The organism is Trichocoleus sp. AS-A1 (assembly GCF_039962015.1).
GTDB lineage: Bacteria > Cyanobacteriota > Cyanobacteriia > Cyanobacteriales > FACHB-T130 > FACHB-T130.
The window spans coordinates 115,344-173,014 of sequence record NZ_JAMPKG010000005.1 but is presented as its reverse complement, the minus strand read 5'-3'; the positions used below and the strand labels follow the sequence as shown (position 1 = coordinate 173,014).

General features: G+C 46.9%; 51 protein-coding genes (1 of these 51 only partly in view). 18 read left to right on the top strand and 33 right to left on the bottom strand.

Annotated elements, in window-relative coordinates:
• Nucleotides 1-148: 148 nt before the first annotated feature.
• The 3 genes from NC994_RS06050 (at nucleotide 149) to NC994_RS06040 (ending at nucleotide 2,311) form a co-directional block, all read left to right on the top strand.
• Nucleotides 149-808: an ATP-dependent Clp protease proteolytic subunit gene (locus tag NC994_RS06050; RefSeq protein ID WP_190413108.1), complete on the top strand. Its 660-nt coding sequence runs from the start codon at nucleotides 149-151 to the stop codon at nucleotides 806-808.
• Nucleotides 809-922: 114 nt separating this feature from the next.
• Complete coding sequence (locus tag NC994_RS06045) at nucleotides 923-1,519, top strand: ATP-dependent Clp protease proteolytic subunit (protein WP_190413106.1); 597 nt, start codon at nucleotides 923-925, stop codon at nucleotides 1,517-1,519.
• A gap of 174 nt (nucleotides 1,520-1,693) precedes the next feature.
• Nucleotides 1,694-2,311 carry a J domain-containing protein gene (locus NC994_RS06040; RefSeq protein ID WP_190413729.1) on the top strand — a complete coding sequence of 206 codons (618 nt, stop codon included), beginning with the start codon at nucleotides 1,694-1,696 and terminating at the stop codon, nucleotides 2,309-2,311.
• 26 nt (nucleotides 2,312-2,337) lie between these two features.
• On the opposite strand, the gene NC994_RS06035 is transcribed toward NC994_RS06040, so the two are convergent.
• Nucleotides 2,338-2,475 carry a hypothetical protein gene (locus NC994_RS06035; protein ID WP_190413104.1) on the bottom strand — a complete coding sequence of 46 codons (138 nt, stop codon included), beginning with the start codon at nucleotides 2,473-2,475 and terminating at the stop codon, nucleotides 2,338-2,340.
• Nucleotides 2,476-3,149: 674 nt separating this feature from the next.
• Here NC994_RS06035 and NC994_RS06030 point away from each other — a divergent pair.
• On the top strand, nucleotides 3,150-3,356 hold the full coding sequence (locus NC994_RS06030) for a hypothetical protein (protein WP_190413102.1): 207 nt from the start codon (nucleotides 3,150-3,152) through the stop codon (nucleotides 3,354-3,356).
• Nucleotides 3,357-3,687: 331 nt separating this feature from the next.
• On the opposite strand, the gene NC994_RS06025 is transcribed toward NC994_RS06030, so the two are convergent.
• The gene (locus NC994_RS06025) at nucleotides 3,688-4,116 is read right to left on the bottom strand and encodes a hypothetical protein (RefSeq protein ID WP_190413100.1); all 429 of its coding nucleotides are present in this window, start codon (nucleotides 4,114-4,116) and stop codon (nucleotides 3,688-3,690) included.
• A gap of 1,477 nt (nucleotides 4,117-5,593) precedes the next feature.
• Here NC994_RS06025 and NC994_RS06020 point away from each other — a divergent pair.
• The 3 genes from NC994_RS06020 (at nucleotide 5,594) to NC994_RS06010 (ending at nucleotide 10,665) form a co-directional block, all read left to right on the top strand.
• Nucleotides 5,594-7,369: a S8 family peptidase gene (locus NC994_RS06020; RefSeq protein WP_190438738.1), complete on the top strand. Its 1,776-nt coding sequence runs from the start codon at nucleotides 5,594-5,596 to the stop codon at nucleotides 7,367-7,369.
• Nucleotides 7,366-7,596, top strand: coding sequence for a hypothetical protein (locus NC994_RS06015; RefSeq protein WP_190413096.1), 231 nt, complete (start codon nucleotides 7,366-7,368; stop codon nucleotides 7,594-7,596). The genes NC994_RS06020 and NC994_RS06015 overlap by 4 nt, the downstream gene beginning before the upstream one ends.
• Nucleotides 7,597-8,115: 519 nt before the next feature.
• Nucleotides 8,116-10,665 carry a CHAT domain-containing protein gene (locus NC994_RS06010; protein WP_190438659.1) on the top strand — a complete coding sequence of 850 codons (2,550 nt, stop codon included), beginning with the start codon at nucleotides 8,116-8,118 and terminating at the stop codon, nucleotides 10,663-10,665.
• A 109-nt stretch (nucleotides 10,666-10,774) separates the two neighbouring features.
• On the opposite strand, the gene NC994_RS06005 is transcribed toward NC994_RS06010, so the two are convergent.
• On the bottom strand, nucleotides 10,775-11,464 hold the full coding sequence (locus tag NC994_RS06005) for a hypothetical protein (protein ID WP_190413092.1): 690 nt from the start codon (nucleotides 11,462-11,464) through the stop codon (nucleotides 10,775-10,777).
• Between the two features lie 372 nt (nucleotides 11,465-11,836).
• Between NC994_RS06005 and speA the strand changes: the two genes are divergently transcribed.
• Nucleotides 11,837-13,894, top strand: a complete 2,058-nt coding sequence (speA, locus tag NC994_RS06000; RefSeq protein WP_339380229.1) for a biosynthetic arginine decarboxylase — start codon at nucleotides 11,837-11,839, stop codon at nucleotides 13,892-13,894.
• Nucleotides 13,895-13,967: 73 nt separating this feature from the next.
• Here the strand turns inward: speA and NC994_RS05995 are convergent, their stop codons facing one another.
• From NC994_RS05995 to NC994_RS05985, 3 genes are all read right to left on the bottom strand, one after another.
• Nucleotides 13,968-15,137, bottom strand: coding sequence for an NDP-sugar synthase (locus NC994_RS05995; RefSeq protein ID WP_190413091.1), 1,170 nt, complete (start codon nucleotides 15,135-15,137; stop codon nucleotides 13,968-13,970).
• 199 nt (nucleotides 15,138-15,336) lie between these two features.
• A complete protein-coding gene (locus NC994_RS05990) occupies nucleotides 15,337-16,149 on the bottom strand; it encodes a ScpA family protein (RefSeq protein WP_190438656.1) in 813 nt (270 codons plus the stop codon).
• 35 nt (nucleotides 16,150-16,184) lie between these two features.
• Nucleotides 16,185-16,595 (bottom strand): LapA family protein, encoded by a 411-nt coding sequence (locus tag NC994_RS05985; RefSeq protein ID WP_190413090.1) that lies wholly within the window; start codon nucleotides 16,593-16,595, stop codon nucleotides 16,185-16,187.
• A 54-nt stretch (nucleotides 16,596-16,649) separates the two neighbouring features.
• Between NC994_RS05985 and NC994_RS05980 the strand changes: the two genes are divergently transcribed.
• Nucleotides 16,650-16,781 (top strand): hypothetical protein, encoded by a 132-nt coding sequence (locus NC994_RS05980; RefSeq protein ID WP_277878341.1) that lies wholly within the window; start codon nucleotides 16,650-16,652, stop codon nucleotides 16,779-16,781.
• Nucleotides 16,782-16,978: 197 nt separating this feature from the next.
• On the opposite strand, the gene NC994_RS05975 is transcribed toward NC994_RS05980, so the two are convergent.
• Nucleotides 16,979-18,064: an AI-2E family transporter gene (locus tag NC994_RS05975; protein WP_190438655.1), complete on the bottom strand. Its 1,086-nt coding sequence runs from the start codon at nucleotides 18,062-18,064 to the stop codon at nucleotides 16,979-16,981.
• 199 nt (nucleotides 18,065-18,263) lie between these two features.
• Between NC994_RS05975 and pdxH the strand changes: the two genes are divergently transcribed.
• The 3 genes from pdxH to NC994_RS05960 all read left to right on the top strand — a co-directional run bounded on the left by pdxH (nucleotide 18,264) and on the right by NC994_RS05960 (nucleotide 20,408).
• Nucleotides 18,264-18,908, top strand: a complete 645-nt coding sequence (gene pdxH, locus NC994_RS05970) for a pyridoxamine 5'-phosphate oxidase (RefSeq protein ID WP_190438653.1) — start codon at nucleotides 18,264-18,266, stop codon at nucleotides 18,906-18,908.
• 391 nt (nucleotides 18,909-19,299) lie between these two features.
• Nucleotides 19,300-19,806, top strand: coding sequence for a hypothetical protein (locus NC994_RS05965; RefSeq protein ID WP_190438650.1), 507 nt, complete (start codon nucleotides 19,300-19,302; stop codon nucleotides 19,804-19,806).
• 137 nt (nucleotides 19,807-19,943) lie between these two features.
• The gene (locus NC994_RS05960) at nucleotides 19,944-20,408 is read left to right on the top strand and encodes a translation initiation factor (protein ID WP_190438645.1); all 465 of its coding nucleotides are present in this window, start codon (nucleotides 19,944-19,946) and stop codon (nucleotides 20,406-20,408) included.
• A gap of 126 nt (nucleotides 20,409-20,534) precedes the next feature.
• On the opposite strand, the gene NC994_RS05955 is transcribed toward NC994_RS05960, so the two are convergent.
• Together NC994_RS05955 and NC994_RS05950 are read right to left on the bottom strand one after the other, a co-directional pair.
• Complete coding sequence (locus NC994_RS05955; RefSeq protein WP_190438643.1) at nucleotides 20,535-21,194, bottom strand: HAD family hydrolase; 660 nt, start codon at nucleotides 21,192-21,194, stop codon at nucleotides 20,535-20,537.
• Nucleotides 21,195-21,316: 122 nt separating this feature from the next.
• Nucleotides 21,317-23,335, bottom strand: coding sequence for a hypothetical protein (locus NC994_RS05950; protein WP_190438729.1), 2,019 nt, complete (start codon nucleotides 23,333-23,335; stop codon nucleotides 21,317-21,319).
• Nucleotides 23,336-23,823: 488 nt separating this feature from the next.
• Here NC994_RS05950 and NC994_RS05945 point away from each other — a divergent pair, with 488 nt between their 5' ends.
• A complete protein-coding gene (locus tag NC994_RS05945; protein ID WP_190438640.1) occupies nucleotides 23,824-24,567 on the top strand; it encodes a DUF2993 domain-containing protein in 744 nt (247 codons plus the stop codon).
• 579 nt (nucleotides 24,568-25,146) lie between these two features.
• On the top strand, nucleotides 25,147-26,448 hold the full coding sequence (locus tag NC994_RS05940) for a glycosyltransferase (protein ID WP_190438637.1): 1,302 nt from the start codon (nucleotides 25,147-25,149) through the stop codon (nucleotides 26,446-26,448).
• A gap of 173 nt (nucleotides 26,449-26,621) precedes the next feature.
• Here the strand turns inward: NC994_RS05940 and NC994_RS05935 are convergent, their stop codons facing one another.
• Nucleotides 26,622-26,816, bottom strand: a complete 195-nt coding sequence (locus NC994_RS05935) for a hypothetical protein (protein ID WP_190438634.1) — start codon at nucleotides 26,814-26,816, stop codon at nucleotides 26,622-26,624.
• Nucleotides 26,817-27,380: 564 nt separating this feature from the next.
• Between NC994_RS05935 and NC994_RS05930 the strand changes: the two genes are divergently transcribed.
• A complete protein-coding gene (locus NC994_RS05930; RefSeq protein WP_190438630.1) occupies nucleotides 27,381-27,725 on the top strand; it encodes a helix-turn-helix transcriptional regulator in 345 nt (114 codons plus the stop codon).
• Between the two features lie 505 nt (nucleotides 27,726-28,230).
• Here NC994_RS05930 and NC994_RS05925 read toward each other — a convergent pair.
• The 4 genes from NC994_RS05925 to NC994_RS05910 all read right to left on the bottom strand — a co-directional run bounded on the left by NC994_RS05925 (nucleotide 28,231) and on the right by NC994_RS05910 (nucleotide 31,834).
• Nucleotides 28,231-28,497 carry a hypothetical protein gene (locus tag NC994_RS05925; RefSeq protein ID WP_190438627.1) on the bottom strand — a complete coding sequence of 89 codons (267 nt, stop codon included), beginning with the start codon at nucleotides 28,495-28,497 and terminating at the stop codon, nucleotides 28,231-28,233.
• Nucleotides 28,498-28,889: 392 nt separating this feature from the next.
• Nucleotides 28,890-29,294: an endonuclease domain-containing protein gene (locus NC994_RS05920; RefSeq protein ID WP_190438624.1), complete on the bottom strand. Its 405-nt coding sequence runs from the start codon at nucleotides 29,292-29,294 to the stop codon at nucleotides 28,890-28,892.
• A gap of 297 nt (nucleotides 29,295-29,591) precedes the next feature.
• The gene (locus NC994_RS05915; protein WP_190413078.1) at nucleotides 29,592-29,798 is read right to left on the bottom strand and encodes a hypothetical protein; all 207 of its coding nucleotides are present in this window, start codon (nucleotides 29,796-29,798) and stop codon (nucleotides 29,592-29,594) included.
• Between the two features lie 224 nt (nucleotides 29,799-30,022).
• Nucleotides 30,023-31,834 (bottom strand): ATP-binding protein, encoded by a 1,812-nt coding sequence (locus NC994_RS05910; RefSeq protein ID WP_347276602.1) that lies wholly within the window; start codon nucleotides 31,832-31,834, stop codon nucleotides 30,023-30,025.
• 767 nt (nucleotides 31,835-32,601) lie between these two features.
• Between NC994_RS05910 and NC994_RS05905 the strand changes: the two genes are divergently transcribed.
• Nucleotides 32,602-33,603, top strand: a complete 1,002-nt coding sequence (locus NC994_RS05905; protein ID WP_190438621.1) for a hypothetical protein — start codon at nucleotides 32,602-32,604, stop codon at nucleotides 33,601-33,603.
• Here NC994_RS05905 and NC994_RS05900 read toward each other — a convergent pair.
• The 14 genes from NC994_RS05900 to NC994_RS05835 all read right to left on the bottom strand — a co-directional run bounded on the left by NC994_RS05900 (nucleotide 33,600) and on the right by NC994_RS05835 (nucleotide 44,548).
• Nucleotides 33,600-33,743 carry a hypothetical protein gene (locus NC994_RS05900; protein ID WP_190438618.1) on the bottom strand — a complete coding sequence of 48 codons (144 nt, stop codon included), beginning with the start codon at nucleotides 33,741-33,743 and terminating at the stop codon, nucleotides 33,600-33,602. The two genes, NC994_RS05905 and NC994_RS05900, sit on opposite strands and share 4 nt — an antisense overlap.
• Nucleotides 33,744-33,805: 62 nt before the next feature.
• Nucleotides 33,806-34,681, bottom strand: coding sequence for a manganese catalase family protein (locus tag NC994_RS05895; RefSeq protein WP_190413075.1), 876 nt, complete (start codon nucleotides 34,679-34,681; stop codon nucleotides 33,806-33,808).
• A gap of 342 nt (nucleotides 34,682-35,023) precedes the next feature.
• A complete protein-coding gene (locus NC994_RS05890; RefSeq protein WP_190413074.1) occupies nucleotides 35,024-35,365 on the bottom strand; it encodes a cupin domain-containing protein in 342 nt (113 codons plus the stop codon).
• A gap of 40 nt (nucleotides 35,366-35,405) precedes the next feature.
• Complete coding sequence (locus NC994_RS05885) at nucleotides 35,406-36,563, bottom strand: L-dopachrome tautomerase-related protein (RefSeq protein WP_347276603.1); 1,158 nt, start codon at nucleotides 36,561-36,563, stop codon at nucleotides 35,406-35,408.
• 239 nt (nucleotides 36,564-36,802) lie between these two features.
• Nucleotides 36,803-36,985: a hypothetical protein gene (locus NC994_RS05880; RefSeq protein ID WP_190413073.1), complete on the bottom strand. Its 183-nt coding sequence runs from the start codon at nucleotides 36,983-36,985 to the stop codon at nucleotides 36,803-36,805.
• 9 nt (nucleotides 36,986-36,994) lie between these two features.
• Nucleotides 36,995-38,164, bottom strand: a complete 1,170-nt coding sequence (locus tag NC994_RS05875) for a zinc-dependent alcohol dehydrogenase (protein WP_190413072.1) — start codon at nucleotides 38,162-38,164, stop codon at nucleotides 36,995-36,997.
• A gap of 247 nt (nucleotides 38,165-38,411) precedes the next feature.
• A complete protein-coding gene (locus NC994_RS05870; protein WP_190413071.1) occupies nucleotides 38,412-38,852 on the bottom strand; it encodes a hypothetical protein in 441 nt (146 codons plus the stop codon).
• Between the two features lie 65 nt (nucleotides 38,853-38,917).
• The gene (locus tag NC994_RS05865) at nucleotides 38,918-40,087 is read right to left on the bottom strand and encodes a zinc-dependent alcohol dehydrogenase (protein ID WP_190438615.1); all 1,170 of its coding nucleotides are present in this window, start codon (nucleotides 40,085-40,087) and stop codon (nucleotides 38,918-38,920) included.
• Nucleotides 40,088-40,216: 129 nt separating this feature from the next.
• Nucleotides 40,217-40,621, bottom strand: a complete 405-nt coding sequence (locus tag NC994_RS05860) for a hypothetical protein (RefSeq protein ID WP_190438613.1) — start codon at nucleotides 40,619-40,621, stop codon at nucleotides 40,217-40,219.
• A gap of 89 nt (nucleotides 40,622-40,710) precedes the next feature.
• Nucleotides 40,711-41,415: an SRPBCC family protein gene (locus tag NC994_RS05855; RefSeq protein ID WP_190438610.1), complete on the bottom strand. Its 705-nt coding sequence runs from the start codon at nucleotides 41,413-41,415 to the stop codon at nucleotides 40,711-40,713.
• Between the two features lie 60 nt (nucleotides 41,416-41,475).
• Nucleotides 41,476-42,351, bottom strand: coding sequence for an SDR family oxidoreductase (locus NC994_RS05850; RefSeq protein WP_190438608.1), 876 nt, complete (start codon nucleotides 42,349-42,351; stop codon nucleotides 41,476-41,478).
• 97 nt (nucleotides 42,352-42,448) lie between these two features.
• Nucleotides 42,449-43,549: a DJ-1/PfpI/YhbO family deglycase/protease gene (locus tag NC994_RS05845; protein ID WP_190413066.1), complete on the bottom strand. Its 1,101-nt coding sequence runs from the start codon at nucleotides 43,547-43,549 to the stop codon at nucleotides 42,449-42,451.
• A gap of 95 nt (nucleotides 43,550-43,644) precedes the next feature.
• The gene (locus NC994_RS05840; RefSeq protein ID WP_190413065.1) at nucleotides 43,645-44,052 is read right to left on the bottom strand and encodes a DUF2267 domain-containing protein; all 408 of its coding nucleotides are present in this window, start codon (nucleotides 44,050-44,052) and stop codon (nucleotides 43,645-43,647) included.
• A 238-nt stretch (nucleotides 44,053-44,290) separates the two neighbouring features.
• Nucleotides 44,291-44,548: a hypothetical protein gene (locus NC994_RS05835; RefSeq protein ID WP_190438605.1), complete on the bottom strand. Its 258-nt coding sequence runs from the start codon at nucleotides 44,546-44,548 to the stop codon at nucleotides 44,291-44,293.
• Between the two features lie 917 nt (nucleotides 44,549-45,465).
• On the opposite strand from NC994_RS05835, the gene NC994_RS05830 reads away from it, so the two are divergent.
• Together NC994_RS05830 and NC994_RS05825 are read left to right on the top strand one after the other, a co-directional pair.
• Nucleotides 45,466-47,979, top strand: coding sequence for a PAS domain S-box protein (locus NC994_RS05830; RefSeq protein ID WP_190438602.1), 2,514 nt, complete (start codon nucleotides 45,466-45,468; stop codon nucleotides 47,977-47,979).
• Between the two features lie 148 nt (nucleotides 47,980-48,127).
• Nucleotides 48,128-50,269, top strand: coding sequence for an EAL domain-containing protein (locus NC994_RS05825; RefSeq protein WP_190438600.1), 2,142 nt, complete (start codon nucleotides 48,128-48,130; stop codon nucleotides 50,267-50,269).
• 68 nt (nucleotides 50,270-50,337) lie between these two features.
• On the opposite strand, the gene NC994_RS05820 is transcribed toward NC994_RS05825, so the two are convergent.
• The 5 genes from NC994_RS05820 to NC994_RS05800 all read right to left on the bottom strand — a co-directional run.
• A complete protein-coding gene (locus tag NC994_RS05820; RefSeq protein ID WP_190438598.1) occupies nucleotides 50,338-53,916 on the bottom strand; it encodes an AAA-like domain-containing protein in 3,579 nt (1,192 codons plus the stop codon).
• Entirely contained in the window at nucleotides 53,913-55,343 is a 1,431-nt protein-coding gene (locus NC994_RS05815) for an AAA-like domain-containing protein (RefSeq protein WP_190438596.1), read from the bottom strand. The genes NC994_RS05820 and NC994_RS05815 overlap by 4 nt, the downstream gene beginning before the upstream one ends.
• A 361-nt stretch (nucleotides 55,344-55,704) precedes the next feature.
• Complete coding sequence (locus NC994_RS05810) at nucleotides 55,705-56,277, bottom strand: HD domain-containing protein (RefSeq protein WP_190438723.1); 573 nt, start codon at nucleotides 56,275-56,277, stop codon at nucleotides 55,705-55,707.
• A gap of 109 nt (nucleotides 56,278-56,386) precedes the next feature.
• The gene (locus tag NC994_RS05805; protein ID WP_242032572.1) at nucleotides 56,387-57,043 is read right to left on the bottom strand and encodes a hypothetical protein; all 657 of its coding nucleotides are present in this window, start codon (nucleotides 57,041-57,043) and stop codon (nucleotides 56,387-56,389) included.
• 307 nt (nucleotides 57,044-57,350) lie between these two features.
• Nucleotides 57,351-57,671 carry the 3' end of a serine/threonine-protein kinase gene (locus tag NC994_RS05800; RefSeq protein ID WP_190438594.1) on the bottom strand. The gene runs 702 nt beyond the window's last position, so only the last 321 of its 1,023 coding nucleotides appear in the window; its start codon lies off the right edge, out of view; the stop codon is at nucleotides 57,351-57,353.

The window sequence follows — 57,671 nt, the reverse complement described above, 5'->3', positions numbered from 1 at the left end:
CAGGCGCTAAAGCGACATCAAGCCACCCTCAACCTGACTAAAAGCGGTAAGGGGAGTAAAACTGCTAGAATCCAGTCAGTACGGTGGGGCACACCGGAATTAATGTCAAATTAAAGATAGCACCACTATTGCAGCTTTCCGATACGCCATGAACTCACCCATCCAGGCTGTTCAAGCTCCCTACGGCGGCGATAGCTTCTACCGAACACCGCCACCAGACTTACCGTCCCTGATCTTAAAGGAGCGGATTGTCTATCTGGGAACGCCCTTGGTGCCAGAGGTAACGAAACTAATCATCGCCCAACTGCTGTTTTTGCAGTACGAAGATCCAGAAAAACCGATCAAAATCTACATCAATTCCACCGGCACCTCGCGTTACGACGGCGAACCTGTTGGCTTTGAAACCGAAGCCTTCGCCATCTGCGACACGATGAACTACATCAAGCCGCCCATTCATACCATCTGTATCGGTTCGGCAATGGGAATGGCGGCAATGCTACTCTCTGCTGGGACTAAAGGCTATCGTGCTAGTCTGCGCCATGCCACGATTATCTTGAACCAGACTAAGAGCTATGCTCGCGGTCAGGCGACGGATATCCAAATCCGAGCTAAAGAAGTGCTGGCTAATAAGACAACGATGCTGGATATCCTATCGCGCAATACAGGTCAGACCCCTGAAAAAATTGCCAAGGATATGGATCGACTCTTCTATATGACACCGGAGCAAGCTGTGGAATATGGCTTGATCGATCGGGTTCTAGAGTCCAAATCAGATTTACCAACACCACTTCCCGCTGGTGTCATCTGAAGAATTAAAAATTAAAAATTAAAAATGAAGACTATTCAAATTTTTAATTTTTAATTTTGCATTTTTAATTCTTTGGATACGAATTTTCACTTTTTACGAACGGAGTTCTACATTATGCCTATTGGCTACCCTAGAGTTCCCTACCGGATGCCAGGGGGACAATATACCGAGTGGATTAACATCTACGATCGCCTTTACCGGGAACGGATTATTTTCATGGGCGAAGATGTTGATGATGAAATGGCTAACCAGATAATTGCCGTGATGCTTTATCTGGATTCGGAAGATCCGGGCAAGGACATCTATCTCTATATCAACTCTCCGGGTGGCGTAGTCACTTCTGGCATGGCGATTTATGACACCATGCAGCACATCAAATCAGATGTGGTGACAATTTGTGTAGGCTTAGCGGCATCAATGGGTTCGTTCCTGCTGACCGCTGGGACAAAAGGTAAGCGTCTCGCTTTGCCTCACTCGCGGATTATGATTCACCAACCTTCTGGTGGTACGCGGGGACAAGCCACAGACATTGAGATTGAAGCGAGAGAGATTCTACGGATTCGTCGCCAGCTGAATGAGATTTATTCTCACCGGACGGGTCAGCCTATTGAGAAAATTGAGAAGGACATGGATCGTGACTTTTTCATGTCTGCTCAAGAAGCGAAGGAATACGGTCTAATTGACCGCGTTATCGAAGAACGTCCGAAGTAATGAGTGATTAGCTGTTAGCTGTTAGCTGCTTGACGGGTGGGTAGTCGCAATTGTAAACTTGGGCTTCCAACAAGATTCTCAGAAGCTAATAGCTAACCGCTAAAAGCGAAGGGCTAGAAATAAACTCCCGACTATCAACAAAGATTAAAGCCTAATCGATAGATGATTCCTCTGATGAACCTCGCAGATTGTTACCGGGTGTTGGGGTTAAGATCAGGGGCATCTTTTGCAGAAATTAAAGCGTCTTACCGACGTTTGGCACGGCAGTATCATCCCGACGCAAATCCTGGCGATCGCCAAACGCAAGATAAATTTATAGAGTTGACGGAGGCTTACAAGTTCCTCCTCAGTGTAGTAGATAAGTCTGAGACGGTTGAGAAAGTATCCAATCCAGAACAGACTGCTGCACCGCCTCCTCAACCTTCCGTCACGAAGGTGACTCGCAAAGAGACGCCCAAAGAAACGCCCGTTCAAAAACTCCCAGACTTGTCGATAACTGAGCAACAGCTGAAGTGGAGTTCTTATCAGCAGTTGCAGCAGTTGCTGAAAAATCGCCGATTTCCCCGCGCGATCGCCCTCATCGAAGGACTCGCCCAACGTCTGCCAGAAGATCCAGAAGTGCGTCAGTGGCAAGCGATCGCTTATCAACGTTGGGGGCGTCAGCTGATCGCTGAAAAGCAACTCGAAAAGGCAAGAATTTATCTAAAAAAAGCCCTGAAAACCGACCCCCACAATCGCTCTCTCTGGGCAGAAGTGGAACGAGATTTTCGCCGTTTAGAGCAGATTTTTTAGCTTTACTTCGCTGCAACCAAATATCTTCAATTGGGTTCTGCTTGGGATTCTTTGGGAGCAAAGCGAATGCAAGTGATTTTCCAGTTGGACTCCTCGAAGCCTTGATTAACCGACTCTAAGGACTCTCTCACCGCTTGTGAGCCATGATAGATAGGTGGCTCCATCTCAAATCAGGGCAATGGGACTGTTGGGACATTTGTCTAGGAGATACTTGAGAAAAGCAATCATGCCCTCAGAATTGCCTGCCTCAGCTGCTTGAATCAGTTACAAGGATATTGCACGCGAGAGTAAGCACCGCTATATAAAGCGACTCCTATAGCAGTCGTATTTGAGTTGTGATGATGCTAACGGTTCAGATCGCCGACTTCTTAGCGGGGATCTCGCCTTTAGGAACAATTTAGGATTGCTATAACAGATAATTTATTAAATAAATATTAATTGTGAAAATCGTTACTCTAGACGCATTTTCGCCCTAGCCTCTCTTAAAAACGGAACCTGAAATCTGGCCGTCTCTACCAAAAATGTAGGTTAACGAGATTCAGATTTTCTTTATAAATGTCCTCTCACCCATCAATAACCGTTTGTTTGGGAAGGGAAGGATTTTATCCAGTGCCTATAACGCTTGACAGCAGATTGTTTTGAGCAATGTTGCAATTGCTTAATCTATGGATAGTTGACGCTCGTATTTATGTTAAGCAGCTTCATAACTTTTTATGATGAAATGCAATGTTTTAAGTGGATATCGTACAAGTTATAGCTCATTGTAAAAATCAGATCGCATACTTTATAAAGACAGAGAAATTTTGCTTTTGAAATGGTTCCTCAAAGGAAATACTTTATGCAACCCTTAAATTCACCAGTTTCAGCCTGTCGCTATTGTCAATTTTATAATCCGATGGGACGACGTGGCGGCTGTTGTCAAACTCTTGGCGTAACCGTTCAAAGTGGATGGCAAGGTTGTCAACTGGGAATTCCTCGGTTTAAAATTCCCTACGAATGTTCCCAAGAAGATTCGCAGAAACGAGTTGAAGCAATTGTAATTTAAAATACAACAGAAAAGAGGAATCTGAAACAGTCTGAAAGTTAGAAAGCCAATTTTTTTTATTTCTCCTTTAATAGCACGCTTCTGTTTGACGGGTTGCCGGAAACTGAAAAAGCAATTTTCTCAATAAGAATCTATGCATTGCAACCCGTCTATAATAGCAAGCCCATGAAAGGAGTTCTTCAATCGTTTAGTTTTTCCCTTTTAAATAGTGCGATCGCTGATTAACCCGTTAATACGGGTTTTTTTGGGTATTATTCCATACGTCGGATAAATGAGCGATCGCTTTCCGATACAAGTCCAAAACCCGCCTGGCCTCTTTGTCTGAAAATCGTTACACTTTCCCCTCTGCCAAGTTTTGTAATTCCTGCTGTAGAAAATTTCCCCATTCCGCTGCAAGGGGAATTTCAGTAAAGGGGATTTTCACTGAAGCGGCTGGTGCAAAGACAAATTCCAGCGAAGCGACACGACCTTTACTGGGCAGTGCTTCTAAATCAACGGGCTTGTCATCTACTAGCAGCCGAATCGCTTTAACATCCTTTAAGGAAAACGTTTGCACCTCCACTGGACCTTTTCGCGTCGGTTTTCCCCAGGTTAAAGTGCTGTCATTTTGAGCCAACACTGCATAGATATCGTACTTAGATCGCTCAAACTGCTGTGCCCAGACGCGATAAGCTTCAACTTTTTGATACTCATTCCAGCCTTGCCAAGCCAGCCAGATAAACGCTGCCAGTAGGGGCAGCCACAACAGACCTCTTTCCATTGTCGGATTTTCGCTCTTTAACTATTCTGATATCTTGCAGCCTAACAGACGATTGCATCTATCCTTGGTTAGCTCCCCTTCGGCTATCTGCTAAGTATAAATACTGGCTCTAGATTTGCCTAAAACCGTCGAAAGGTTTCTCCAGAAGCTTCCCGATGAGAGTAAATTGCCCAAAGGCTTGAATAAGGCTTTACCAATACTTACCAATACCAACAAAGTCCGCCCAGCTCTTTGAGAGGCGCTTCGCGCTTCGGAAACTCAATTTAGCCTGCCTCACTGGCTTTGTTTCGATAAAAGCTCTCACAACTTCCGCCCCTTTGTCCTGAACGAGGCATTACGCATAAGTCCCAGCTTGTTGTCTTCCTGATGCTTCTCCCGTACAGATGCGCCCTTGGGTTCTCAGTTTGAGGGTGAAGTATTCGTGCCTTGTACAAGTCACTTCAACCCAAATCTTTCTGCGCCAATGCTTTACCCCTACATGATTTCAACAGAGGCGGGTAATGCATCGTTCTTCTGAAGAGGGGTAAAAGGGTTGGTGTAGCCGAAACTACCAGTATCGGTAGGTATTTTGGCGCTCATTACGCTGCACCCAGTTTCTAGCTGCGATCGAGATCACAAAGCTGGAAACAGCCAGTCACATTTTGTGAGCCAATCCCATCACTCAAACTTGGGGATTTCAAGCAAATATTTGCAGCAATAATGTCACATTTCACTATAGGTTTTTATCACTAGAGAATCTTAATAAAACCTTCATAATTAAAAACATCGAATTCAACAAACTAAGATGCAATCTCACATTTATCTACCTCAAGTCATTATCGAACAAGTGATTTATCAAATATTTACTATTAGTCGAATTTTTCGTATGGCTCAACCAAAGTTGATGTTAACGTTATCCTCTAAGTATTTAATTAATATAAGATTTTAATTGAAAATTATTTGATGTTATTCAGTTTACAGCACTGAATAATAGATCTGATTTAAAAAAAATAATTTCATCATAAGTATTTCAAAACGATAAAAATTTTATGAGTCATCTACTACTAAAATGTACAGGAATATTCATCTTTATATTTGGGTTACAATTGCTCAATATTCAATTGAACTTTAGCATCAGAACTCCCAATAATACTACACAAAATCAAACCTACGAACCCCCAAATCTAGGATTCTCGGACGATAATAGTCAAGGCGCAGGAACCCGCTAACGACAAGAGAATGCCTCCCTCACCTCAAACTGAGTATTAAATAGACGCTCATCGGCTGAAAACCCACAAGTCCTTCAGTAAGAGTAAAAATAGGGTTCTTTCGCTTCAAGAGAACTTTTGCCACAAGCAGCCTGATTCGTATCGCTTATTACTGCAAACGAGCGGTATTACTCCAACAAACAAAAATTAATAACTAAAAACTAAATACACCACGGGGCAGATGCATGAGTTATCGTGGGGAGAAACTGGCGCTCACAAGACGGGTGAATATGAGAAAGCTTTTGATAGCGTGCTTGTTTTTATTGGGGGTAGGTTTTGCCCTGTTTAACTTCAAAGGACTGGCAGCACAAGGTGAGTTTGACTCGATTGTGCTGGATTTCCGCGAAGACGTACCAGCAGAAGTGGTGCAAGAACAGGTGCGATCGCTTGGCGCTCAGTATAACAGCGAATTTTCCGAGTCAGATCAGTTGTATATCATTAAAGGCGATCGCAACCTGCTGAAAACTCTAAAAAAATCGCCTTTAGCCAAAAAAACTGAATATATTGAACCGAATTATGTCTACAAAGCTCTGGAAGTCCCCAACGACCCAGAGTACAGCAAACAGTGGAACCTACGGAGTATCAACGTAGAATCTGCTTGGGACGAAACCAAAGGCGCAGGGATGACAGTTGCCGTCATTGACACCGGCATCAGTCGCGTTCCGGACCTGAAAGATACCAAGTTTGTCCAAGGCTACGACTTTGTTAACAACCGAGACCAAGCAGACGACGACAACGGGCACGGCACCCACGTTGGCGGTACTGTTGCCCAAGCCACCAATAATGGCTATGGCGTCGCGGGTATTGCTTACGAAGCCAGCCTTATGCCTTTGAAAGTGTTGAGTGCAGAAGGCGGTGGCACCGTTGCCGATATTGCTGAAGCCATCAAATTTGCTGCCGATAACGGTGCTGATGTCATTAACATGAGCTTGGGCGGTGGTGGCGAAAGTCAGGTAATGCAAGAAGCGATTGATTATGCCTACAACAAAGGCGTCGTCATCGTAGCCGCAGCAGGAAACTCTAATGAGAATTCTGCCTCCTACCCAGCTCGATATCCCCACGTTATCGGTGTTTCAGCAATTGATTCTGCCGGTGAAAAAGCCTTTTACTCCAGCTATGGTGCTGGTGTGGATATCTCAGCCCCTGGTGGTGCAATCACCGAAGAAAATCCATCGGGTGGGATTCTGCAAGAGACCATTAGTTATGACGAAAACGGGAAGCTCATCCCCACTTTTGCTGCCTTCCAAGGCACCAGTATGGCGTCTCCCCACGTTGCCGGTGTCGCCGCTTTAGTGAAAGCCTCTGGCGTAACCGAACCGGAGGAAGTATTGGGTGTCCTCAAAAAGTCGGCACGGGTAATTTCAGATGACGCTCTCAACTACTTTGGGGCTGGTCATCTCGATGCTTCTGCGGCTGTAAAACTGGCGGTACGCGGGCAAATTACCTTCCGCGACTTCTTCCGCTGGTTGCGCGATAATGGCTATCTCAATCCTCGCTTCTGGATTGATGGCGGTGCGGTGGCACTGTTACCTAAGATTGCGATGGTATTAGGTTCTTATGTCCTTGCCTGGTTCTTGCGGAATTATTTCCCCTTTGGCTGGAGTTGGTCGCTAACCAGCGGTTTAGTTGCCGGGAGTTCTGGATTATTCTTCCTGCGCGGCTTCTATATTTTCGATCTTCCTCAGTGGCCTTTCCGGATGATGGGCAGTTCGATTCCCGAACTGGGCAATACGATTCAAGGCAGTGGTTTATTGAATCCCATCTTCGCCAGCGTGTTGATTCCTTTTGCATTAATCGCCTTGCTACTGGGACACCGCAGTTGGAAGTGGTTTGCGATCGGCTCGACCTTGGGCGTGGCATCCTGTTTATTAGTGAGTGCCGTAGCAGATCCGGCAATGTTGTGGTTAGGTCATGGCGCGATCGCTAAGATATTCCTAATTACTAATGCCCTCCTGTGTATCGGACTCGCCTATTTATCCAGCAAAGGAGAAGGGCAAACAGCATGAGCATCAGCGTAGAAGGCACTATCGAACGCAAGGGACTTGGTCCAGGCACCTGGGCGCTAGTCACACAAGAGGGTGAAACCTACGAACTCCACAAAGCTCCAGAAGATTTACGCAAATCGGGACTCAAAGTGAAAGTCAAAGGTGAGGTGCGAAAGGACGTGATGACCTTCGCGATGATTGGCCCGGTTCTAGAAGTTAAATCTTTTGAGGAAGTCAGTTCGGATTAGCCATGAGCGATTAGCGGTTGGTCATTCGCTGTTAACGAATGACCAACCGCTAATCTGCCTTCTGCTTCTCGTTATTTCTAGCACAGTGGCTCTCCCATCGCGGGGTTGAGGGATGGAAATGCCAAGCAACTTGTGTCAGTTCCCCCCTAACCCGCCTTTGAAGCCGGGAGAAATCCAGAAAGTCTTACACCGCCTAACGAACCGAAAAAAAAATCCCCGGCTCAAACCGGTGAGCCAGGGGATGTCAATCAGGGTGCATCTACCAATCTACTCTTCTAAAGGATTCCTCAACTATCCGGATTAAGTTGGGGTAAATTTAACGATTAAATTAGAATAAATAGAAATTTTCTCTCCCTTTCCCGGAATCCATCAACGGCATCAGCGTTCAAGAAAACGAAACTGCCCTTCATGGAAACTTTAAGTAACTTGAATCTATCTAGGAAGAAAGGGAAACAGTTCCTCCTCCAGGTAAGAAAAGCAGCTAGAAGGTTCTAACTGAAGCAGGAGTGCATAGTAGCAGTGGCTCAGGAATTTCATATCTCTGTAAATCCCTTAGGGGAAAGTAAATATTGGGTGCGGACAGAATGGGTTGCCGCACCGGGTGCCGTCCCATTTGCCGAAGAGCAGGTAACGTGGCAAGTGGAGGATTGGTTAGCTCAGGCGAAGCACCTGATGAATGACCCTTTGCTGATGGCTTTGTCTCCTAGCGATATTTCTCGATCGGGTTCCCCGACCCGAGAAGCCACCCAATCTTCTCTGAACTTGGTGGCGCTGGGGCAGCAGATGTACGATGCTTTATTCCAAGGGACGCTGCGAGATAGTTGGATGATCGCGCAAGCGATCGCTCAAGATCGGCAAGAAGTATTGCGGCTGCGCTTGGGATTAAAAGATAGTCGCTTACTGAGCTTACCTTGGGAAGTATTGCACGATGGCGATCGCCCGTTGGCAACTGGAACCGATGTTGCCTTCTCCCGCTACCAGATGAGTACAAGGTTGAGAAGTCCCACCGTTTCGTTAGGTTCTGGGTCAAATCAACCGGCGGTGCGAATCTTGATGGCGATCGCTGCCCCCAACGACCAGGAAAGTTTGGCGCTCAAACAAGAAGTCAGCCACCTGCAAGCAGAACTGAGTCACCGTTCCCGGAATGGCTTACCCGAAATTCAACTCACTGTTCTGGAGCAACCCGGTACGGAGCAGCTGACCCACGAGCTGGAACAAGGTCAATATCAAGTTTTCCATTATGCAGGTCATAGCGACCAAGGAGCCTACGGCGGCAATCTCTACCTCGTGAGCCGCCAAACCGGGCTGACGGAGATGTTAAGCGGAGATGACTTAGCGGGGTTGCTCGTCAATAACGGCATCCAGCTCGCAGTGTTTAACTCCTGTCGGGGCGCTCATACCGCCGCTTCAGCTCCCAGCGACGGTGCCGCAGAGGGAAATTTGGCAGAAGCGCTGGTCAAACGCGGTATCAAGAGCGTGCTGGCGATGGCAGAACGCATTCCGGATCAAGTCGCTTTGACCTTGGCACGGCGGTTTTACGGCAATCTGAATCAAGGTTATCCGATTGACCTCAGCCTGAGTCGAGCGCGGCAAAGTTTAATTTCTACTTACGGTTCTCGCCAGCTTTACTGGGCTTTACCGATCCTCTATCTTCACCCGGAATTTGACGGTTACTTGACACCAGGTCATCATGCCATCAATGCCAAAGCAGAGCGACTTCAGTTGCCTGACGCTTCTGGGGCAGACATTGCTTGGGGAGGAATGCTGAATCCTCTCTCTAGGGAGGAAGAAGCGGTATTCACGGCACCGCCGACTGGATCTCGATCCGGTTTCTTAACCACCGACGAGGCTTTAGACTCCTTAGAGGATGACTTCTACGGGGATGACGATCCCGACTGGACCGATCCGGTTGATGATTTGGAGTATGACGATATTGGCTACGAAGACGACTCGGCTTTGGTTGCGGATCTGTTTCGCCAGCTAAAGCCTGAAGTAGCAGCAGAGACACAGAGGGAAACAGAGGTAGACCAGACAAGGGACAGACATGTAGAAAGAGAAAATCAGACAACGATCGCCGCTCACCCGCTCAGCGAGTCGAAAATACCCCCCCAACCTGTCGCCGCAGCGATCGCTGCTGAGTCAGCACCGAAAAACGCGGGATCGGGAGAATCGCTACTGGGATATGCCGCCGGGAACCCCCGGCTGCGATTTTGGCAGCGTGATGAAGGGAAGAAGGGACAGCGACGAGTCAAGCGTGCCCCACTGATTTTGCTGGCGTTAGGCTCGACGATGGCGATCGCGCTTTTGGGTTTCTGGTTCTTGCAACGTCGTCCGCAACCTTCAGACTTGTTGTTCTCTCAGGAGAATACCTCAACCTCACTTCCGGCGCTCCCTAGCCCCAATCTCAAAAATGTCAATCTCCAGAAAGCCAATACCCCGACTGTCACGGCGATCGCCATTGAACAATTCAGTCAAAATAACTTATCCGCCGCCGGGGTGGCTGTAGAAGAATTGCTGAACCGAGGAGCGTTACAGCAAGCCCAAGGAGCGCTTGACAACGTTAACAAACAGAAAATCGATGACCCAGCCATCAGCTTCCTGAGAGGGCGTCTGGCGTGGCAGTCTGTTCAAACTGGCAGCAAGGATTACAGTTTGGATGATGCCCGTCGATTTTGGGAGCAAGCGGTCAAAAAGCAACCTAAGTCTGCTAAATATTTGAATGCCTTAGGGTTTGCCTATTACTTAGAAGGGAATCTCGATCGTGCTAATCAAATTTGGTTTGATGCTTTTTACTTGATAGAAGAAAAGCAGGCTACTGTTGCTGGCTCGGTTGCCCAACAAGAAGCTTTGACAACTTATGCCGGATTAGCAATTGGGCTGACCAAATTAGCTGCATCTCAACCTGCTGATAAGCAAGCAAAACTTTTGGATGAAGCCCGGAAGCTCCGACAAAAGGCGATCTCAGAAGACCCGGTTAACTTCCAACCGGAAGCCCTGAGTAAAAACTGGCTCTGGACAGAAAAAGCAATTAAAGATTGGCGATCGCTACTTTCGACAAGTCAAAAGTAATTCCCGAAAAAACATTTACTTGCACGTTGAATTTTAGTAATTAGTAAAAAAAATTGAGTTTTGAATTAAGGATTTTTTTCTAACTCAAAACTCAAAACTTTTATACTAATTACTTTTTGAGCAACGCAGAGAGAGACTGTCGCTTTCGCAGATCCATAATTTCTGCCAGACTATCCTCGCCCCAATCCAGAGGATGATTTTCTTCTGGAGGTACCACTGTTACCTCAGTCATCCCATAATTTGTCATCATTAGGGGCACTTCTTGAGGTTTAGAGAAGCCTTCTGCCGGTTGTGGCGGCATGGGACGACGCTTTTGCTTTTGAGTCGGGCGGCGTTGTTTTTTGCGGACGCTTGCAGTCGGCTTTGATCGTTTGAGAGATTTACGCTGCGGTGAACGACTCAGGTTTAGCGCTATCAAAAGCGTTCCAGTGACAAAGCCCAAGGCGATCGCACCATACAACCACCGTGGCACTTCCTGTTGCTTTCGAGCTTCCGGAACTTCCGGAACCGCTGTAAAACCTGGCAATGGGGTTCCAGATGGCTGACTGGTTGTGAAGCTTGGCAGTAGTGATGTTTCTGGTTCTGGAACCGTCGTTTCGGCAGGCATCGGTTCAACAGATTTAGATTCCTCCTGCTCGATGGGGCCTGTACTAAATAGACCTAGCGCTGCTACTGCTGCGATGGTAATCATGGACGCCCACAAACCGCCCCAAAAGGCGAGTGGGTACTTCTGAACCATCTGGTACAGGAAAACAAGGCTAAAGCGCTGTATAGGAGGCTTATCGGGCTGATTGAGCATTGAACGCCCTCAACTAGCACGGCTGATTGATATTGGGTAATTTATATCAAAGTTTTATCAAATTTTGAAAAACTCGGTATAACTCACTAGAGGCAGATTTTAGCAAAAATTGCCTGCGATCTTCCAAAAAAGAAAATATAGTAACCCGGACAAAGAGATGATTGTGGCAGCCAAGAACCAGAGATTTTGGAGATTTCAGAGTTCTCAAAGCAGAGAATTACTTATCCCCAATCCCCAAATACAAATTTTGGTAACAATGGGATTAAGCAGACATCCAACCGCAGGTACTGATTCAAGACAAGACACCTGCCTATGATAAATGAATGCGATAGACTAGCTACTCGACAGGGCACAGGGAGGATAGATAAAAAAATGGGCGAGCAGTTTACGCCTGCAATTGAAGAAGAGCCATCAGAAGAAGAAATTGTGGCACAAAGTTCATCGAATCGCCGTGGCACCTCCGGTGCCCTTGCCCGGAGAAATGCAGGACGGGAAAAACATGATATGGCTTTAACTCGGCTAAGCCGTGAAAGCTTGCCCCAATCCTGGTCAATAGAAAACAGTGAGAACCTGTATCGGATTGAAGGTTGGGGTCAACCGTACTTTTCGATTAATGCAGCCGGTCACGTTACAGTTTCTCCCAAGGGAGAGCGCGGTGGGTCTCTAGATTTATTTGAACTGGTCAACGCCCTGAAGCAGCGCAATCTGGGGCTACCACTGCTGATTCGCTTTTCAGATATTTTAGAAGACCGGATTGAGCGATTAAATGCTTGTTTTGCGAAAGCGATCGCGCGTTACAACTATTCCGGTACTTACAAAGGCGTCTTTCCGGTCAAGTGCAACCAGCAGCGGCACTTGGTTGAGGATTTGGTGCGGTTTGGTAAACCCCATCAGTTTGGCTTGGAAGCTGGCTCGAAGCCAGAGATGATGATTGCTTTGGCAATGTTGGATACGCCTGGGGCATTACTCATCTGCAATGGCTATAAAGACCGAGAATACATCGAAACGGCGATGTTAGCGTCTCGACTGGGGCAAACGCCGCTGATCGTTTTAGAGCAGGTTGAAGAAGTACAGCTGTGTATTGAAGCCAGCCGTCAGTTGGGCATTAAGCCAATTTTGGGCATCCGGGCAAAGCTGAGTACCCAAGGCGTGGGACGCTGGGGAGGATCTACGGGCGATCGCGCTAAATTTGGTTTGACCATTCCCGAAATCATTCACGCGGTCAACGAATTACGAGACGCTGACTTGCTGGATTCGCTGCAATTGTTGCACTTCCACATTGGCTCTCAGATTTCTGCGATCAACGTCATCAAAGATGCCATCCAAGAAGCTAGCCGGATTTACGTCGAGTTAGCCAAGCTGGGGGCTGACATGAAATATCTCGATGTCGGCGGCGGTTTGGGCGTGGATTACGACGGCTCTCAAACCAATTTCTATGCTTCCAAAAATTACAATATGCAGAACTATGCCAACGATATCGTGGCAGAGTTGAAGGAAGCTTGTGCCGAACACCAGTTACCCGTTCCCACACTGATTAGCGAGAGTGGGAGAGCGATCGCTTCCCATCAGTCGGTGCTGATTTTTGATGTTCTCGGCACCAGCGATGTCCCATCTGGGGCACCCGAACCCCCAAAAGAGGGTGAATCTCCGATTATTAATTACCTCTGGGAAACCTACCAATCTATAAACGAAGAGAATTTCCAAGAGCTATACCACGACGCCGCTCAATTCAAAGAAGAAGCCATCAGCCGATTTAATTTGGGGATTTTGCGCCTCACCGAACGAGCCAGAGCCGAGCGTCTTTACTGGGCTTGTTGTGAAAAAATTCTAGCGATTACCAGGAAGCAGGAATACGTTCCCGACGAACTGGAAGACCTAGAAAAAATTATGGCTTCCATCTACTATATCAACCTGTCTGTCTTCCAATCAGCGCCGGATTGTTGGGCAATTGACCAGCTGTTTCCCATCATGCCGATTCATCGGCTGGATGAGGAACCAACACGGCGGGGAATTTTGGCAGACCTCACCTGCGACAGCGATGGCAAAATCGATCGGTTTATCGACCTCAGAGATGTCAAGTCGGTTTTAGAACTGCATACGCTGAAGCCTGACGAACCCTACTACCTGGGGATGTTCTTGAATGGAGCTTACCAGGAAATTATGGGCAATCTGCACAACTTGTTTGGCGATACCAACACGATTCACATTCATTTGACGCCCAAGGCTTACAGGATTGAACATGTCGTCAAAGGTGACACCATGAAGGAAGTCTTGGGTTACGTACAGTACGATTCTGAGGATCTGATTGAGCAGATTCGTCGGCTATGCGAACAAGCGCTTATGGATAAGCGCATTACCATTCAGGAATCCCAGCGATTGCTGCAAAACTACGAGCAGAGTCTCAGTCGGTACACTTATCTGTCGTCCTGATGGGTAATGAGAAATGGGTAGAGAATCCACTTGTGACCCACTACCCATTTCCCAATGACCGCTGACCGATGATTTAAATCGCTTCCATCCCTAGCAGATCGGCGATCGCTTGCCGTTCTGCTGGCGGATTAGAGGGCAGAACTTGACGAGCATCGTTAATCAGCCAATCGAGGGCGGCGGCTTGGACATCAATCGTGGCACCTGTCTTATCCACGCAGTAACGTCCGAACACCAGCTTATCGACTAAGCGCACTCCTGGGCCTAGGCGGGAGTATTCAAAAATCACGCTATTTTCCACCTTGGCACCGCTGCACACCCAGCAATTGGGTCCGATGTAGGTGGGACCGACAATCTTGGCTCCATCTTCAATGCGTGTCATGGCACCAATGTAGACTGGGCCTGTGATGTCAACCTTGTCCCAGTTCACCGCTACATTTAATCCGGTATAAATACCGGGAGCCACTTTCTGTCCGGGAATTGCCACATTTTTGACTTCTCCCAGTAACACGCTGCGAATTGCCTGCCAGTAGTCTGGCACTTTGCCAATATCCACCCACTGGAAGTCCATCGGGATTCCGTAGAAAGGCGCACCCATTTCTACCAGTTTGGGGAATAACTGACCCCCGATATCGTACTCCTCGCCAGAAGGGATGTAATTTAAGATTTCTGGCTCGAAAATATAAATCCCGGTATTGATATTGGTGCTGAGCGCTTCCTCCACTGATGGTTTTTCTTGGAAGGCTTTGATTCGTCCCTCTTCATCGGTGACGACGACTCCATAACTGGAAACCTCATTCTGTGGCACTGATTTCATCACAATCGTCGCGATCGAGCCTTTTTCTTTGTGCCACTTCACCGCTGCGGTCAGATCCAAATCGATCAACGCATCTCCGCACAGCACCACAAAGGTGTCATCAAAAAACGGAGAAAAATCTTGGATGCGACGCATCCCGCCAGCAGAACCGACCGCTTCGCCGATCAAGTCGCCATTTTCTTCAATCCGGCCTTCAAAGGAATAGCCAATTTGCACCCCAAAACGCTGACCATCCCGGAAATAGCTTTCAATCTCGTTAGCAAGGTGGCTGACATTGACCATGATCTGGTCAAACCCATGCTGCCTGAGTAGTTCCACCAAGAACTCCATCACTGGTTTTTGCAGAATGGGAATTAAAGGTTTGGGAATGGTGTAGGTAATCGGACGAACGCGGGTACCTTTACCAGCCGCCAGAATCATGGCTTTCATGAATATTTTTTCCTCAACCTAGGCCACTTTGTTTTCGTGCAATTTAGCTGTATCCCATCCCTTCACTGGAGGCAAGGGATGGCTGGTCAAATATTTTAGTCGATTGACCTTGTCGATATTCTAGATGTTTCTCACCCTAGCGTTTAATCAACATACCGGCAGGAACTGAATGCGCCCCTGTTACAGTACAGAATCATCGCTACAGCGTTCGGATTTTTAGGTCTTGGTAGAACTCCTCTTGGGCTAACTCTACCTTAGACTGAGCAGACAGGAGTAACAGCGCCCAAAAAACTCCCACTCGGTCATTGTGTTTCGGCGCAGTCTCCACCTCTTCAGGCAATTGATGCGCGTTTAACGGTGCTGACCGTTGTTTTACCCCTGCCCATAACTCTAACAGCTGGTCTAATTCCAGCCAATCCTGACCGGGGGACATTTGGGACCAATGACTGCTCAAAAACCGATCTAGGTGAGCTGCGGTTTCGGTCAGATTTTCTTGGTGAGCGAGGGCAGCGATCGCGCGGGCGGTTTGGGAACGAGACTGGGAACGGTAACTTGGGTCTTTAATCGCGTTTGGGCCAGCAGGTTTTTCTTCCAGTACCGTGGCTATTTGCTGTAGCTGTTCGATTAATTCGTGTAGGGTTACGCGACGAGTTTGGGGAGGCATTGCTGTCCCTCGGCGTCGCAAATGGCGCTCCAACCGCGTTGGCAATTGTCTGGGATCGGCGGCGGTGTCGTCCAGCTCGTCCTCAGTGGGTTCGAGATTGTCTGGGAGCGATTGCGAAAACAGGGTATCCGCCTTGAGCAATACCAGCATGGACGCATACAGAAACGCCTGCCCGGATTGGGACAGCTCTACTTCAAATGTGCCAGAGAGCTTCTCCCCAGCTTTCTCCAATTCCAATAAACATCGATCGATCGCCTCAATCACTTGGACATCCCAAGGGTCGATTTCTCCCCGCTGAGCCAAATCGATTAAAAGGGCGATCGCTTCCTGGGCTGGGCCAATGGTCATCGGCATAAACTCAAGCTCAAATGAAGCTAAATTGATTAGGCAAGGGATTCCTGTTCTTTTGCTGCCGCGAGACTTGCTAGCTTCCCTCCAACTACCTCTGTGTTTTCAGTCTGGAGGGTCGCGTTTAAGGGCAGACTTTGTCTCTCTTCAATTTCTGCCTTGTAGTGTTCAATATTTTCCTCTAATTCTTGGATGCGCTCGTCTTTGGCACGCATCTGACGCAATTGTTTTCCAGATTCTAGACTTCGCAGCAACCGCGCCCAGATACTAAAAATCCACGCTAAGACAGCTCCAAGACCCATCGCCAGAATCAGTTCAATACACAAGGGCGCTTGTACTTCGACACCTTGAACAATTTGAATGGCGGCAGGTTCGGTATTTTCTAAGCTGAATAAAACTAGCGCTAGTAACACCGCGAAGATCAGCAAAAAATTAATCTGTCGCATCAATGAACTCCTAAACAATGCAGATCCCTTGCCAATTTTACAAGGAAGAACGAGATGAATTCCCTATTTAAGGATGAGAAGGATTTGAGTCTCACCTATCCTACTCTACGTCTACGCCAAGTGCATACACTCGCCAGTTTTGAGAAAATCTTGAACCCAAAAGGGGTACCTGTTAATGTTGTCTGAGTGCAAGAGCGATCGCGCTTATTTCGTATGACAAGTAGAAGCCGATTTCTCCTCATCGAACAACAATAAAAGTTTTGGAATGGCACACACCAACCAATATTGGGGATCGTGCAGAATCTTTTTTGAGTTGCCAAGCGCATCTTTGCTTGGTTTGTAGTGCTGATAGCTTTTAGGGCGGTATTTATTCTGATAATCCTTCAGATGTCATTAGGGTTTCGGGAAACCGTCTCTGTCGTCACAACTGAAGGCTGACGCAAAAGGCGGAGGGTATCGATAGTGTCCTTAATCGTACCCGCGAGGGGCACGGACACGAGAACTCCCAACAGTCCCGCTATCTGACCTCCGATCAATAAAGCGATAAAGATCCAGATTGGATTAAGTCCGGTGAAATCGCCCATTAACTTAGGAGCAAGGACGTTATCTTTGATCTGCTGCATGAAAATCGATGCGATCGCGACCCAAACGGCTAACCAAAAATCTTGCAGCATCACCAAAAGCGTCACCATCCCAATCCCCAAGGTGGCACCGATAAAGGGAATGAGTTCGGCAACCCCAATTAACAAACCAAACAAGAGCGCAAACGGCAGGTTCAGAGTCAAAAAGATTGGCGTCAGCGTTGCCATCATAAACAGTCCTAGGAGGACTTGCGTAATGAAAAAATTCTGAAAGTTTAGCCGCAGGGATTCGCTCAACGGCAGACCGATCTGAGACGGAAGGAGATTAAACAAACCCTTCCACAAGCGATCGCCATACAGCAACATATAAAACGCCAGCACCACCACAAACACGACATCGATTAATCCTGTCAACGTCCCTAGTGCCACGCCAAACGCCTGACTTGCTAGAGCTTGCGCTTGGTTTTCGATCCGAAAACTGACGCGACGGCTAAACCCTTTGAGATCCAAAGGCAAACGACGAGTTTTTGTCCAGGCGTCCAACTGATCTAAATTTTGATTGCTTGCCTCTAACCAATCTGGAATATTTTTGAACAGTTGAGTCGTTTGATCTACCAATATCGGGACAAGAGTCACGCCCAAAATGACAAGCACCGCTAAAGTCACCACCAAAACGATAATTACCGCCTGTGTCCGTTTGAAGCGAATCTGCTCTAACACCCGCACCGGGTAATTGAGTAAAAAAGCCAGAATTGCCGAAATGGTGAGGATGGTAATTAAATGCTCAAAATAGCGAAATATCTGGGACAGAACCCAGATATTTAAAGCCACAATCGGGCCGGTCAAACCGAGAATCAGCAGGCGTTGAAGATTGGCTGAACGGCGCATCGCACTCACAACCTGTAGCAGTGGCTCCCTGGGTACTCGTAGAACGACTGGCTAGACTTTACACTCTAACCCATAGCCAGTCTAAAGTCTAAAGTCTATGAATATAGCCGCAAGCGATAAATTTTTTTGTAGGATGTATGAAAACTGGGGTCAAGCAAGACTTTAAAATACTTAAATTAGGGATTGAAAAAATATAAAGATGGATACAAGCGTAGCCGATCTGCGTAAAAATTACACCCGATTTGGACTGAGCAAAGCGGATAGCGACCCCAATCCCTTTCAACAATTTAAAACCTGGTTTGACCAAGCACGGGCAGCTGAGCTTCTCGAACCCAATGCCATGACTGTTGCGACCGTTGGGGCTGATGGCAAGCCTAGCGCCAGAATGGTGTTGCTCAAGGACTTCGACGAACAAGGCTTTGTGTTCTACACGAACTACGAGAGTCAAAAATCACAACAACTTCTCGTCAATCCGTGGGCGTCCTTAGTCTTCTGGTGGGCGGAACTGGAACGCCAAGTGCGGATTGAGGGGCAAGTGGAGAAGGTTTCAGATGCTGAATCAGAAGCTTATTTTCACAGCCGTCCGCTCTTAAGCCAATTGGGGGCTTGGGCTTCGCAGCAAAGCCAAGTCATTGAAAACCGCGAGATACTTGAGCAACGCTTGCAGGAACTCAAAGAGCAATATGAAAATCGGGAAATTCCTCGACCGCCCCATTGGGGAGGCTTTCGAGTCATTCCTACAACAATTGAGTTTTGGCAGGGGCGTCCGAGTCGGCTGCACGATCGCTTGCACTATCGACGTGGTGACGATGGCAACTGGGTAATTGAGCGATTATCACCTTAAGAAAGAATACTTTCAGAAAGCCCATAAAAAGAGGCAAACCCTATCTTTATAAGCAATGCTTATAAGCAATACGTAGGGCTAATTTTTGTGTATTTCTCCTTTCTTCCGAAGCTGACCGAGTTGGTAAATGGCTGTCGTGTCTATTCCTCTTGGATGAAGCCTTTACTCAAAATTCTATCCAGAGCTGTAGGGAATTATTCTTAACTTGCCTCATGATTGGGTGGAAACAAAAACACTGACTTGTGCTGTTGTCGGTCAGCGGTAAATACTCAATTTCTAAACTTGTTGTTGGAAATTTATTGAAGAAAAAAGTGTTTTTGGAATAGTGCAAGTTTTCCTCATGAGTGCGTCATAACAAGACATCCTGTAACGGAGGGAGAACAGGAAATTGATGAATACAATAGCCCCACAGCGTCAAAGATTTTTACGCCCAATGGCGCTGCTGCTTTCAGCGTTACTAATGGTTCCGTTTTTAAATGCTTGCGGTGAGTCGCAGACTAACACTCCACCGCCACCTGTTGACGATACGCGGGGTGGAACAGTGACAAATCCTCCCCCCACCAACCAACCCCAAGCCAAGAAAGGATTATCAACGGGTCAGAAAGTGGCAATCACTTTGGCGGGAGCGGCGGCACTTTACTATCTTTACAACAAGAATAAGAACAAGCAACAGCAGGGGGCGCAGGGGAAATACTACCTTTCTAAGAACGGTCGTGTCTACTACCGGGATGCCCAAAATCGGCCTCACTGGGTAACGCCGCCACCCGGAGGAATTCAAGTTTCGGAAGAGGAGGCACGGCAGTATCGTGACTTCCAGGGCTATAACAACAGACCCACAGGGCGCGACCTGAGGGGACTGGCTGAAGCTGATGCCCCGGTTCCGGTTCCAGCACAGTAAGCGCTGCTATCTCTGGGTTGCAGATATGCGATCGCCGGACCAGCTATAAAAACGCCAAGATCCACAACGGCAATGAGGAATCAATCTGTACTCTCTACATAGCCGTTTCACACAGTAATTGAAAAAGGAGACAAATCATGGTAGATGGGTTTATCAGAAAGATGCAGGATGCCTTGCTTGGTAACGACCAAGACGCGACCAACTACGACGATCGGGAAGTCCGCCCCGCCAGCGAAGATCCCTTTGGCGATCCGGCAGAATATGGGCAGTATGGCGATGTGCGCCCCGCGAGTGAAGATCCCTTTGGCGATCCTGGCTACCAAGGGCAGTTTGGTGATGTCCGTCCCGCTAGCGAAGATCCCTACGGCGATCCAGGAAATTATGGGCAGTTTGGCGATGTTCGTCCCGCCAGCGAAGATCCCTACGGCGATCCGGCAGACTACCAAGGGCAGTTCGGACAAGGGCAGTTTGGAGATGTCCGTCCTGCAAGCGAAGATCCCTACGGCGATCCAGCAGATTACCAAGGGCAGTTCGGAGATGTTCGTCCCGCAAGCGAAGATCCTTACGGCGATCCGGCAGACCAGGAAAGTAGCGGCTGGTAAGCTAAAGCTCTTAGCAACTAGAAGTTGCACACAATCGTAAAAAAGCAAGTAAAAAGGCAGTAACGGAATTCGTTACTGCCTTTTCACTAAATGTAGGGAGTTGAAAAAAAACAGACCTTACCGTGTTTAGATCAAGGGAGAATTGTCATAATTGGCTAATAGATCGGCGGGGTGATCGTAGATAGCGATCGCACCCTTGAGTTGATTATCGTCAAAGCCACCAGAACGCACCGCAATTACACCCACACCAGCTTTATTTGCAGATTCAATATCGTAGGGAGTATCGGCAATCATCACTACTTGATTGGGTTCCATTTGCATCTTCTTCAATGCTGCTTCCACGATGTCTGGTGCTGGTTTAGAGGCATCGGCATCGCTAGAAGTTGTCGCTTCATCCAGTAGATCGTCAACTTGTGCGGCTTTCAGCAACGGGGAGAGTTCTTGACTTGATGCAGAGGTAGCGATAATCAGCTTTAATCCAGCCTCCTGCATTTTCAAGATCAGGTCTCTTGCGCCGTCTGTAGGAGACAGTGTTGGTGCAAAGCGGTTGACCATTAGTTCTCGACGCTTCTGAGAAACGGCTTTCCCATCTCCGTCTTCGTCATTTAATTCTGGCACCATTGCTGGGATGACGTGATCGCCACCCATTCCAATCAGCGGTCGAACTTTCTCGAAGGGTACGTCATAACCATACGTTGCAAATCCCTCAACCCAAGCTTGAGCATGGGCATCATTGCTCAGAACCAGCGTACCATCGATATCTAAAATTACGCCTTGCACTGTCATGGTTGTATTACCTTTGGATTTTGGTTGTATTTGTCCCCCTTTTTAAAGCGGGATTTTCTCTGCTTTGATTCTCGTTTCGCTCCTTTCAGCCCCTGAATCGGGACGAAGAAAAAACGCGATCGCTAATTTGAGGCTACCGCTGGCAGCACTTCCGGGTCATCATCCAACGAGAGGAGGAATTGAATGATATCGGTCTGATCTTGGGAAGTGAAACCTGCCTCGGTGTCTACCCAATAAGCGTGTCCGCTGCCGTCTACATTCGACTGTTGTAAGTCAGAATTCGCTCGGTTAGCGGCTACCGTTGTTTCGCGCAGGTTGCGATCCAGCAGCACTCGCAAACTTGCGCTGGGATCGGGCTGGATATTGTTAAGCAACGTACCTGCCATGCCTAGTTGATTGGGATCGGCAACCCTAAAGCCGTCTTTATCTCGCTTCAGTGCTTCGGAACTAGCTGCCACACCGCCATCATGGAGATAAGGTGCAGTTACGGCAAGTCCAATTAAGCTAGGTACCTTGTAACCACCGGCTGGGTTGCTGATGGCAAAGGCTAATTCTAGCGATCGCTGTGGCGTAATATCGGTCGGTACTGATAGCACCGGCGGATCGGGCGGCAAGGGCACTGGGACGTTACTGGGATAGGTTTGGGGTGCTATCAAGATGCGGGCAAAGGGTGCCTGCGCCGGACCCCGTGAGGGCTGAGTTCCAATCTCATCGGCTGCGATTACTTCATGGTTGGTGAAGTAGCGTCCGCTATGACACTCAACGCAACCAGCTTTTGAGAAGATTGCTGCACCCCGCTTCAGGGTGTCTGTGCTAGCAGTTTGAACGGGTGGCGGTGCCAAGCTATTCTGAAAAGCTGACATTCCGTTAAGTTGTTCGCCGACCGGGAATCCGGGCGAGTTTGCCATCAACCCATCCAAAATAAAAGGCGAACCTTTCGGGTATCCAGGCATCTTAATTACCTGGTTCATTCCCGGTTCCCCTGGTGTGGGATCGATTTTTTCAAAGAATTCTGATGGTTTTGCACCTTCTGGCAACCGGAAAGCTTGAGTGGCTGAATTTTGAAAAAGAATTCCCAAATAGGTCTCTTTGTCAATATTTAGTAACGCTTGGCTGGAATCAGCCCCGGTTGTGGCGTCGGAATTGGTGCCGTGAACGTTGCTGTTGAGGGTAGTCAGTCCGTGAAACCAGCCAATGGCAGCGTTTCCACTCCAGCCGTAGGGCCAAGCTTTGTGGGTATAGGAGGAAGGATTTTGGGAGGGATTGTTGACCATGTTGCCGGTAGAATCAAAGTTCCCCGGAGGCCAACTGAGCAAATCGGCATCGACGGCATCTTCTACGGCTTTGGCATCTGGGAGACGGGCGATTTCCCCATCAGCGTTGATGTAAGTGCGATCGCCTAAGGGAAGTTTAGTGGGATTCACACCCGTCTGGCGAAACATGGCGGCGGAGTTGGTAGCCATTGCCAAGACTAAGCCGGGATCGACATCGTTGTTCGGCGCACCTTCGATAACGCGCCCACTTCTGCTATCGATTGCTGCATGACACAAGGCGCAGGTGATGCCGACTCGAACCTTACCCTTCTCAATGCTGGTACGCATTCCCAAGGGCAGAATTGAACCAGCAGGCACGTCCATTCCGGTGTTCAGCAAGGTTCCGGCGGTAAAAGTTCTCCTGCCGATGGTGACATCTTTATCGATGGGAATCTGGAGGTTGGTGGTATGTTTTCCTCCTAGTCGCGCGATCGCTTTCGTCATCGTCACCAGGTTGATTGGGCCATTCAGCGCCCCGACAACATCGGTCTGAAACACCTGATCTTTAAAAGTTTCTGAGTAAAAAGCTTTACGTCCCAGCTTAATTAAGTCTTCTGTAACCGCAACTGCCCCATTCTCCGGTGAAAGTTGCTTGCGCCCTTCCTCCGTTTGCAACAGGCTTTCTGCTTCGTCTTTGGCGATCGCGTATCCCAACACATCATAGGAACCGATCTCCTGCGGTGCAGGCTTCGTGAAGGGTGTCAAGGTGTTGTAGCGGCTAGGTGTTGCGGGAATCGCTAGCTCAATTTGAAAAGCCAAAACGCTGATGACAACGAGAACTAAAGCTAGCAGGAAAAATGGGCGCGGTACCTTCGGCAACACCTTCATCGAACGCACGATGCCTCGCAAAGCTATCAATTACCTCCGCTACTTTAAAGCGACAAACGCTGTCTCTCGTCTGTCTGGAGGCTGAACCGCCTGAGTGTATATTTTTACACTCAAAAAAGCGGAGGTTTCTTAGCACAATTAGCACAATCGCGATCGCGTGTTGTTGATACAGTACATTCCCAGGATGATTTTGTCAGCAGTGGAAAGCCCCGGCTTGCGGCAGTTCGTGGGCTTTCCACTGCTGCTGTCACAATTTTTGACAGCGGCAGGAAGGTTACAAATAGACCTGATTCCTAAAATTCTACTGCTCCCGCAATCTACGATTAAATTGAATTTCTAAAAAGTCTCAATAACCCAATAATCACCACTTTATCGGCTTATTCGCTATCTAAAACTGTAGTCCTAGCATTGCTTCTGCCATCAGGTAGATACACTCTTTTAAGCAAATTGCCTAGATTGAGCAGTGATAGGGCAGTAGGAGAAGTAGCGTGACCCAAGATAAAGCTGGATTGGGAGAACAAACGCTTAACAAGCTAGCAGAAATGGCGCTGGCAAGCCAACTGGGAATAGTAGAAGAATTAAAAGTTCATATCAAGACGGATCTAAGCAAACTTGCCCGTGGGGAAGTTGATTTTATCGCTATTAATATCAATGGTCTAGTTATACAAAAGTTTTTGCCATCGGAAGAATTACAAATAGAAATTAATCGGATTAGTGTCAAGCCTCGTCTTGCCCTAATCGGCAAAATCAAATTAACCCAGCCTTCTGAAGGAACACTTCGCGTTGTTATCAGTGAAGAGAATCTTACCCATGCCTTCAATTCTGAATCTTTTCAGAAACATCTGCACCAAAGCAAAATTTTTATTGAGAATAAAAAACTATCAATTCATATCCAAAAAGTAAACTTTTCTCTACTATCAGACGGCAATATAGCTTTGAAGTCCGAGCTAATTCTGGATAAAACTGGACAAGTTCAGCAACTTGCCTTCACAGCTACACCTCGTATCGGGGCTAATGGGCAAGAAATTGTCCTCCAAGATGTGAATTATTTAGAGGGGAAGGAACTCCCACCACAACTAACAGATGTTTTGGTCGCACAAGTGAGCGAAGTTTTAAGCCTGCGTGACTTTGACAAAAAAGGGATGTCACGGCAATTTCAGCAGATTGATGTAGTGGCAGGTAAGTTAACTTTGCAAGCCGCCATTCATATTGAGCAGATTCCTTCCTCTTAAGCCGACATTACACAAGTTTGAGTAAATTTTTGTTTACAAATAATTTTAGTGTTTAAAGTTACAATTTAACTTAACAGGACTACCATTCTTTAGCTAGAAGTAGAAGTGAATTAGTAGCAGGTACTTTAGTTACTAACAGGCTAACAAGGGATTATTTCTCTGATTTTTTTAATACCCGAAGCCAATAGGTCTATTTTATCCGGTTCTGCGCTCCTGTTATTGATTTTGGTTTAGAAGCTCCCAGTCTTATGATTTTAATCTCCTAAGTAGCATCATCAGTTAACCGACTGGTTGCTCTTGAGGCTTACTTATGTTGATTACTTTTTGTATTTTTCCCTGACTGGATAACGCTGACCTAAAACCAAAACCCTCAGTAGAGATACCAGGAAGTTGTCTTTGCTTACAAGGCTTAAAAGAAGTGCGTTCATACCGTGGGTTTCCTAAAAAAAGGCAGGATTGCTTGCTAATAAGTAAGATTACCTCCGCTTTATGAGGATAGGGTCTGAGCCTTATGCGTGGCGTGCTTGCAGGAGCTTTAAATAGACCGCTTCATTATTAAAACTCTATCTAAGCCGACCCATGACTCACTTTGGTGTAATTTGCCCGCCTTTTTCAGGTCATTTGAACCCCTTGGCAGCGTTGGGACGAGAATTGCAACAACGCGGTCATCGCGTCACTTTCCTGCAAATACCGGATCTAGAGGCATCTGTACGCTCAGAAGGGCTAAACTTTTATCCGATTGGGCAGGGGATTTATCGACCCGGATTTCTTGCGGAGTCCTTCGCGCAACTCGCTCAATTGAGCCGTCTAGAGTCACTCCGTTATTCAGTCACCTTGTGCCAGCAGGTGAGTGAAATGTTTTGCCAAGATGCCCCCGATGCCATTCAAGCGGCGGGGATTGAAGCACTGCTGGTGGATCAGCTTGAACCAGCGGGTGAAGTTGTAGCTGAATCCCTCAATATCCCTTTTATTACTGTGTGCTGCGCCCAAGCTATCCGCCGACAGGCAGATGTTCCCCCCTTTTTTATGGGTTGGAGCTACCAGAATACCTGGTGGGCGCGTCTTCGCAATCTAGCTGCTTATTACCTATTAGATCGCAATAGCGAGCCGATTCAGAAAGCTCTCAATGAATATCGCGCAGCGTGGAAGTTGCCCCTGAAACAAGGCTTCAGTCTCTCCTGTTCTCGACTTGCCCAAATCAGCCAACAGCCTGCTGCTTTTGATTTTCCCTGCGCCAACCTGCCAGAAAACTTCTATTACACTGGGCCATTCCGTAATGCGTCACCGCGAACAATTCCCTTTCCCTATGAACGGTTGACCGGACAGCCCCTAATTTACGCTTCGCTGGGGACTGTGCAGAGTACCAAGCAGGAAATTTTCTCCTGCATTGCAGAAGCCTGCGTTGGACTGGATGTTCAACTGGTTCTCTCTTATGGAGGTGGGATGAATGTAGAAGCGGTTGAAAGGATGCCCGGTTCGCCGCTGGTTGTAGAGTATGCCCCTCAGATGGAATTGATTTCTAAAGCAAGGTTAACCATCACGCACGGGGGACTGAACACAGTACTCGATTCGCTCAGCCACGGGGTTCCTTTAGTTGCTATCCCCATCACCTATGAACAACCGGGGACTGGAGCGCGAATCCAATGGACGGGTACGGGTGAGGTGGTTCCTTCAGACGGTCTGAGCATTTCTAGGTTGCGAGGCGCGATTCAACGAGTGCTTACGGAGGATTCTTACTCAAATAATGCATTTCGGCTCCAACAGGATATCCGTCAATCAGGCGGCGTGAAGCGAGCTGCTGATGTTGTTGAGCAGGCTGTCGGGTTCAAGCATCCAGCCCTGTCGAAATTAACGTCCAGTGTATCTAGGAGTGTTGCGTGAACTCTATCAAGTGAATTATCAAGTGAATTGTCCGCCGCGACTCTGCTTCGGTGATGGTTGGCTAATCCTCTAATGAAAAAACAGGATAGAACGCTGGCGTTCTATCCTGTTAGCAAAATAAAACTCTATACATCAACTGAAGTGATGATGAGAGTTTTTTGAGGTGATTTTATTTAGGTCGTAACTTCGGCAGCTTTTGCTGCCACGTCGAAAACGATGTTGTAGCTTTCGGTTGAACCCAAGCGTTGGAGGACTCGCTGATGGGCTTCTGCGTCACAGCGGCGGCGAAAACGAGCAACAACCGAGGATTGCAACTTGGGTACGCGACGCATTAGGCACCAAGGGTGAAGCTGGTTAAAGTAGGTCATAAAATTTTCCCGATGATACCTAGGGTTTTTTGATGAATGTGCTTTGAAGGATGGCGATAAGGGTGTGGCGATCGCTATCGTTCTTTTGCGAGTGCAGTCCCCATCTGTGAATGGGAGTGCGCTGAAATGCCAGCTAGTATTGGTGTTTTATCTGTAACCCAGACAGTCCAGATGGGCTATTTATGGAGGAAAGCAGGTGCGATCGCCCCTTTGGTTCAGTGCTGCTTTGATGGCAGCAATTCCCGGTGCTACTCGCAGTGCTTCTGTTGCTTTGGATTTGTTCATAGATATTTGATTGGGTAGATGGGTACAGGCGTGCGAGCCTTGTCGCTAGCACAAACAGCACTCATCCAGCTTTATTTCCGGCAGCTATGAGCTGGAAATATGACTTTGTTGGGGGATTACTGGAAGGTTAAAAATTGAACCCTCTTTATACATTGTAACATAAAATGATTCAAGTTACTAACTTGAAACGAATAGTCGCAAAGTAGGGAATGATAGCTTAGTTTTAGGCAGTAAAGACGATTACTAGCGGTTTTACCTGTAAGAAGGAAGAGAGAGTCGTTGAGACGAAGGTTTACGGATGAAGGGCTGCGGCAGATGGGCAACTTCTTACGAGCCTGTCGGGAAGCGAAAGGCTTGAGTGTCCACAAGTTGAGCGAACAGACGAAGGAGTATGAGGCTCGCTTCTATGAAGGGTTGGGAGAGCCATTGCCTAAGGTTCTTGGGGTGAGCATTGCAGCCATTTCGAGAATCGAGAATGGAAACCTGAATAAACCAGCACCTGATATTTTGTGGATACTCTTAGACGTTCTTAAACCCGAACACCCAACTGAGAATCGTACTCTGACGCTGGAAGATTTGCTGCTGATTGGTACGGAAGCTTGGAACCCAAACATCGGAGACTGAAGCGGTCAGTTGCTCTTCGATACTGGGCTAGTTTTAACCAGAAGGCGAAAGTTAACAAGAGTTTGGACGATTTGCCTAACTCGTTGATAACGTAGCGATCGCACTCAGAAGAAGATTAGGCGATCGCATTGCAGTGGTGAAGGGGAGAATGCGATCGCACTTTGTTAGTATCGTAGACATCTTGGCAACAATTAATTAGAGCAAAAGGTAAGCTTGAGGAAGAGGCGATAAAAAACTGCTTAGGTAACTTGGTTAAGCCAGTAAATTATGATGTTTTAGCTTAGTAAAAAATGTTAAATCTTTAACTAAAAATTACCCCAATACTTGAAAATAATTTCTCGCAAGTATCCATTGTTAGAGTATGTTTGAAAAAATATCTATCCTAGTCCCCTTAAAAAGGGGTAAAACATTTAAAATACCCCCTAAAAAGGGGATTTAGAGGATATTTAACCTGATAACGCTAAAAAAGCACTTTTCAAACATCCTCCTACCTTAATACACTACTTTAAAATGTATCTATTTTGATGTATCTATTTTGACTTAACCATTCTCTGGCTGCTTGAGCGCTTGGAAATTCTTTTATTACTTGCTTATTATTATCTAAAACTTCAAATATTGTATTGTTAGAAGGAGAGCTTTGAAGAACTACAGACTTTAGAGCTTCCCATGAATCTTTAGGATACCCGTCAATCTCAATGCTTACATTGGTTCTTTCACGTTCTTGCCTCAAATAAGTTTCGCTTAGGGGGTGATTTTTATTACTACCTTGCATTAAATATTCTCCAAAAAACAATATAGCTGTAATAGTTTAATTATAGCAATCCTATTTGATTCGTTCAAAAACGAACCACTCCAGACGTCCCAGGGCAAGCCAGAAAGAAAAAAGAGAATTTTACAACTTAGACACGAATTGCTATATTACACATTGATTGAGACTTTCACTTTCGTTCATTACTTCGGGCAATTGGCAATGAATAGAACTTGAAAACTACAATCTAGAGAATCTGGTATAGGTTAGCTGTTTCAAGCAATTGCATTCTCTTCAAATAGGCTAATCCCAGATGCAATCGCTATTTTGAGAGATTCCCTTGGCGCTTGCTTATAAGTCAACATTAATAAGTATGATTACTAAAATATTGCTCGATCTCTCAACTCCTTAGACTCTTAAGCCCTCCTTATTAAGGGGGTTGGGGGGATCAACCCCTCTATCTGCCCACAGACACCTTCCAAATTACTCAGCACTTCACTATTATTAAATCTCATCACTTTCAGCCCATAGCCTTCTAATACTTGTGTTCTTTCCATGTCATAATTTTGCCCTTCCTCTGTAAAATGACTATTTCCATCAACTTCTATAACTAACTTCAACTCAGCACAGTAAAAATCAACAATAAAGTTACCAATTGGTCTCTGCCTCAAAACCCGAAACTTAAAAGTTTTCAAGTAGCCGTACCAAAGTTTTTTCTCGGCTTGCGTCATGTTTTGGCGGAGTTCTTTTGCTCGTGGTACAAGTTGTGGATTGTAGGGTAGATGAAAATCTGTTTTATTGAGGTTTTGCTCGCTAGCCATATAGATTTGATCCCCCCTGCCCTCCTTAAAAAGGGGGGTTAATAATAATTAACTTTAGGTATAGCGTTTTTTACAGGAGTGAGGTACGCAAAAATTCACTATTATCAAGCTTTCCAGTTTTGAGAATGTACCTCACATAACCGAGAACCGCTATAAATCTGTTAACTGATTATTGTAGGCGATCGCATCCTTCCCAAAAATCCAAATCTGCCAAAATTACCTGTACGGAGATCGCTTCCTTACCGATGCAATAAAAAAGGGCGCGATCGCACCCACGAAGACAATTATTAAAAAACTTTAGAATCTTGAGCCGCAGATAGATTCCACAACCGCTACAGGCTCATTTCGATGTTGCTCTCGGCAAATTAAATTCTTAGCCAAACGTTGCTCAGCATAGGCTCGGTGAGTAAACCAGCCGATCGGCGTACCAGCGATCGCGCCGATCAGCAGACCCGTTAGCAGACTATAAACCAGATGCTTTCGAGTAATCCTATTCTCTTTCATTTAAAAGTTTCTCCTAATTGCTGAACCATTTTAAAGAAAGCAAAATTTAGGATAAATTTACGTCCCTCTCCTTGCTTATATCCGAAGTCGCACTCGTGATGATATACCGTCTTTGCGTCTATCTCATACCACTGGAGAGGAAACTAAAAGCTAAGAGGATTCGCTACACTTACGCTCGTTTTTGGTATTTTGGGTATTTAAAACTTTTGCTGCTAGCGATGAAATTAGACATTTCCAGTCCGTCCGACAAGGGAGGCAACGACCGCAATTAACTCAGTAGGGTCAATGGGTTTAGCGACATGAGATTGAAAACCTGCCGAAAGAACTGCTTTTTGGTCGTCTACTCTGACATAAGCCGTCAACGCCACAGATGGAATTTGTCCTTTTTCCGCCTCTAGCGCCCTTACCCGGCGAATTAGACTGTAGCCGTCCTCATTTGGCATTCCAATGTCACTGATGAGTAAATCTGGCTTTGACTGTTGGATAGTTGCGATCGCTTCCTCGGCTGAGGCGGCAGCGATCGCTTCTGCTCCATACTGTTCTAGAATGCTCTTCAGCAACTCACGGGCATCAGCTTCATCATCAACAACAAGGATCTGCAAGCCATCAAGAGGACTTTCCCAAACGGTGGGACGAGGACTTTCTTGAGGATTGAGTGCTGAAGATTGAGAACTGCATAAAGATTCCGCTTCCTCAGCCCTCTTTTTCACCTCAGCACTGGTAATTAGCGGCAACTTCACGATAAATGTTGACCCTTGCCCCGTACCAAGACTCTCAGCACGAACGGTTCCTCCGTGCAGTTCCACCAAGTGGCGGACAATTGCCAATCCCAGCCCTAATCCTGTATAAGACCTGGTGATAGAGTTATCAGCTTGGCGAAAGCGGTCAAACACGTAAGGCAGAAAGTCAGGACTGATGCCCTCACCCGTATCCCTAACTGAAATCTCGGCGTGGGAGCGAGCGCCTTGAAGGTAAACTTCAACTCGTCCGCCTTCAGGCGTGAACTTAATCGCGTTGGTGAGCAGATTCCAGATTATTTGCTGCAAGCGGTCTGGATCTCCTGAAATTAAACCCACAAAAGTATCCACCAACAGATGAACTTGAATGTTCTTTGCATCTGCTGCTGGACGTACCGTATTGATGGCTGACTCAATGACTGGAATCAGTTCCATTGAGCGAACTGTGAGGCGGAGTTGACCTCGAATAATCCGCGAAACATCCAGCAGATCCTCAATCAAACGTGCTTGCGCCTTGGCATTTCGCTCAATCGTTTCGATAGCACGAGCGGTCGTCGCCGCGTCAAATTTTCGGGTACGGAGAAGACTCGTCCACCCCAGCATCGCATTGAGGGGCGATCGCAGTTCGTGAGAAAGAGTCGCCAGGAACTCGTCTTTCATCCGGTTGGCTGATTCAGCCTGGGTGCGTGCCTCCTGTGCGCGGGCAAGTAACCGAGTACGTTCCTCTTCAGCTTGCTTGCGATCCGTGAAGTCGCGCATGATTTTAGCCAACCCTTGCACCTGTCCGCTCTCATCGCGTAAAGACGTGACAATACCACTGCCCCAGAAACGGCTGCCATCCTTACGGACGTGCCAGCGTTCGTTTTCAGCCCGACCTTCCGTCAATGCCTTTCCCAGTTCTTTCTTGTCCTCGCCGCGATCGCGATCTTCAGGTGTAAAAATTATGGAGCCAGATTTGCCCAAAATCTCTGCTTCCTGATAGCCTAAGATGCTTTCTGCTCCTGCTCCCCACTTGATAACACGTCCTTCCAGATCCAGGAAAAAAATTGCATAGTCTTTCATGTTTTCCAGCAACATCAGGAAGCGCTCTTCGTTTAAGCGCAAAGCCTTCTCTGAGTGCTGATATTGATTTTCTCGTTTCTCTAACTCCGCAACTCGTTGGCGGAGTGCTACTAATTCAGCGATGAGTTCACTTTTAGTTTTATCTTCCTCTTTCATGGGGGGAGCATTACCATCGAGTCTCACTCTAGAGAAGGAGCTGGGATCGAGTTGTGGTCGATTTTTCAGAACTCTTTTCACAGTTGCAGCTCATAAGGTTTTTCTTCACCTATCTTTAGGCTGAAATTTAAATTATTTAAGTAGTTGAATTAATTTTTAGGGATAGAGAGTCCCCTTCGAGGCAAAAAACGCTGATATTTGGTAATTTTAAATTTTACAGAAAATGCCAAAACATCCAATCTAGAGATTCAGCTACATTTTTTTAATTAAACTAACGCGATGTGCAACTTTTCCGAATAAGAATTCCACGGAATTCTTTTAGAAAATCCCGCTTTCATCCACGCTTGTACTCGTATCAAGCGCTTATGGGACAACCTAGCAGCCGTAGGTTGGTTCTGTGTGAGAGAAAAAACAAAGCGAGCGTTTGCTGCATTTGGGTTACACGCACCTCAACCCAACCCATAGGGAATTTGTTAGTCAGCCGTTTCACCTCTCTCCCCCAAAAGAGGGATTCTTTTTTGGGCTTGCATACCAGCAAGTCTAGACACAGCAGCTTGCCCTTAGTAACTTACAGCCTGCTCCTAATTATGAAGATTGTGTCAAGATTACTCTTGACTATTTTAAAGATTGTATAAACTTAATATTAAAAAATCTTCGTCAGTGAAAATTCCTTGTATATTTACTTAGAAAACAAGTAGGGTGCATTGAAGAGGTTCAGTAACAATACGTTTATCGCAACAGCGATACCGTAAAATTTTAACCTCTAATAAAAGAAAAGTTACATGGGATACCAGGGAAAATGCTGAAACTTGTTACTTTTGCGAATAATTTATCTGTGTAACTTAATCATGGCGGCTAAAACACCAAAGGTTTGGTCATTCACCGAGAGGGCAACATTAGAATTTTGGGTAGAAGATCCACGACGGGGTGAACGACTCGAAGACATTCATCTTGATTCTGAGCAATGGTTCCAATGGCTAAATTTACCAAGTTCTAAGTCATTTAAATTTGAGCCAGTCGATCAACGTACATCTGATTTCATCGCTAGCAAAGAAACTAAAACCGATGGAGATTTTTGGTACGCCTACAAGAAAGTAAATGGCGAACTATATCACTGTTACATCGGGCTTAGCAAAGATTTAACGTTGGTGCGACTCAGAGAAATTGGGTTGCAATTGCTACAAACTGCGAAAAATGATAGTCCTTCCAGCCAGCAAAGTTATATACAAGAAGTCCATTTAAATTTGCCTGGTGAATCTCAGGAAGTACACCAGATGAAACAGGAAATTCAGCGGTTACAGGATGAACTAGCAAACTCTCGCCTAGAGCTTGAGAAGAATCAAAGTATTTGCACTCAACAAGGCGCTCCTAAAGAAGTTCATTTAACAACCTCGATTGAATCCCCAGAATTGGAGCAGCTGAGACAGGAAAATCAGCGGTTACAGGACGAACTAGCAAATTTTCGGCTAGAGCTTGAAAAGAATCAAAGTATTTGCACTCAACAAAGCGCTCCCAAAGAAGTTCATTTGAAAATCTTGGTTGAATCCAAGGAATTAGAGCAGCTAAAACAGGAAAATCAACGGCTACAGGATGAACTGGCGAACTCTCGCCAAACTTACCTAATAGCTTGTCAAGAACATAAGGAAGCAATTCAACAGCTACGCCATCAAAATCAGCGGCTACAAACCGAGTGCGACCAGATGACTGAAGAGATCGCACAGATTTATGCTAAATATGGCGACCTGAAACTGGAAAAGTTAATCCGGCACCAGGAAAGTGAAAGAGTGAAACCCCAGACGACTTCGCCAGAACAGAGGGTAAGCCTGTCAAATACTGGGTATCGCTATTAGACATGGTGGTGTAAAGAGCGATCGCTTGAGCGAAAAAAAGTAGGAAGCGATCGCTCTCCATCAAGTAGGGTGGCGTAGAGAGCGATCGCGTTACACACCTGCAAAAATACAGGTGTGTTGATACCTTGCTGCAATAGCATCGATTAGGTTTTGGTTGAGAATTAGCCAACACGCAGGCGAACTAATTCTCAACAGTTATTTATTAGGTGTGTCGTGCCTTTTCAAAACCTGGGGTACCGTGCAACTTTGGTTCAGCAGGCGGAGGTGTCGGTTCTGGTCCTAACGGTTGTGGATTCTCTACATACTCAAACTCGCCTTTGCCGTCCATTGATTTGCCTTTCGCCCAACGTCCTTCAGCACTTTCAGTACCGTCAGAGTGATTCCAGAACTGATAGGCATACTCCCGCTTCTCCAATTCCAGTGGGAAGGAACTCGGAACCGGAGTGTCGTCCAGTCCGGAGTCTACGATATCCTCAATCGCTGCCAACCACTGGTTTTGGTGCATGGTGTCGCGGGCGATCATGAAACTCAAGGTATCTTTCACGCCTGGGTCGTCTGACATTTCATACATTCGCACTGCCTGCAAGCGACCTTGCGACTCGGCGTGGAGATTAGAGCGGAAATCTGCTAACAAATTACCGCTGGCGACGATAAAGCGACCGTTCCAAGGGTAGCCAACGCTGTCAGAGGGCGTCGCACCCAAGCCGGAGACAATGGCGTGCTGCGGGTTCATCGCTGCTGCCATAATCTCATTCCGCACGTTAGAACCGCCCATAACCGCGCCGACTAGCCGATCTGCGGCACCTTCCTCTTGGACTTTTAGAGGCGCTTTGTCCAGCAGATGGGCGATCATCGTGGCAAGCATCTCAACGTGACCGATTTCTTCGGTACCAATGTCCAGTAGCATATCGCGGTACTTAGCAGGCCCTCGACAGTTCCATCCCTGAAATAGGTACTGCATCATCACGGTCATCTCGCCAAAAGTGCCGCCGATCAGTTCCTGAATCTTCATGGCGTAGACCGGATCGGGGTTTTGTGGCGGAGTGAAATACTGAAGTTGCTTTTTATGGTAAAACATTCAAAAACTCCGAATTCTTTTTACTATCAGAACAACAGAAAAATGGTGCAAATTGATATTTAGCAAATTGCTAAATATCGAAATTTCAATTGCAAAATTTATGCTCTCTACTCCTATAGGAAACTATTTAAATCAAGGTCTTGCCTCTTCCTGTAGAAGGACAGTTTTAAGTTTATTTTGGTAAATTTCTTCTTGATTTATGTGCCTATTTAATGAGGAATTACCAATTATTTTGTATCAAGTTCATTCTTAAAAGTTTGTGTTAATAAAAAAACCGTCTTCATCAAAAAGACGGTTTTTTTATTAGCAGTATTTAAGTATTTTTGCTTAATTCATGTCGGATTAAGCTTCGTCGCGCCCGTGAACTTGGGCGGGTGGAGAAGTTGCCTCAACTGCCGTGAAAGGCTCCAGAATTTTATAGGTGTGGGATGCACCTTTTGGTACAGTCCAAGAATTACCGGGTTCTAACAAAATACTTTGACCTTCCAGGTGCAATTCAGCGCGACCGTTGATGACATAACCAACCGTCTCATATTCTCGCGCAGTTGGTTCCTTTGGTTCGTTGGGTTGCTCGTTTTCCCAAAGGCGCATCGAGATGGTTTTGCCTGATGCGAGATACTTTTGACCCATTTCCCCTTTGGGGGAATTGGTAGAATCTACTTTCATCACAGTTGTATCTGTCATATTTGCTGCTTCCTTGTTCAGATATGTTGTTTAAATGCTCTTAGCGGAGCAAGATCGGATTCCCATCAATGCGGACTCGGAATAGACTGTAGGGCTTTTCTCTTAAATCTCTGCCGCCATGAAAATTTGGTTGGCGATGCAGTTGATTGGCAGTGAAATAGAGATAGCCGTCTGATGCTACAGAAAGCGTATCGGGCCACAAAACGCGAGGATCGTGAACGAGCGTTTCATACATTCCATCCGGTAGGCGGCGAAGAATGGAATTGTGTTCGTAGTTCGTCAGGTAAACGCGGTTTTCAGCATCTGATTCCAGTCCATCTGAAGCACCACTTTTATCGCCGAGATCCACCACGGTTGCTGCTACTTGCGACTCTGTTAATTGCTCGTTTGCTAAAGCATCAACGCTGACACTGTATAAACGGCGACCTGCCAGAGGGCAGTAAAATAAGCGATCGCCATCAGCACTAATCGCAATCCCGTCTGCACCTACTTTGATATAGCTGGGTGGTTGATTAGGCGATCGCATCATCAACGGTTGTCCTTCGACGCTGGGCAAAAAATTTGGTTCGGCTTTGGTGGAGGGGTGATTGTTCAGCCGTCGCCAGCTTTTGCCAGAAGCCAGGTCTACAACAATAATTGCATTTGGCCCAGAACTAGAAGAATCGGTGATGAATGCCATTCCAGCTTTGCCGCGCCGCAAGTCAAATCTGACATCGTTTAAGTAAGTCGTTGGCAGCGCTACATCCTGGGGAAATAGAATTGTTTTGATAATCCGATTTTGCTTTAGGTCAATCCCAATTAATTTTGGCCCCCCGTAGGAAGTGGGGGCAAATTGCGGACTCCCAGTATCTAAAATCCACAGGCGGTTTTGCGGATCGACGACGACACTTTGAACCGAAATCAACGATTCAGCTTGGTTGCTAGGATTTGGGCGGTTAATTTCGGCATTGGGATAAGCCACCGCCGTCCCGTTTTTTAACTCAGCAACGGTAAATTCTACATTGTCTCCCCAGCGAGGGAAGTTCACAAAAATTCGACCGTCCTGAGACACAGTGACGCCAGTAAGCATTGGCCCATTAAAGGAGGCAACTGATTCAATGTTGCCAATCGTTTTCTCAGCAGGTTTCTCAGCAAGTTTCTGTGTGGGTTCTTGTGCGGATAGCGCCCGACCGGATGATGCAAAGGGAATTGTCACCACAAGGCTTAAAAGAATTGGAAGCGATCGCCAACCCAGTTTTCCCACGTTTCTCTCCAGATACTTCACGGTGTCAGCACTACTGACTGAATGCTTCGTCAACACTCCTGCAACGCCAACGTCCAGCCGTGACGTCCTAGCAGACTGCTGATACCCCCTCTTATATTAGATGGCATTCATGGTTTCAATTCACTGACGAGACGCAACCCATTGACATCTCGACCACAGAACTAACAAAACACCTATTTCTGTCCAAAAGATTGACTTTCAGCAGTAAGAATCTCGCCAGCTTCTAACTCTTGTTGGAAACGCTGGCGATTTTCTTCTGCCTCTTGTTCAAGTTTTTCAACCAAGTGATAAACTTCTGCAAGCAAATTATTAATCTTGACGGTGTTTTCACCCCGATCAGAGCGGTCAAGTTCCATAGTTTGACCTTATGGTTTTAGTACAACTTTGATGCAGTTGTCTTTTTTATTTTTGAAAATTTCGTAACCGTGTTTCGCCTCTTCTAAAGGCAAGCGGTGTGTGATGACGAAAGAGGGATCGATATCGCCATTTTGGATATGTTCCAACAACGGTTTCAAGTATCTATGGACGTGCGTTTGTCCCATCTTGAACGTCAAGCCTTTATTGAAAGCTGCGCCCATTGGAATCTTGTCGAGGAATCCGCCGTAAACACCCGCTAGCGATACATGACCGCCCTTGCTACAAGCGACAATGACTTGCCGCAGGGCGGTGGGGCGATCGGTTTCCATTCGCACGGCTTGCTTGACTTTATCGTAGAAAGCATCCGGCCCGGTACCGTGTGCTTCCATGCCGACGGCATCTAGACAAGAGTCTGGCCCGCGTCCGCCAGTCATCTCTTTGAGTGCTTCGCCGACATCGAGTTCTTCATAGTTGAGAATTTCTGCCCCGCATTGTTCTTTAGCCATTTGTAAGCGTTCGGGAATGCGGTCGATAGCGATAACGCGATGGGCACCTAGCATGAAGGCACTTTTGATTGCGAACTGTCCGACTGGCCCGCAGCCCCAGACAGCTACAATATCACCCGGTTTAATGTTGCAATTTTCCGCTGCCATGTAGCCGGTCGGGAAAATATCCGTTAGGAACAGTACCTGATCGTCTGTCAATCCATCGGGAATTTTGAACAAACCGACATCGGCAAAAGGCACCCGCGCATACTCCGCTTGACCTCCAGCATAGCCGCCGAACAAGTGGGAGTAGCCGAAAAGTCCTGATGGCGAATGACCGTACATCTGTTCAGCCATCCAGCCGTTCGGGTTGGAGTTATCGCACAGCGACCACAAATCGCGGTTGCAGAATAGGCAGTTACCGCAGGCGATAGTGAAAGGGACAACGACGCGATCGCCTATTTTCACATTCTTGACGGCGCTGCCAAGTTCAACCACTTCCCCCATAAATTCATGACCGAGGATATCGCCCGCTTGCATTGTCGGGATGAAACCATCGTAAATATGCAAATCGGAGCCGCAAATCGCTGTTGACGTAATTTTGACGATGGCATCGCGCGGGTTAAGAATTTTTGGATCGGGTACATTATCTACCCGCACATCGTTGTTTCCATGCCAACAAACAGCTTTCATTAAATTTTTCTCCTTAAGTCATTCGTCATTATTTATGGGTTATTTCCGATTCATTATTAGTCATTATCAATTACTAAGAACAATTTACTAATGACTAATAACTACACATACACCCTAGGTAAATCTTTCTCTTTGCGAGTTCTCCTGGTTAAGGAGGTTAGGAGGAGCGAAATGTCAAGCAAATATTATCCGTTGCTCCACTATCCCCCCTCGTTAAGGGGGGACAGTTTGCACGCTGGATTACAGATTATTTTGAGTAAGATGGGCTGCTCAGGTTATTCGCCGCGTCGTTGAAACCTTCCTGCGTCCCTTGAACTGTCTTACCAACTACATCATCAGCTTTATCTTGAATCTGATTGAAAAACTTTTTGGTACTTGGAGGCGTCGGCTCGTCAAGATTCAGCTTTTCCTTGACATTTTCAGCAGCATCTCCAATTTTATCCAATAAACTACTGCCTGTATCTTCAGTCTGGTCTTTTAGCGTTTCAGTCCTAGCATTGATTGAACCATTAGACCCTGGCACTTGGTAAGCGTTGGTTTCTGGTGTCAATGTGGTGTTATTCGCAAGGGCTTGTAGAGGAGTCCCGTAACCGAAAGCTTGCATCACCAAAAATGCAGCACTTACCAGAAACGCAGTAGCAATCTGGCGCAGACGAATACTTTGTAGAAAAGAAATTACTTGATTCATGAAAACACTCCAGTTTATTATTTGATGATTCGTAATCGGTTAATCTTTCTTCCCAATTACTGGCTTCAAGGTTTCAGCACAACTTTGATACACTTATCTTCTTTGTGCTTAAACATTTCGTAGCCATTCTTGGCTTCTGCTAGGGGTAACTGATGGGTGACAACGAAGGATGGATCGAGTTCTCCCTTCAAAACTTTATCCAGCAACATCTGCATATACTTTTGCCCGTGCATTTGCCCCATCCTGAAGGTCAAGCCTTTGTTGAAAGCAGCACCAAAGGGCAGTTTATCCACAAAGCCACCGTAAACACCCATGATTGAGAGCGTGCCGCCTTTACGACAAGCGACCATCATTTGCCGCAGGACGTGGGGACGGTCTGTTTCCAGCCGGACTGCTTGCTTCGCTTTGTCGTAAACTCCTTCAACCCCCATGCCGTGCGCTTCTAATCCCACCGCGTCAATGCAGCAGTCTGGACCCCGTCCGCCAGTCATTTCTTTCAGCGCTTCGCCAGCATCAACTTCTTCGTAGTTAATCGTTTCCGCTTTTGCGTGTTCCCTCGCCATTTGGAGACGTTCGGGAAAACGGTCGATACCGATCACTCTCTCGGCACCTAGCATATAGGCGCTAATCATGGCGAACTGTCCGACAGCGCCGCAACCCCAGACGGCGACAGTATCTCCTGGCTGAATATCGCATAACTCCGCGCCCATAAATCCGGTGGGAATGGCATCGGAGATAAACAATAATTTCTCGTCGGGAATTTCTGCGGGAACCTTGACGACACCCACATCCGCGAAGGGAACGCGGATATATTCGGCTTGCGCGCCTGCATAGCCGCCGAATAAGTGAGAGTAACCGTAAATTGCCGAAGTGACGTTACCGAAGAGCTTTTCTTCCATCCAAGCGTTCGGGTTGGAGTTGTCGCACAGCGACCACATATCATGGTTGCAATAGTGACAGTGACCGCATCCGATAGTGGAAGGAACGACAACGCGATCGCCTGGTTTTAAATTGGTTACTTTGGTACCAACTTCGACGATTTCTCCCATGAATTCGTGACCAATAATGTCACCCGGTTGCATCGTCGGAATGTAGCCGTCATAAATATGCAAATCGGAGCCACAAATTGCCGTCGAAGTAATTTTGAGAATGGCGTCGCGCGGATTGAGAATTTTGGGATCGGGTACGGTTTCGACCCGCACATCGGTGGCACCGTACCAACATACTGCTTTCATTGATGTTGTTTATCCTTTTATTAATTACCCCGCCCTTGTGTATCCGCAGGACGGGGTTTCTCACATCCCTGTCTCAGGTAATGCAGTCAGTCGCTTAACTTCTCAACCCGAATTGAGCGAAAAGCCGAATTATCTAGGTGCCCGATTCTTAGTCTTGGCGACTCCCTGCTCATTTTTGTCTTGAACAATACTTGGGTCGCCCACGTCACCAGGTTGATCGTTATCAAATCTTTGGCGGACAATCACATCGGCAGTTTCGGGAATATTTTCTCCCAGCTTTTTGATGTTCTTCAAGCCAGTATTGCCGATTCCATCTCTGTCGCCAACATGGTCTTCAGCCATGTCAATCGCTTTTTTGATCTGAGCGTTGCTGGTCTTATTAAAATCTAAATTGTCAGCAATCAGGGTTTGAGCTTGTGCTTGGAACGATGTGCTGTAGCTAAAAGTCGGAATTACTAAAAATGCGATCGCTGCTAGAACGACACTAGCCAAACGCAAACAAATTTTTTGCAAACGATTAATTCCTTGATTCATTTCAATCTCCGTTGTTTATTTTTGTTGTGAGAAGAACCTATTATTCAGTTTTCTCTCTTGTTAACTAAGAATCCCACGAAATAAAATTCTTAACTTCTTCCAGAAGGTTGACCTTCGGTTGTCGCAATTTCACCCGCTTCCATAATCATTTTGAAACGGCGCAAATCATCGCCAACTTGTTGTTCTGGTTCTTCGCCAAAAAGTTTAGCGATCGCAGCACCGACAGCACCACCCGGCGGGTTATATTCAATGACGACTTTTACTTCCGTACCCCGATTCGCAGGCGCAGGTGAAAAGCGCACAAACCCTGCATTCTCAACGTCTGCTCCTTCCGTCGAAGCCCAAGCGATTAACTCGTTTTCTTTCTCGTTGATAATATCTGCATCCCATTCCACACTTGCACCCATTGGCGCATTGGCAACCCAGTGCGATCGCCGCTCGTTGACGACCGTTACCGATTTCAGATGCTTCATGAAATTAGGCAAGTTTTCAAAATTATGCCAAAAGCGATAAAGTTCATCTGCTGGTTTATTGATCGTGACGGTCTTTTCAACTTTGATACTTTGGTTCATCCCTGCTTTTTCCTGTATGGTGTCTTGGATACCTTTTTCTGCGGTCGCACCGTGATAAATTAGACCACCACCCGCGATCGCCATTAACGCTCCCCGAAGAGATCGTTGCTTTAAACCCATCAGTACAAGTGCGCCGCCGCCTAGTAACGATCCCCAACGCTCCTTATCGCCGACATTGCTGGGTTCATTCTGACCGCTGGGGACGATATCTTTGGATGTCATGTTCTGTTTTCCTCAAACGGTAATTGATGATTTGCTGAGTAATATTAATTTCTTAGGCGCTTAACTAATCGTTTGGACTTGTTTGTGTTCTAGCCCTTCTCTGGCATGATCTAGACGCAGTTCTCCTTGCGGTTCAGCACGCAACGATTCTGGCGTCTGCTCGCCGATGGCTCCTTTCGCCACTGTGATGCCACCATCTGCCAGCCACAATGCCCCCGTGACGTAACTCGCTTCATCCGAAGCAATAAAGGCATAGACGTTTGCCATTTCCTCTGGCGTGCCGCGTCGAGCCATTGGAGTTGCATTAATCAGCATTTTCTCCATCTGAGCATCCATCGGCCCGGTTTCTTTGTGTGTCCAAGCGGTATCAATGGCACCAGGACAGACACAGTTAGCGCGAACACCGTATTGAGCTTGCTCAACCGCCACACCTTTCATAAAGGAATGCATCCAGCCTTTGGTACCACCGTAGAGGGTGTTTCGCGCCAGTCCGTTAAAACCAGCCTCAGACCCGGCAGAGACAATGTTTCCGCGTGTTTTTTGGAGGTGCGGTAGAGCGTACTTGGTCATCAGGAAGGCGGAACGGATGTTCATCCGGATCGTCTGGTCAAAAACATCAATGGGGTAGTCTTGAGTCTCCGCCGTTACTAAAAAGACACCCGCATTATTCACCAAAATGTCCAGACGCCCGTAATAGTCAATAGCGGCTTGAACACAAGCTTTGGCGTGGGATTCTTCCGAGATATCCCCCGCGTAAGCGATCGCTTCTGCACCATAGTGCTGAATTGCTTGTGCGACTTCATCCAGCGGATCGCTAGGGAGTCCATTAACAACGACTTTGGCACCTTCTTTGGCGAATTTGTGCGCGATCGCTTCGCCGATTCCAGTCCCCGCACCCGTGATAATGGCAACTTTGCCTTCCAGTTTTCTACTCATGCTCATTCCGGACATCTCCTTGAGAAACGTTTTGAGTGTTGAACCGATTAGCAATTAAATAAGGTGAGCAATGCCCACCTTACTTGGCACTCAAAACTTACATCTTGACGGAAACACCAGTCGTCGGCTTCGCAGGCTTCACTTCTTGACCTGCCATCCGAGATTTATAAAGTGCCGCCAAACACTGTTCGTACTTCGACAAATCCACTTCAATCTCGGTGAGAATGGCGGTAGTAATCGGATCGGTAAATTTCATCCGCAAGTTGTTAATATCGACAACGCCGGTTTGCAAGTCGCCCATGCTGCGACGCAAAAGATCGGTGTCGTCACTGCCTTGCAGAGAAGCTTTGAACTTGGCATATTTGTCAGCAGCTTGTGCCGGAATCGAGGGGCTTTCTCCCAGAGCATTCAGCCGTTCTTCCAGCATTTGAATGTGATGCTGCTTATTTTTGATCATGTCTTGCAGCATCGAGGTCAATTCTGCATCGGTGCTTTTCTCGGCATACTGCCCAAACGCTTCTTGCGAATAACGTTCGCCAGCCAGCGCCGTATTCAAACCTTTGGCAATATCGCCCTTGGTGGAACCGCCCCAAGAATCAGCCAGTTTCCACCATTCAGCGGTGATATCGCTTTCATGGGGTAATGCAGCTTCTTTGCCACCGTAACCGAGACGGCTGAGAATTGCGGTGGTAAAAATTGCCAAATCACCCGGTTGACGCGAGGTGATCAGGTTGCCGTCAACCACGACCGGCTCATCCACATAATGGGCACCGGCATTGATAATGTCTGTGCGGATAGAGAAGAAGCCCGTTGCTTGCTTACCTCTAAGCAAATCAGCTTCAATCAAAACTTGTGGTCCGTGGCAAACGGCAGCCACCAATTTCCCATGCTCGAATGCGTCTTTTACAAAGTTGACGGTGTTGGGGTTCGTCCGCATCATATCCGGAGCGATGCCGCCGGGGATAATGACTGCATCGAAATCGAGAGCCACGGCTTCTGTCGTGGTGCCATCCGGTTTCTGGGACAATTTGCCTTGTTTACCGACATAATTCTCGTTCATCCGAGAACCGAGGACAACGACCTCCATTCCCGCCATCTGCAAGGCTTTATAAGGGACTTGAAATTCAGAATCTTCAACCCCATTTTCGATTAGGATGGCAACTCGCTTCTTGCTGCCGTTATTATTTTGCTGTGTCATGGAATCTCCTTTTTTATGAAAATTTTGCAAGAAAAAAATTTTTGAGCGATCGCGAGAAAAAGTAAAACTCCTTTGGAGTTTTACCTTTAAAATTCTTACGAACTGGGAACTTCACTCAATGAGGTTCCGGTAAGAAATAGCTCTGCGTCATCTTCTGAAAAATTAGCGCGGACATCTGCAAACTCACCAGGCGTTACGGCTTTTTGCAGCACTGCGAACACCGCTCGAACATGAGTTGCAGCATCGCTGGGATCGGTTCCCTCTTTTTCGCTGACGCGCTGGTAAAACTCTTGCAGCGAGAAAAATTGACCGTTTTCGCCCTCTCGCCCACGCAGACACTCTTGTAGTTCTGCTGGCAGTTGTGAAGCTAGGTCTTTTGCCTCGTCTCCAACGATGCGTTCTTTCAGTGTTTCCAGCGTGGCACGAGTGGCACGTTCTGCTTCCTGACGGTGGCTCAGTTGGGCAACGCTTTGAACCTGTTTAATGAACTGCTCGTATTTCACTATTGACCTCTTAAATCTTTCCAACTTTCACGCTTCGCTCTCTTAATGACTTGCCAAAGCGTTGAATCTTTCTAAAAAAAGTACGCTCCTTACTCCATGAAGTTCGCGCCGTAATTGCACGATATTTTAATTTGCACGTTTTTTACTCGTGCAAACTAGGGAATTCGTGGCGGCTTCAACCACGAATTCTCTCAAGAATTTAAAGGGGGAAATAAGTCTGAGCTAGCTTTTGCGATCGCTATCTAGCAACTGCCTCCTGCGGAGCAATCCGCTTGGCAAGCAATTCTTTCGCCCGTTCGGCGCGTTGAGATTCTTCTTCTTCTAGTTGCTGGAAGAACTCTACGAGTTCTTCATCTCCAGCTTCCTCAGCATCCTGAATATAAATTTCGTAGGTACTGGCACCCTCTAGGGCATGGTATAGCACGCTGATCAGGTTGTAGTGTTCGTCTGCGGTTCCCGTGATGATCTCATCGTCATGATTGCCGTGATGCGTCATTTTCCCCTCCTTTTGCTTTCCCTAACAACTCAGCGCTAGAGTCTAAGTCTTGACTTTAAGCCTATGTATTCCCTCTAACGGTCTGCTTCGCTCCTAGGTGATATATCTATTTGTTTTTAATTCGCTCCAAAGTCATAGGTTTACTTACCAGTAAATCGCTATGCTGAAATTTAATCACCGTAATTTTTGCGGGGTGCGGACAATTTTAAATTGCGAATAGCGAGTCGTTATTTGCTTAAATGAGCGCACCCCTTTATTCTTATTTGAGATTCTTATTTGAGTTTGAGAATTTAGATAAATTTATCAGTTGGGTCTTTCGCCGAGAAGGCAATCTGAATCAGGCGCAGTCCTATGACCGAGCAACCCGATACAGAAGCTCAAGAGACTGCGAACAAAGATTTACCGTAGGAAATTACCGTATTTTCAGGCACTAGTGTCCACCTAGAACCTGCATGCAATGTCGGCATTCAATGTCGGCGACAATCGCCGGATGCGGGATGAGATCGGGCATAATAAATCACCTAACTAACCCAGTACTGACGTAACCCGGTACTGACTGGGGGCAATGTGGATGCCGCTTAAAGTGTAGATTCAGTCAGTGATAAAGCGGTGGCTGGAATCGCTGTCATCTGGATCGGGACTTAAGAGAAGATTGTAAAACAGAAGATTTTAGAACAGCGCCACGGTCGTCGTTAGAAATTAGACCAATGTTTTTTAAAGATTATCTGGCGCGTAGAGATTAATCTGTTCCGACCACCTCAGGTAGAAACTCAGACTAAATAGCACTGAAGTTTGTATATTGCATCACACCGGAGAAATACGTCATTAGGTATATTAGAGAGAAGTTAAGATTCGTGTACGGTAAGAAACCGAGGCTTAATATTCGCTACTAATTACTTCTGAGAGCTGCAACTGCAATGGCAAGCCAGCAAGGCAAGGTAGGCAAGAAGTTTCACACTATCGAGCGGCACGGGGAAGCGGGAGGGTTATGCGATCGCATCCTCGCAACCATGCCTGTAGGTCTTGTGATTGTGGATGCTCGTACCCCCAATCCTTCTATAGCCTATTGCAATCCGGCTTTTGAGAAGATAACGGGCTATGCTTCAGCAGAAGTCATCGGACGCAACTGCTTTTTTTTGCAAGGAATCGATACTGACCAGGATGCGATTGAGCAAATTCACCAAGCCTTGCAGTTAGGGCAAGAGTGCCAGGTAGTGTTAAAGAATTATCGCAAAGATGGCACGCCTTTTTGGAATGAGCTAATTGTTGCTCCTGTCTGGGACGCCACTGGTGAACTGACTCAGTTTCTGGTTTTTCATACAGATATTACCGAGCGCCAGCTCGCTGAACAACAGTCACAAGCGGCGTTACAACAAAGCGAAACCAGGCTGGGGCTTGCTCTGAATGCTGCCAGTATGGGAGTTTGGGAGTGGGAGAGGCAGACGGGTCAGCTAACCTGGTCGGCAAATGCGGAATCTTTATTAGGTTTCCCACCTGGTTCCTTTGGTAGCACTTATGAAGCTTATTTAAAGTGTATTCATCTGGAGGACTGCGATCGCGTGACGGAAGCGATCGCGCAGATTGTACAGGCATCCAGAACAGAAAACTTGGCAGGTCGTCTCTTTAGCCTCGAACATCGTCTCCTTTGCCCGGATGGTGCAGTTCGGTGGGTTGCCGTTACGGGTACCCTGTTTTGCGACCCAACCAATACACCGGCACGGGTTACTGGGACGGTGATGGATATTACAGGTCGCAAACAGGTAGAAACAGCCTTGTGGAAGCAAGCGACTGGAGAACGGCTGCTCAGAAACATGAATCAGCGCATCCGCCAGTCTCTGAACCTGGAAGAAGTCCTGAAAACGGCTGTATCGCAAGTCCGGCAATTTCTCAACACCGACCGGGTAACGATCTACCGCTTCGATTCAGATGGGCGTGGAGTTGGGGTTGTAGAATCGGTCGGCACGGGTTGGACTAAGAGTTTAGGAACTCAGATCCACAGCAGATGTTTTGGGGAAAATCACCTGCCTCTTTACCAACAAGGCGAGGTTCAAGCGATTGAGAATATCGACACGGGGAATCTCAGCCAGTGCCAGATTGATTGGCTAGTGAAGTTTCAGGTAAAAGCCAATCTGGTCGTCCCGATTGTCCAAAACAAGACGGAGGTGAAAGGACTCTTCCTCAACCCTCATACCTCAACCAGCCCTCCTCCCCCATCCACTCCTCAGTCCTCAGTCCTCAGTCCTCAGTCCTCTTCCAACCCTCAATTATGGGGGCTGCTTGTTGCCCAAAACTGCACCGAAACCCGGCAATGGCAGGCATCGGAAGTAGAATTGCTCAAACAGCTTAGCGTGCAACTAGCGATCGCCATTCAGCAATCGACGCTATTTGAGCAACTGGAAGCCGAACTGGTCGAACGGAAGCAAGCGGAGGAAGCATTACAAAAATCAGAAGCACAATTAAGGAAAAAAACGACCAAACTTAAACAAGCGCTGCATCGGCTGCGGAAAACCCAAACCCAGTTGATCCAAAGCGAAAAAATGTCCAGTTTGGGGCAGTTAGTAGCGGGTGTCGCCCATGAAATTAATAACCCCGTCTCCTTCATTTATGGGAATTTGACCCCGGCTTTGCAGTATGCCCAAGATTTGCTGCATTTGTTAAACCTCTACCAGCAGCACTATCCTCAGCCAGCAGCGGAAATTCAAACAGAAGCCGAGGCAATGGATTGGGAGTTTCTAGTCGAAGATTTCCCAAGGCTATTGGATTCTATGCAAATGGGGGCGGAACGCATCCGCCAGATTGTCCTGAGCTTGCGGAATTTCTCCCGCCATGATGAGAGCCAGAAAAAGCCGGTGGATTTGCATGAAGGCATCGACAGCACCCTGTTGATCTTGCAGCATCGATTGAAGCCACAGGGAGGAAAACCAGGTATTCTGATTATCAAAGAATACGGCAACCTACCCCAGGTGGAATGCTACGCAGGGCAGATAAATCAGGTTTTTATGAATCTGCTGAGCAACGCCATTGATGCTCTGGAACGGGAAAACGTTCAGGCTTCATGGATGATGAATCATGGAGAAGAAAGTAGCGATCGCCAATTCCCAATCGCCAATTCCCCTTTACCGACAATTCGGATTTGCACAACAGCGAACAACCAAAATCAAGTAATTATCCGGATTGCAGATAATGGTTGCGGCATTCCAGAAGCAGTCCAAAAACGAATCTTTGACCCCTTTTTTACGACTAAACCTGTAGGAGAAGGGCCTGGGCTGGGGCTGTCCATTAGCTACCAAGTGGTGGTGGAGCGTCACGGAGGTCAACTAAAGTGTCTGTCAACGCCCGGACAAGGGACAGAGTTTGTTCTAGAAATTCCACTTCAGCAATCTACCGCCTCTGCAACCCCACTCCCGATGGCTCCCTCCCAGGTTGCGTAATCAGTAGTTAGGTATACGCTGATGAGTGGCAGACGATCCCAAGAGGGAAATCTTAAGAAATAATAAAGAATTATCAGGAAATCCTAGCCGGAAAAATATGGAGCCGATGGAGCTGAAACCAATATCCCAGTCCCACAGGATAAGGACGATGCGATGCGAAAGGATCGACACTGCTAGGAACGGTGACGGTTCCAGTCTGGGTATATTGCCACAGCATTGCCTCAGTTCCTTGGGATTAGGTAATGAACAGCTGCTACGCGCCAGTGTTGGAAATGCACCAATTATTTTGTATGCCCTAGATAGCAATGGCATTTTTACGCTTTCTGAAGGCAAGGGACTGGAGGCTCTCGGACTGAAAGCCGGTGAGGTAATCGGGCAGTCGATCTTTGACCTTTACAAAGACCGGCCTGAAATCTTAGCGAATATTCGCAACGTTTTAGCTGGAAAAGAAGTAACCTGGATTGTCCAGATAGGCAATGTGGTGTACGAAAACCGTACCACCCCGCTGCAAAATCAAACAGGTCAAGTGGTTGGTCTAGTGGGTGTGGCGATTGACATTACGGAACGCCAGCGCACAGAGGAAAGGTTACGGCAACTGGCGGCGGCGGTTGAATTTGCGGAAGATGCGATCGCGATTACTTCGACTCACTTAACTTTTCCCGGCCCAGAAATCATCTTTGTCAATCGCGCGTTTACGAGAATGACCGGCTACACCCCAGAGGAAGTCATCGGTGAATCACCGAGGATCTTGCAAGGACCCAAAACCGATCGGACTCTCCTCGACCGACTGCGACAAACTCTGTCCGAAGGGAAAGTATTTTATGGCGAAGCGATTAACTATCGCAAAGATGGCACGGAGTTTTACAACGAGTGGCACATCGAACCAATCAAAAATGAACAAGATGAGACGACTCATTACCTAGCAATTCAACGCGATATCACTCAGCGCAAGCAAGTAGAGTCGCAATTATTCCATGCAGCCTATCACGATGCTTTGACAGGCTTGCCCAACCGAGCACTTTTTATGGATCGGTTGCGACAAACCCTGGAACGGGCGAATCAATGCCAGGACTATTTATTTGCTGTGCTGTTTTTGGATGTCGATCGATTTAAGGTGATTAACGATAGCCTGGGACACCTAGCGGGAGATCAATTGCTGGTAGCGATCGCTAAAATTCTACAGGCATCGGTGCGCCCAGAAGATACGGTGGCACGGTTGAGTGGAGACGAGTTTGCCATCGTCCTAGCAGATTTACCAGACCTGAGCCAAGTCACCCGCATTGCCAATCGATTGCAAAGGCAACTGCGAAAACCATTGCAGATTGAGGGGCAAGAAGTATTCAGCACCGTCAGTATTGGCATTGCTTTGAGTATGCTGGGCTATGACCAGGCAGAAGACATCCTGCGCGATGCCGACATTGCTATGTATCGAGCAAAGGCACTAGGGAGGGCGCGGTATGCGGTGTTTAACAAGACCATGCACCACCAAGCAGTTGCCCGATTGCAGATGGAAACGGATCTGCGACACGTTCTGGAACGCCAGGAGTTACGGCTGCACTATCAGCCGATAGTATCGCTGGCAACAGGTCAAATTTCTGGCTTCGAGGCACTGGTGCGCTGGCAGCATCCCACACGCGGCTTAGTTTCCCCAGCGGAGTTTATCCCCGTGGCGGAAGAAACGGGACTGATTCTGCCGATGGGTGAGTGGGTGCTGCGCGAGGCTTGCAGTCAGTTGCAACGCTGGCATTCGGCATTTCCAAACCACCGGGGACTGACAATGAGCGTCAATTTGTCGGGCAGACAGTTTTTGCAACCCGATTTAATTGAAAAGATCGACCAGATTTTGCACAAAACCGAGTGCGATCCCTACAGTTTAAAGCTAGAGATTACCGAAAGCGCGATCGCAGACAATGAAGATGCGATCGCGATGCTGGAATATTTGAGAGTTTTGGGTGTTGAGCTATCGATTGATGACTTCGGCACTGGCTATTCTTCTTTAAGCCGGTTGTATCATTTTCCGATCAATACCTTGAAGATTGACCGTTCTTTTGTTAGCCGCATGGGCATCGGTGGCGAAAGTTTACCCATTGTCCGAGCGATTGTGACGCTGGCTAATAATTTGGGAATGGATGTCACCGCCGAAGGCATCGAAACGATTCAACAGATGAAACAACTCCAGACGATGGGATGCGAATCCGGACAAGGATATTTATTTTCTAAGCCAGTCGATAGCATGGCAGCCGAGACATTAATCGCCGCATCGTCGTGCTACAACCTCAGCCCAATCTGAGCGAATTCTCTTCAAATTTTGCAGGTAGAACGGATTAGTTTATGGTGAATACCTAATGTAAATCAGGATTAAATTCCATCGCAAAGATGGCGATCGCTTTCCTCCACATCTGCATTCGTCTGCAAATAATCCCGCACCCAATCGCATCCATACTGGAGGAAATCGAGCTGGAAAATTCGCTCTAAATTCCACAAAATTGCGGTTCTATCCTGACTTGCTGAGGCGATTAACTTCCCATCAGGGCTAAAGGTAACTCCGAACACCCCATCGCTATGTCCCTTTAAGGTTTCAAGCTCCTTACCGTCGTAGTTCCAAAGTTTGACTGTGCCATCGAAACTTGCTGAGGCGATCGTCTTGCCATCAGGGCTAAATGCTACCCCGAACACCCCATTTTTGTGTCCCTTCAAGGCTCTGATTTCTGTACCGTCGCGCCGCCAAAGTCTCACCATGCTATCCATACCTGCTGAAGCTAGGGTCTTGCCATCAGGGCTAAATGCCACTCCAGCCACCTGACGGCGATGGCTTTTTAACGTGTGTAGAAGCCTGTAGCTGGGTGTTCCAGATGTGGCATTATCCCACTGCCAAAGTCTGACGGTACCGTCCACGCTAGCTGAAGCAATGAGTTCTCCGTCAGGGCTAAATGCCACTCCGTTAATGTGATCGGTATGTCCTTGAAGAGTTGCCAATTCAGTGCCGTCAATCCTCCAGACTTTGACGGTTCTGTCCTCACCCGCCGAGGCGAGTGACTGTCCATCTGGATGGAAATCAACGGCGAAGACTCTGCCTTGATGTCCAGTAAAAGTGTGGAGTAAGGTTCCATCCAGTCGCCACAACCGAACAGTGCTGTCATAACCGCCTGTAGCAATAGTGTCTCCCTTTGGGCTGAAATCTACTCCGAAAACTTTATCCGCTTGTTTGGGGAACGTGCGAATTAAGCTACCATCAAGCCGCCAAAGTTTAACGGTATGATCGCGACTGGCGGTAGCAATTGTCTGACCATCCGGACTAAATTTTATGGTGTAAATTGATGCTTGATGTCCGTTAAGAGTCTGGATAAAACTGTCATCAAGCTTCCAGAGCGCGATTGGGCCATCCCAACTGGCTGAGGCGAGGATTTGTCCGTCAGGACTCCACGCCACTCCAGAAACGACATCCTTGGCGGCTGGCAGGGTTTTTACGAGAGTCCCGTCAAGGTTCCAAAGTTTGACTGTTCTATCAAGACTTGCCGAGGCGATTAAACGACCTTGAGGGTTAAAAGCGATTTTGCCTACTGCATCGCTGTGCCCAGTTAGAGTTTGGACTAACGTGCCGTCAAGATGCCAAAGTTTGACTGTTTTATCCCAACTCGCCGAGGCAATAAGATTTCCTTGGGGGCTGTTGGCGTAGCCTGCGCTTGGCGCATAGGCAACGTGCTTAACTCTATCGGTATGTCCGGTGAGGGTTCTCAGCAGTTGACCGTCTGTACTCCAGAGTTTGATGGTTTTATCGTGAGAAGCAGATGCAACGATCTGACTGTCAGGGCTAAAGGCAACGCTGGCAACTTCATCTGTATGTCCAGTGAGAGTTCTCAGCAGTTTGCCGTCTGTACTCCAGAGTTTAATTGTTTTATCTTTAGAAGCAGATGCAATGGTCTGACCGTTAGGAGCGATCGCGACTTCTGCAACGTCTTTGGTATGTCCTTTTAAGGTCTGCCACAAGGTATAGCTTGACTTTCCGTCTGGTGAATTTGTCCTGTTTTTGCGCCAAAGTTTAACGGTGTTATCCCCAGAACCAGTAGCAATTAGATCCCCTCTGGGGCTAAATACGACACTCCAAACCGTATTGTTGTGTCCTTGAAGCGTTCCTACTTTTGTACCGTCTTTTTTCCACAGATCGATGGTTTTGTCGGCAGAAGCTGAGGCAATGAGTTCGCTATCAGGGCTGAACGTTACATCATTAACCACATTGTCATGCCCGGATAACTGGTTATAGTCAACCGCTCCATAAACAGCCTGATGGAGAGCCTCCTTCACTGAGTGCTGAATATCTGCATCTGCAACATTCAACTTGTCTAATCGTCGCTGTGCTGCGATTGCTTGTACGAGTGCATCTAACTTTTGATTTGAGGCGAATAGTGCTTCGGAAGATTTAGCGATCGCTTTGATCTCGCTTACAGCCGTTTGCCGATACTGAACATAAACCGCTAGCCCCAATGCACAAGCTAAAATTAATACAATACTTACGACAAAAAGCAAAAACCTTTGTCGCCTAGAACTTTTTTTCTCTAGTGCTAATCTTTTTTGTTCCTCCGCCAGTCGCGCTTCTACTTCTTTCAGCCGTTCTGCTTCTAGAGTTTGCTGCATTTCCAACCTATCCAATTCGCCAGAAGCGGCTAAAAATTGATAGTCCAAATCGCTCAAGCTTTTACCTTGTGCCCATATTTGAGCGTCTTTCAGCGCTTGTCCGCGCAACAGCCGCGATGCATCCTTTTGCTTTGAAACAATCCAAGCATCAAAAAGTTGAGAGTAAGGGCGCAGTTCCTTTAATTGCTTGTCTACCCATTCGAGATTAAATACTTCTTCATAGATTCGATTTTTTATCTTTAAATAACCCTGAGCTTTTACCACTAAGCCTGATAACAACAGTTCTATTTGCTCTCGGCTGTCATCGGTTGGTACTTCCACACCTTGTAGGATTTGCTGGTAAATTCCCAAAAATCTGCCAGTGCGTTCCTCGTTGCGAAGGATGCGATCGCGTATTGTCTTTAAATGCTCTGGTTCATCTTGGCTTTCCCATTTATGAATGATGCGTGTCTTCACCAAGTTTTCTACCCAAAACGCCTCATTTCCTGGTGGAATGGTCAGAACGCTGTTCATCGTCTCAGACTCGCTCAATCGCGTGTCAACAAGATTCCCTACTAAGTTACACAGCTTTTGGGTGAGAAAGGGTTGCCCTCCACTCCAGGCTAGTATTTCTTTTAAAACGGTTTGTGAGTTTCCTTCTTTTACCTCTAATCCTTTCACTAATGGCTGAGCTTCGTGCAGTCGAATGCCAGTTAGTTCTATCGCTTTCCCAATATTAAAGGGGGTTCGGTTTCTATCAACAATGAGATCGCTTGGGGTTGCTACACCAAAAATTGCAAAAGTAATCCGTCTGTATTCTGGATTGATGGCTCGTTGGTTGTAGCAGAACCGAATCCAGGCAAAGAAGTCATCGACCGGAAAATCCAAACTTAAAATGCTATCAACTTCATCTATAAAGATAAATAGTCTTTCATTCGGAAATTGAACCAATAACAAATCGGCAAGAAATCGGCTCAACCTTTGGAGTAGGGAGATATCTTCTTGCTCTCGCCACCAAGCTTTCAAATTAAGTTTTTCTAACAAGTTAAAACCCGACCACAGATCGGCAACAATTCCCTTGTACCACTGAGTCGGCGTAATATTTTCACTGCCGATATTAGTCATATCCACAGCAGTGCATTTAAACCCTTCTTGTTGCAAGCGATAGCGAGTTCTCACCAGCAGAGAGGATTTGCCCATTTGTCGGGAGTTGAGAACGTAGCAAAACTCACCCTGTTTTAATGCTTCATAGAGTTGGGAGTCTGCAATTCGTTGTACATAGCTGGGAGCTTCGCTGGTTAGACTGCCACCGACTTGGTATTTCATCGCTCAGTATTCTTGGAGTGGCATTGGCATTCTTTTTTCTCTCCTAGCTGCGAGCGAAAATAGAGACGATATAGCTGGCAGCTGGGACTTGCTCGATTTCCATCCATTTGAATCAATCCCATACTTTCTAACTTATAGGCAGCGATCGCTTCTAATTGTACGCTCTCATCAGTAGTAACAACCTGTTGTAAAGCAGATGCTAATTGTGGTTCATCTTGGAGCATTACCAAATGACTCCGTAGATGGTCGCTATAAATCCCAGCGGGTGTAGGAGCAACTTGCAATAACTCCTCTAATGTCATCGCTCCTCGACGCAGGTGATAAAGCGCTACGCTTACCAAATAGGGATGTCCGCCCACCATTGCCATTAGTAGAGATGTGTAATCATTGCCGCAGGAAGTGCCATTTTGTGTCTCTATTTTATCGCTCCAATCAACTCCATAACGCTGTGCCAAATCCCGCACTTGTTCGCTTGAAAAATGTGGCAAACCAATGGATATTCCAACATTGAATGGGGATTGATTCAGCTTTAGCGGAATATAAATCTCTGTACTATGAACAACCAAAAGCCTGAGTTTTTGCCAAACTTCCACTGCCCGGACTTGTTCGTGCCAAAATCGCAGCATTGGGAGAAAATCTAAGCCGATTTTGGGATGTTCAAAAACCCGATTCACTTCATTCAAAGCTAACACCAGGGGGCTGTTAACTTGCTTGAACAGATAACCCTCAAAATAGATTTTGCAGCTAACTTTACTGCCCATATCCTCATCCCAAAACTCATCCATTAGGGGATTGAGATTCAACTGTCTGCTGACATTGGCACAGAACCAGCGTAGAAATTTATCGAGCGAGGCAAAAACTGCTTCGTCGGCTTCCTGAAAATCTAAAGAGACAGTTTTGTAACCAACATCTGTAGCGCGAGCCAGAATCCGAATAAGTAGGGAACTTTTCCCCATTTGCTTGGGTGCTTTGATGCGGAGCAGGCATCCAGGTTGGGTAATCTCAGTGTAGGCAAGTTCTTCAATCGGGGGACGATTGATGTAGAGAGGAGAATCTAGCGGTACAGAACCCCCAGGACATTTTTGCTCGGTTTCTGTTTCTGAAGCTGAAAAATTATTTTCTACTTCTGTGTATGTTTGCACCTCTTGCGCTTTATTTTGCTGTTTATCTGTCCGGTTTTGCTGGTGCAGGTTAACGAGTAAATGCAAATTTTTTTTCGTCACTCTCTGGTTGAGTGCTGCGGAGAGAGCCTGCCACAAGTGGGAGCCAACTTCTTTGAGGTAGGGGAGACTGTAAGCAGAATCCCGCGCCATTTCACGATAATCGTCTCCTAACCAAGAGCGATGCAGGATTAATCGCTCAACAGGACTGAGTTGCCGAAAAAGCAGAACTTTTTCTACGGCTTCCAGAACTTCATCTACATTCATGCGATGACATCATTTGACGTAGAATCACATTTAGCAAGTTGTCTACAGAATTTTCGGTTCCTAAAACCAAAAGTTCTATCTTAATATTCTTACTTTTTATCGATAAAAATAGATAATTTTTGTACTTTTTATTTGTCAAATAAAGGGAAAATAGGCTAGTTTTCGGAACTGCCTTCGCTGTATTTTCCTGTAGTGAAGAGGTTGGTACAGGAATTAGGGGGTCTCTACTTAAGAATCAGATGGCAACCCAAACAACCACGGCAAAAGCATTTTAGCCTCTTGTAAAAGTAATGATACCGCTCTCGCACGGGACTACCCCACGAATTGGCAAGGGTTTCAAGAGATTTGTCAGTCAAGCAGCTTAAGTCGCTTTGTCTACCTGATGTTCTAGTTCTGAAACGACCCGTTCTAATTCATCAATGAGTGGTGATGAACCGGCTTTGCGAAATGCGCCAACCAAAGAGCGATAATACCAAAGGGTTCCTTGTTTGCCTGCTTGGAAGCGTTCCCAAATTGCCTCGCCTACAATGTGATAATCAGTCAAAATCGAGCGGGCATTGTGGAGTTTATCGGCTGCTGAGACAAGACGCACCGAGGTTGAAGCAGTCGGGATATGGGCAATATAAGCTTCTTTGCGTTCCTGCCAAGGGGGTTTGGGTGTTGTGTCAGCATCGGTACAACCGTTGACAATTTCCGTAACGGTATCTCCAAACCGACGGCGAATTTCTTCTCGTGTCGCGGCACCGCCTTGGTCTTCGATGGCATCATGAAGTAGAGCAGCGATCGCTTCATCTTCATTCGCCCCATGCTCTAAGGCAATACTGGTGACGCCGAGTAAATGGGAAATATAGGGAACACCTGATCCTTTGCGAATTTGGTTCGCGTGCAAGGCGGTGGCAAAGGTCAGGGCATCTGTAAAGCGTTGTGAGAGAATCATTTTAATTTTGGGTAATGGGTAACAATCGATCGTTTTTAGTCGTTGGTATGTGGCTACTGACGAATGACAAATGACCCATTACTAATTCCCAACTACTTACCGATCTTTAGTGTAAGCCTGCCTCCCAAATGCCAATATAAACGCGATCGCCCTTATCCCGCTCAATCACTCCCCGCAGGGACTCTAGGGAAAAAAAGAATTTGGGAGACTGACGCTGCTGCACCTGTTGTAAACCCTGCTTGATGGCGTCGTTGAGCTTGCAACCCAACATACTATTCAACGTCACTAGGACGATCTCGCTATTCACCCATTGGGCAAAAGATGCTTCAGTTTGGCGTATGAGTCCAGAATTTTTATCAAATAAAAAACCCAGACTCACCTGATCTGGTATTAATTGATAGGATATGGCACGAGTATTCGGCCAGTAACCTCTAGTGGTTACGCCGGGACTGCCGAGTATTCGTTGGACAACGCTATTATGTACTCCTGGTTGAAATCCTGGAACGCCAACGCCCATCGGAATATCCTGACAAATATTGGCATTAAAATCGTCCAGGGTTGGCTCTGGACTCAATTCCGGTGGTATTTTTTCTAAAACCCGTGAAGGTGTATAAGGCTGAGCGCTCAGAAAAATGCTTACTGATACTACCAGCGGTTTTGGCAAGTGCTGAGGAAAAACTAATCCCTGTGCTGGTTTAGTAAACAGTAAACCAGCAAAAATATAGGCACCCATCAACATCATTCGGTGAGGCGGTTTCACCATGTCCTTAGAATTTTTTTTGCATTAGGTATTTACTCATAAAAAGCTGCCCTTTCATCCCAGAACATGGTAAAAGGACAAAAACTAGCAGTCTTCGCTTCTCAGTCTTACCTGGATCTGACGCCAAAGCGATCGCTCTAAGTTCCCCACGGTCTTAAGGATGCAGCGCATCCAGATTCTCGTTTTTCCGGGCGTCAGCGCCCAAAAACGAGGGAAACTAGGTTTTATTTGAGTGCAATTAGTTTCAGGATGCGACCGCATCCCGAACTGACAACTTCAAGATTCAGCTATCGGAGCCATCTTTTCTCTGTCACTTTTGACAAGCTTTTCGCAAGCGATCGCGCCAATTATGATTATCTTTTAATCTGTCTTCTTGCGCTTTTCGGAATCGCTCCCGCCACTCATTACTACCATTTAATTTATTTTCTTGTGCTTCACGCAATCGCTCCTGCAATTGGACAAGAGGACTGGGGCTAGCATTTGGGGGAGGTAAGATTCCCAACAATGCTAGCCATTCCTGCACTGACTGAGGGCGATCTTCTGGTTTTAAGGCCATACCTTTGACGATAGCGTAATTTACGCGATCGCCGAGGAGAGAATTAATGCGTTTGGGTGGTGTGAGTTCCATCCC

Bases quoted from the DNA above. Each gene is read 5' to 3' on its own strand.
- NC994_RS06050 (WP_190413108.1), top strand. From the start codon at position 149: ATGAACTCACCCATCCAGGCTGTTCAAGCTCCCTACGGCGGCGATAGC.
- NC994_RS06045 (WP_190413106.1), top strand. From the start codon at position 923: ATGCCTATTGGCTACCCTAGAGTTCCCTACCGGATGCCAGGGGGACAA.
- NC994_RS06040 (WP_190413729.1), top strand. From the start codon at position 1,694: ATGAACCTCGCAGATTGTTACCGGGTGTTGGGGTTAAGATCAGGGGCA.
- NC994_RS06035 (WP_190413104.1), bottom strand. From the start codon at position 2,475: ATGGAGCCACCTATCTATCATGGCTCACAAGCGGTGAGAGAGTCCTTA.
- NC994_RS06030 (WP_190413102.1), top strand. From the start codon at position 3,150: ATGCAACCCTTAAATTCACCAGTTTCAGCCTGTCGCTATTGTCAATTT.
- NC994_RS06025 (WP_190413100.1), bottom strand. From the start codon at position 4,116: ATGGAAAGAGGTCTGTTGTGGCTGCCCCTACTGGCAGCGTTTATCTGG.
- NC994_RS06020 (WP_190438738.1), top strand. From the start codon at position 5,594: ATGAGAAAGCTTTTGATAGCGTGCTTGTTTTTATTGGGGGTAGGTTTT.
- NC994_RS06015 (WP_190413096.1), top strand. From the start codon at position 7,366: ATGAGCATCAGCGTAGAAGGCACTATCGAACGCAAGGGACTTGGTCCA.
- NC994_RS06005 (WP_190413092.1), bottom strand. From the start codon at position 11,464: ATGCTCAATCAGCCCGATAAGCCTCCTATACAGCGCTTTAGCCTTGTT.
- speA (WP_339380229.1), top strand. From the start codon at position 11,837: ATGGGCGAGCAGTTTACGCCTGCAATTGAAGAAGAGCCATCAGAAGAA.
- NC994_RS05995 (WP_190413091.1), bottom strand. From the start codon at position 15,137: ATGAAAGCCATGATTCTGGCGGCTGGTAAAGGTACCCGCGTTCGTCCG.
- NC994_RS05990 (WP_190438656.1), bottom strand. From the start codon at position 16,149: ATGACCATTGGCCCAGCCCAGGAAGCGATCGCCCTTTTAATCGATTTG.
- NC994_RS05985 (WP_190413090.1), bottom strand. From the start codon at position 16,595: ATGCGACAGATTAATTTTTTGCTGATCTTCGCGGTGTTACTAGCGCTA.
- NC994_RS05980 (WP_277878341.1), top strand. From the start codon at position 16,650: ATGAATTCCCTATTTAAGGATGAGAAGGATTTGAGTCTCACCTATCCT.
- NC994_RS05975 (WP_190438655.1), bottom strand. From the start codon at position 18,064: ATGCGCCGTTCAGCCAATCTTCAACGCCTGCTGATTCTCGGTTTGACC.
- pdxH (WP_190438653.1), top strand. From the start codon at position 18,264: ATGGATACAAGCGTAGCCGATCTGCGTAAAAATTACACCCGATTTGGA.
- NC994_RS05965 (WP_190438650.1), top strand. From the start codon at position 19,300: ATGAATACAATAGCCCCACAGCGTCAAAGATTTTTACGCCCAATGGCG.
- NC994_RS05960 (WP_190438645.1), top strand. From the start codon at position 19,944: ATGGTAGATGGGTTTATCAGAAAGATGCAGGATGCCTTGCTTGGTAAC.
- NC994_RS05955 (WP_190438643.1), bottom strand. From the start codon at position 21,194: ATGACAGTGCAAGGCGTAATTTTAGATATCGATGGTACGCTGGTTCTG.
- NC994_RS05950 (WP_190438729.1), bottom strand. From the start codon at position 23,335: ATGAAGGTGTTGCCGAAGGTACCGCGCCCATTTTTCCTGCTAGCTTTA.
- NC994_RS05940 (WP_190438637.1), top strand. From the start codon at position 25,147: ATGACTCACTTTGGTGTAATTTGCCCGCCTTTTTCAGGTCATTTGAAC.
- NC994_RS05935 (WP_190438634.1), bottom strand. From the start codon at position 26,816: ATGACCTACTTTAACCAGCTTCACCCTTGGTGCCTAATGCGTCGCGTA.
- NC994_RS05925 (WP_190438627.1), bottom strand. From the start codon at position 28,497: ATGCAAGGTAGTAATAAAAATCACCCCCTAAGCGAAACTTATTTGAGG.
- NC994_RS05920 (WP_190438624.1), bottom strand. From the start codon at position 29,294: ATGGCTAGCGAGCAAAACCTCAATAAAACAGATTTTCATCTACCCTAC.
- NC994_RS05915 (WP_190413078.1), bottom strand. From the start codon at position 29,798: ATGAAAGAGAATAGGATTACTCGAAAGCATCTGGTTTATAGTCTGCTA.
- NC994_RS05905 (WP_190438621.1), top strand. From the start codon at position 32,602: ATGGCGGCTAAAACACCAAAGGTTTGGTCATTCACCGAGAGGGCAACA.
- NC994_RS05900 (WP_190438618.1), bottom strand. From the start codon at position 33,743: ATGCTATTGCAGCAAGGTATCAACACACCTGTATTTTTGCAGGTGTGT.
- NC994_RS05895 (WP_190413075.1), bottom strand. From the start codon at position 34,681: ATGTTTTACCATAAAAAGCAACTTCAGTATTTCACTCCGCCACAAAAC.
- NC994_RS05890 (WP_190413074.1), bottom strand. From the start codon at position 35,365: ATGACAGATACAACTGTGATGAAAGTAGATTCTACCAATTCCCCCAAA.
- NC994_RS05880 (WP_190413073.1), bottom strand. From the start codon at position 36,985: ATGGAACTTGACCGCTCTGATCGGGGTGAAAACACCGTCAAGATTAAT.
- NC994_RS05875 (WP_190413072.1), bottom strand. From the start codon at position 38,164: ATGAAAGCTGTTTGTTGGCATGGAAACAACGATGTGCGGGTAGATAAT.
- NC994_RS05870 (WP_190413071.1), bottom strand. From the start codon at position 38,852: ATGAATCAAGTAATTTCTTTTCTACAAAGTATTCGTCTGCGCCAGATT.
- NC994_RS05865 (WP_190438615.1), bottom strand. From the start codon at position 40,087: ATGAAAGCAGTATGTTGGTACGGTGCCACCGATGTGCGGGTCGAAACC.
- NC994_RS05860 (WP_190438613.1), bottom strand. From the start codon at position 40,621: ATGAATCAAGGAATTAATCGTTTGCAAAAAATTTGTTTGCGTTTGGCT.
- NC994_RS05855 (WP_190438610.1), bottom strand. From the start codon at position 41,415: ATGACATCCAAAGATATCGTCCCCAGCGGTCAGAATGAACCCAGCAAT.
- NC994_RS05850 (WP_190438608.1), bottom strand. From the start codon at position 42,351: ATGAGTAGAAAACTGGAAGGCAAAGTTGCCATTATCACGGGTGCGGGG.
- NC994_RS05845 (WP_190413066.1), bottom strand. From the start codon at position 43,549: ATGACACAGCAAAATAATAACGGCAGCAAGAAGCGAGTTGCCATCCTA.
- NC994_RS05835 (WP_190438605.1), bottom strand. From the start codon at position 44,548: ATGACGCATCACGGCAATCATGACGATGAGATCATCACGGGAACCGCA.
- NC994_RS05830 (WP_190438602.1), top strand. From the start codon at position 45,466: ATGGCAAGCCAGCAAGGCAAGGTAGGCAAGAAGTTTCACACTATCGAG.
- NC994_RS05825 (WP_190438600.1), top strand. From the start codon at position 48,128: ATGCGATGCGAAAGGATCGACACTGCTAGGAACGGTGACGGTTCCAGT.
- NC994_RS05820 (WP_190438598.1), bottom strand. From the start codon at position 53,916: ATGAAATACCAAGTCGGTGGCAGTCTAACCAGCGAAGCTCCCAGCTAT.
- NC994_RS05815 (WP_190438596.1), bottom strand. From the start codon at position 55,343: ATGAATGTAGATGAAGTTCTGGAAGCCGTAGAAAAAGTTCTGCTTTTT.
- NC994_RS05805 (WP_242032572.1), bottom strand. From the start codon at position 57,043: ATGGTGAAACCGCCTCACCGAATGATGTTGATGGGTGCCTATATTTTT.